50 protein-coding genes and 2 pseudogenes are annotated in these 47,247 nt (G+C 62.1%); 11 read left to right on the top strand and 41 right to left on the bottom strand.

What is annotated here, in order from left to right; genetic code table 11:
* Positions 1-650 precede the first annotated feature (650 nt).
* From A39O_RS0123660 to A39O_RS0123645, 3 genes are all read left to right on the top strand, one after another.
* On the top strand, positions 651-3,740 hold the full coding sequence (locus A39O_RS0123660) for a tetratricopeptide repeat protein (RefSeq protein ID WP_020507147.1): 3,090 nt from the start codon (positions 651-653) through the stop codon (positions 3,738-3,740).
* Positions 3,741-4,010: 270 nt separating this feature from the next.
* Entirely contained in the window at positions 4,011-4,298 is a 288-nt protein-coding gene (locus A39O_RS0123650) for a type II toxin-antitoxin system Phd/YefM family antitoxin (RefSeq protein WP_020507146.1), read from the top strand.
* Complete coding sequence (locus tag A39O_RS0123645) at positions 4,286-4,708, top strand: type II toxin-antitoxin system VapC family toxin (protein WP_020507145.1); 423 nt, start codon at positions 4,286-4,288, stop codon at positions 4,706-4,708. The genes A39O_RS0123650 and A39O_RS0123645 overlap by 13 nt, the downstream gene beginning before the upstream one ends.
* A 44-nt stretch (positions 4,709-4,752) precedes the next feature.
* Here the strand turns inward: A39O_RS0123645 and A39O_RS42920 are convergent, their stop codons facing one another.
* The 3 genes from A39O_RS42920 to A39O_RS0123630 are packed head-to-tail and all read right to left on the bottom strand — an operon-like array spanning position 4,753 to position 7,129.
* On the bottom strand, positions 4,753-5,970 hold the full coding sequence (locus A39O_RS42920) for a TraM recognition domain-containing protein (protein ID WP_245561967.1): 1,218 nt from the start codon (positions 5,968-5,970) through the stop codon (positions 4,753-4,755).
* Entirely contained in the window at positions 5,856-6,542 is a 687-nt protein-coding gene (locus A39O_RS42915) for a P-loop NTPase family protein (protein WP_026199693.1), read from the bottom strand. Before A39O_RS42915 ends, A39O_RS42920 begins: the two co-directional genes overlap by 115 nt.
* Positions 6,539-7,129 (bottom strand): hypothetical protein, encoded by a 591-nt coding sequence (locus tag A39O_RS0123630; RefSeq protein ID WP_020507144.1) that lies wholly within the window; start codon positions 7,127-7,129, stop codon positions 6,539-6,541. Before A39O_RS0123630 ends, A39O_RS42915 begins: the two co-directional genes overlap by 4 nt.
* A 207-nt stretch (positions 7,130-7,336) precedes the next feature.
* Between A39O_RS0123630 and A39O_RS43415 the strand changes: the two genes are divergently transcribed.
* Entirely contained in the window at positions 7,337-7,783 is a 447-nt protein-coding gene (locus tag A39O_RS43415; RefSeq protein WP_020507143.1) for a WGR domain-containing protein, read from the top strand.
* Between the two features lie 70 nt (positions 7,784-7,853).
* On the opposite strand, the gene A39O_RS0123620 is transcribed toward A39O_RS43415, so the two are convergent.
* On the bottom strand, positions 7,854-8,168 hold the full coding sequence (locus A39O_RS0123620; protein WP_020507142.1) for a hypothetical protein: 315 nt from the start codon (positions 8,166-8,168) through the stop codon (positions 7,854-7,856).
* 590 nt (positions 8,169-8,758) lie between these two features.
* Here A39O_RS0123620 and A39O_RS0123615 point away from each other — a divergent pair.
* Complete coding sequence (locus tag A39O_RS0123615; protein WP_211211702.1) at positions 8,759-9,100, top strand: hypothetical protein; 342 nt, start codon at positions 8,759-8,761, stop codon at positions 9,098-9,100.
* A 105-nt stretch (positions 9,101-9,205) separates the two neighbouring features.
* Positions 9,206-10,447, top strand: coding sequence for a DNA polymerase IV (dinB, locus tag A39O_RS0123610; RefSeq protein ID WP_020507140.1), 1,242 nt, complete (start codon positions 9,206-9,208; stop codon positions 10,445-10,447).
* A 164-nt stretch (positions 10,448-10,611) separates the two neighbouring features.
* On the opposite strand, the gene brxL is transcribed toward dinB, so the two are convergent.
* From brxL to A39O_RS0123550, 12 genes are all read right to left on the bottom strand, one after another.
* Positions 10,612-12,651: a protease Lon-related BREX system protein BrxL gene (brxL, locus tag A39O_RS0123605; protein ID WP_020507139.1), complete on the bottom strand. Its 2,040-nt coding sequence runs from the start codon at positions 12,649-12,651 to the stop codon at positions 10,612-10,614.
* Positions 12,652-12,677: 26 nt separating this feature from the next.
* Complete coding sequence (locus A39O_RS0123600) at positions 12,678-13,094, bottom strand: four helix bundle protein (RefSeq protein WP_020507138.1); 417 nt, start codon at positions 13,092-13,094, stop codon at positions 12,678-12,680.
* Positions 13,095-13,194: 100 nt separating this feature from the next.
* The gene (locus A39O_RS0123595; protein WP_020507137.1) at positions 13,195-15,714 is read right to left on the bottom strand and encodes a PglZ domain-containing protein; all 2,520 of its coding nucleotides are present in this window, start codon (positions 15,712-15,714) and stop codon (positions 13,195-13,197) included.
* The gene (locus A39O_RS34850; RefSeq protein WP_040528594.1) at positions 15,711-16,310 is read right to left on the bottom strand and encodes a hypothetical protein; all 600 of its coding nucleotides are present in this window, start codon (positions 16,308-16,310) and stop codon (positions 15,711-15,713) included. Before A39O_RS34850 ends, A39O_RS0123595 begins: the two co-directional genes overlap by 4 nt.
* A complete protein-coding gene (locus A39O_RS0123585) occupies positions 16,307-17,611 on the bottom strand; it encodes an AAA family ATPase (protein WP_020507135.1) in 1,305 nt (434 codons plus the stop codon). The genes A39O_RS34850 and A39O_RS0123585 overlap by 4 nt, the downstream gene beginning before the upstream one ends.
* A 36-nt stretch (positions 17,612-17,647) precedes the next feature.
* Entirely contained in the window at positions 17,648-17,782 is a 135-nt protein-coding gene (locus A39O_RS43260) for a hypothetical protein (RefSeq protein ID WP_020507134.1), read from the bottom strand.
* On the bottom strand, positions 17,775-18,074 hold the full coding sequence (locus A39O_RS0123575; RefSeq protein ID WP_020507133.1) for a hypothetical protein: 300 nt from the start codon (positions 18,072-18,074) through the stop codon (positions 17,775-17,777). Before A39O_RS0123575 ends, A39O_RS43260 begins: the two co-directional genes overlap by 8 nt.
* A 21-nt stretch (positions 18,075-18,095) precedes the next feature.
* The gene (locus A39O_RS0123570) at positions 18,096-18,362 is read right to left on the bottom strand and encodes a hypothetical protein (RefSeq protein WP_020507132.1); all 267 of its coding nucleotides are present in this window, start codon (positions 18,360-18,362) and stop codon (positions 18,096-18,098) included.
* 68 nt (positions 18,363-18,430) lie between these two features.
* On the bottom strand, positions 18,431-20,953 hold the full coding sequence (locus A39O_RS34845; protein WP_051088877.1) for a BREX-1 system adenine-specific DNA-methyltransferase PglX: 2,523 nt from the start codon (positions 20,951-20,953) through the stop codon (positions 18,431-18,433).
* On the bottom strand, positions 20,950-21,369 hold the full coding sequence (locus A39O_RS34840) for a PIN domain-containing protein (protein WP_020507131.1): 420 nt from the start codon (positions 21,367-21,369) through the stop codon (positions 20,950-20,952). Before A39O_RS34840 ends, A39O_RS34845 begins: the two co-directional genes overlap by 4 nt.
* Positions 21,350-21,676, bottom strand: a complete 327-nt coding sequence (locus tag A39O_RS34835) for a hypothetical protein (protein WP_157640373.1) — start codon at positions 21,674-21,676, stop codon at positions 21,350-21,352. Before A39O_RS34835 ends, A39O_RS34840 begins: the two co-directional genes overlap by 20 nt.
* A 17-nt stretch (positions 21,677-21,693) precedes the next feature.
* Complete coding sequence (locus A39O_RS0123550; protein ID WP_026199691.1) at positions 21,694-23,676, bottom strand: Eco57I restriction-modification methylase domain-containing protein; 1,983 nt, start codon at positions 23,674-23,676, stop codon at positions 21,694-21,696.
* Positions 23,677-23,932: 256 nt separating this feature from the next.
* On the opposite strand from A39O_RS0123550, the gene A39O_RS0123545 reads away from it, so the two are divergent.
* Positions 23,933-24,166 (top strand): hypothetical protein, encoded by a 234-nt coding sequence (locus tag A39O_RS0123545; protein ID WP_157640372.1) that lies wholly within the window; start codon positions 23,933-23,935, stop codon positions 24,164-24,166.
* 355 nt (positions 24,167-24,521) lie between these two features.
* On the opposite strand, the gene A39O_RS0123540 is transcribed toward A39O_RS0123545, so the two are convergent.
* From A39O_RS0123540 to A39O_RS43680, 9 genes and pseudogenes are all read right to left on the bottom strand, one after another.
* Complete coding sequence (locus A39O_RS0123540; RefSeq protein WP_020507128.1) at positions 24,522-26,183, bottom strand: DNA glycosylase AlkZ-like family protein; 1,662 nt, start codon at positions 26,181-26,183, stop codon at positions 24,522-24,524.
* Between the two features lie 8 nt (positions 26,184-26,191).
* The gene (gene brxC / locus A39O_RS0123535; RefSeq protein ID WP_020507127.1) at positions 26,192-29,731 is read right to left on the bottom strand and encodes a BREX system P-loop protein BrxC; all 3,540 of its coding nucleotides are present in this window, start codon (positions 29,729-29,731) and stop codon (positions 26,192-26,194) included.
* Positions 29,732-29,924: 193 nt separating this feature from the next.
* Positions 29,925-30,503, bottom strand: coding sequence for a BREX protein BrxB domain-containing protein (locus A39O_RS0123530; protein ID WP_020507126.1), 579 nt, complete (start codon positions 30,501-30,503; stop codon positions 29,925-29,927).
* Positions 30,503-31,279: a BrxA family protein gene (locus tag A39O_RS0123525; RefSeq protein WP_020507125.1), complete on the bottom strand. Its 777-nt coding sequence runs from the start codon at positions 31,277-31,279 to the stop codon at positions 30,503-30,505. The genes A39O_RS0123530 and A39O_RS0123525 overlap by 1 nt, the downstream gene beginning before the upstream one ends.
* 2 nt (positions 31,280-31,281) lie before the next feature.
* Positions 31,282-31,851, bottom strand: coding sequence for a BrxE family protein (locus A39O_RS0123520; protein ID WP_020507124.1), 570 nt, complete (start codon positions 31,849-31,851; stop codon positions 31,282-31,284).
* Complete coding sequence (locus tag A39O_RS0123515) at positions 31,848-32,063, bottom strand: helix-turn-helix domain-containing protein (RefSeq protein ID WP_020507123.1); 216 nt, start codon at positions 32,061-32,063, stop codon at positions 31,848-31,850. The genes A39O_RS0123520 and A39O_RS0123515 overlap by 4 nt, the downstream gene beginning before the upstream one ends.
* Before the next feature lie 216 nt (positions 32,064-32,279).
* Positions 32,280-32,474 carry a hypothetical protein gene (locus A39O_RS41855; protein WP_020507122.1) on the bottom strand — a complete coding sequence of 65 codons (195 nt, stop codon included), beginning with the start codon at positions 32,472-32,474 and terminating at the stop codon, positions 32,280-32,282.
* Between the two features lie 15 nt (positions 32,475-32,489).
* A pseudogene (locus A39O_RS43685) lies at positions 32,490-32,657 on the bottom strand (hypothetical protein); the annotation flags it as partial.
* 407 nt (positions 32,658-33,064) lie between these two features.
* Positions 33,065-33,358 (bottom strand): annotated as a pseudogene (locus A39O_RS43680) (DUF4124 domain-containing protein); the annotation flags it as partial.
* Positions 33,359-34,050: 692 nt separating this feature from the next.
* On the opposite strand from A39O_RS43680, the gene A39O_RS37040 reads away from it, so the two are divergent.
* From A39O_RS37040 to A39O_RS41850, 3 genes are all read left to right on the top strand, one after another.
* Positions 34,051-34,512 (top strand): hypothetical protein, encoded by a 462-nt coding sequence (locus A39O_RS37040; RefSeq protein WP_020507119.1) that lies wholly within the window; start codon positions 34,051-34,053, stop codon positions 34,510-34,512.
* Positions 34,513-34,550: 38 nt separating this feature from the next.
* A complete protein-coding gene (locus tag A39O_RS0123490; RefSeq protein ID WP_083924859.1) occupies positions 34,551-35,066 on the top strand; it encodes an oxidoreductase in 516 nt (171 codons plus the stop codon).
* Between the two features lie 487 nt (positions 35,067-35,553).
* A complete protein-coding gene (locus A39O_RS41850; RefSeq protein WP_169338483.1) occupies positions 35,554-35,730 on the top strand; it encodes a hypothetical protein in 177 nt (58 codons plus the stop codon).
* Positions 35,731-35,881: 151 nt separating this feature from the next.
* Here A39O_RS41850 and A39O_RS0123485 read toward each other — a convergent pair whose 3' ends face one another.
* Together A39O_RS0123485 and A39O_RS39175 are read right to left on the bottom strand one after the other, a co-directional pair.
* Complete coding sequence (locus A39O_RS0123485; protein WP_157640371.1) at positions 35,882-37,108, bottom strand: hypothetical protein; 1,227 nt, start codon at positions 37,106-37,108, stop codon at positions 35,882-35,884.
* A gap of 3 nt (positions 37,109-37,111) precedes the next feature.
* The gene (locus tag A39O_RS39175; protein ID WP_083924858.1) at positions 37,112-37,267 is read right to left on the bottom strand and encodes a helix-turn-helix domain-containing protein; all 156 of its coding nucleotides are present in this window, start codon (positions 37,265-37,267) and stop codon (positions 37,112-37,114) included.
* 208 nt (positions 37,268-37,475) lie between these two features.
* Here A39O_RS39175 and A39O_RS0123480 point away from each other — a divergent pair, with 208 nt between their 5' ends.
* On the top strand, positions 37,476-37,715 hold the full coding sequence (locus A39O_RS0123480) for a hypothetical protein (RefSeq protein ID WP_020507115.1): 240 nt from the start codon (positions 37,476-37,478) through the stop codon (positions 37,713-37,715).
* Positions 37,716-37,961: 246 nt separating this feature from the next.
* Here A39O_RS0123480 and A39O_RS0123475 read toward each other — a convergent pair whose 3' ends face one another.
* The 14 genes from A39O_RS0123475 to A39O_RS39130 form a co-directional block, all read right to left on the bottom strand.
* Complete coding sequence (locus A39O_RS0123475; protein ID WP_026199689.1) at positions 37,962-38,834, bottom strand: GNAT family N-acetyltransferase; 873 nt, start codon at positions 38,832-38,834, stop codon at positions 37,962-37,964.
* Positions 38,835-39,332: 498 nt separating this feature from the next.
* The gene (locus A39O_RS41195; protein ID WP_157640370.1) at positions 39,333-39,755 is read right to left on the bottom strand and encodes a hypothetical protein; all 423 of its coding nucleotides are present in this window, start codon (positions 39,753-39,755) and stop codon (positions 39,333-39,335) included.
* Positions 39,756-40,282: 527 nt separating this feature from the next.
* Complete coding sequence (locus tag A39O_RS0123470) at positions 40,283-41,299, bottom strand: DUF389 domain-containing protein (RefSeq protein ID WP_020507113.1); 1,017 nt, start codon at positions 41,297-41,299, stop codon at positions 40,283-40,285.
* A 220-nt stretch (positions 41,300-41,519) separates the two neighbouring features.
* The gene (locus A39O_RS41190) at positions 41,520-41,843 is read right to left on the bottom strand and encodes a hypothetical protein (protein WP_157640369.1); all 324 of its coding nucleotides are present in this window, start codon (positions 41,841-41,843) and stop codon (positions 41,520-41,522) included.
* A gap of 310 nt (positions 41,844-42,153) precedes the next feature.
* Entirely contained in the window at positions 42,154-42,456 is a 303-nt protein-coding gene (locus A39O_RS39170; protein ID WP_083924857.1) for a DUF2442 domain-containing protein, read from the bottom strand.
* On the bottom strand, positions 42,428-42,640 hold the full coding sequence (locus tag A39O_RS39165; RefSeq protein ID WP_245561966.1) for a DUF4160 domain-containing protein: 213 nt from the start codon (positions 42,638-42,640) through the stop codon (positions 42,428-42,430). Before A39O_RS39165 ends, A39O_RS39170 begins: the two co-directional genes overlap by 29 nt.
* Positions 42,633-42,848, bottom strand: a complete 216-nt coding sequence (locus tag A39O_RS39160) for a type II toxin-antitoxin system HicB family antitoxin (protein ID WP_020507111.1) — start codon at positions 42,846-42,848, stop codon at positions 42,633-42,635. Before A39O_RS39160 ends, A39O_RS39165 begins: the two co-directional genes overlap by 8 nt.
* Before the next feature lie 181 nt (positions 42,849-43,029).
* Positions 43,030-43,266: a hypothetical protein gene (locus A39O_RS39155; RefSeq protein WP_083924855.1), complete on the bottom strand. Its 237-nt coding sequence runs from the start codon at positions 43,264-43,266 to the stop codon at positions 43,030-43,032.
* A 7-nt stretch (positions 43,267-43,273) separates the two neighbouring features.
* Positions 43,274-43,510, bottom strand: coding sequence for a hypothetical protein (locus tag A39O_RS39150; RefSeq protein WP_083924854.1), 237 nt, complete (start codon positions 43,508-43,510; stop codon positions 43,274-43,276).
* 408 nt (positions 43,511-43,918) lie between these two features.
* Positions 43,919-44,194, bottom strand: a complete 276-nt coding sequence (locus A39O_RS41185; protein WP_157640368.1) for a hypothetical protein — start codon at positions 44,192-44,194, stop codon at positions 43,919-43,921.
* Positions 44,195-44,625: 431 nt separating this feature from the next.
* On the bottom strand, positions 44,626-44,913 hold the full coding sequence (locus A39O_RS43675; protein ID WP_083924853.1) for a DUF2442 domain-containing protein: 288 nt from the start codon (positions 44,911-44,913) through the stop codon (positions 44,626-44,628).
* A 5-nt stretch (positions 44,914-44,918) separates the two neighbouring features.
* Positions 44,919-45,230: a type II toxin-antitoxin system toxin DhiT gene (gene dhiT / locus A39O_RS39140; RefSeq protein WP_322786462.1), complete on the bottom strand. Its 312-nt coding sequence runs from the start codon at positions 45,228-45,230 to the stop codon at positions 44,919-44,921.
* A 399-nt stretch (positions 45,231-45,629) separates the two neighbouring features.
* Positions 45,630-45,842 (bottom strand): type II toxin-antitoxin system HicA family toxin, encoded by a 213-nt coding sequence (locus A39O_RS39135; RefSeq protein WP_083924852.1) that lies wholly within the window; start codon positions 45,840-45,842, stop codon positions 45,630-45,632.
* A gap of 2 nt (positions 45,843-45,844) precedes the next feature.
* Positions 45,845-46,042: a type II toxin-antitoxin system HicB family antitoxin gene (locus tag A39O_RS39130; RefSeq protein ID WP_026199688.1), complete on the bottom strand. Its 198-nt coding sequence runs from the start codon at positions 46,040-46,042 to the stop codon at positions 45,845-45,847.
* Positions 46,043-47,247: the final 1,205 nt, after the last annotated feature.

Raw genomic sequence — 47,247 nt, 5'->3', positions numbered from 1 at the left:
CAAAGCCGGTCGCCTCGAACAAATGCGTTCGCTGGTTCAGCCCATCCCCGCGACCGGATAGCCCCTCACCGACTGCCACGTCCGGCCAGGCCGCTCGCGCGTCGCCTGCGGGCGCGGCTGTCCGCGGGACAGGGTTGTTGAGAATAATTCTCAAATGGGCGCCCCGGCGACCCGATTTCGCCGATGCTCGCCAGGAAATGCCTGTGCGTCAGCCCACCTGGCGCCGACCCCGGGTTCCGGCGCGTCCGCGAAAAACGCCGCAGCGCAAATGTCTCTCTGAAACAGAGTAGAGGAGTCCGCCTCATGGATGCGGTATCGTAAGGAGGATTGTCAGCGGAGAATATCGTGGTGTAACCGTTTAGCCCCCCGGTCTTGGCCGCCACTCAGACTATCAAGAGCCTACGCGATAAATCTCAGCGGCTATGTCAAGATCTGGTGCAACCCCTTCAGCGAACGCGCGTAGCGCCGCCATGCATCGGGCGCCCCCTCCGAACAGTTCGCGACCGCCGAGCACGCGGTTGCCCTGGGAGGGGGAAGGACCGGCGATGAACCGCTCGCCAGCGATGCCGACGGACGTGTTACGCCCCTCCTTCGCTTGGGCGAACAGTCTTTATAATTGTGGTGAATTTCCCACGAGAGAGGCAACGCCCATGTCTACCGACTCGTTTTCGTGGCTCCACCTCACCGATCTTCACTATGGACTCAAGGGCCAAGACTGCCTGTGGCCCAATCTGCGTCAGCCCTTCTTGGAGCATCTGGGGGCACTGCATGACCGCTGCGGCCCGTGGGACGCTGTATTCTTTACGGGAGATCTGGTGCAGTCAGGCGAGTCTGCCCAATTCGAGCGGATGGAGGCGGACGTTCTGGGTCCCCTCTGGGAACGCCTGGCGGACCTGGGCTCCAGGGATGCAGTGTTGCTGGCGGTGCCGGGTAATCATGACCTGCATCGACCCGATCCCGACGATGACGATGCCGCGGTCGACACACTGCTGAGACACGATGGCTTTCAGGGCATCGCTGGGAAGTTCTGGGACAAACCGAACTGCTGCTATCGGCGAGTGATTCAAGACGCCTTCGCGGCTTACAGCCAGTGGTGGGAGCATAACTCCCGCAGGCCAGCCGGGGTGACCGCTGGGACCCTGCCCGGCGATTTTGCGGTGACCATTGACCGCGGCGACCTGCGCATCGGCATCGTCGGACTCAACACCGCCTTCCTCCAACTCCAGCCCGGCAACTATAAGGGGTGCCTGGTCTGGGACCCAAAGCAACTGGGTGCCCTCTTTCCGGCGGGTATTGATCTCTGGACCGACCAACACGACCTGTGCCTCCTGCTTACCCACCAGGGCACGGATTGGCTGACAGATGAGGCGCAAGGGCAGAGCGTCGAGATTGCCCCACCGGGGCGTTTCGCCGCCCATCTTTTTGGCCACATGCACGAAGCGGCTTTCCAAAGTATCCGCCGAGGTGGTGGTGGTCATGACGCAGTGCTTCTCTGCCAAGGATGCTCGGTCTTTGGGATGGAGCGCAGGGGCGATCCGCCACAGATTGAGCGGGCCCACGGCTATGCGGCCGGGCGCATCCTGTGCGGTGAACCGCAGCCGCTCCTGCGGCTCTGGCCGAGCATTGCTACTAACAAGCTCGGCGGCTGGCGGTTTATCCCGGACCACGACCATGGCGTGTTGGAGTCCGACGATGGAACGGCACCTGAGCCTCTGTCCACTCGGTCACGCAAAGACAAATCCATCCCAGTACCGCCCCCAACACCCGCGCGGCTTGTCCCTATCCCCGCCGGCCCCCACTCGACCCTGCCGGCCCCGCAGCCCTTTTTTGGGCGCCGGGACTGTCTCGCGAAGATTGCCCAATACCTTACCCCGGAAAACCGGGGTTGGGGCGTGGTACTGGACGGCCCAGGCGGGGTGGGAAAGACCGCTTTGGCCCTGGAGGCGGCGCATCGGGCGCCCGCCGAGCACTTTCCGCTGAAACTCTGGATCACCGCCAAGAACCGCGAACTGCGCCCGGAAGGCGAGTTCAGGATTGAACGCCATCGGGTCGGCGATCTCAACGCCATGCTAGCCGAATTGGGCCGCGCCCTGGCCCGGGACGATATACCCAGGGCCTCGCCAGAGGACCGGCCGGACTTGGTGCGCCACGCGCTTGCCGAATATCGCGCACTGTTGGTGCTGGACAACCTGGAGACCTTTAGCCTCGAGGAGCGTCGCGAGGTCTTTGAACTCCTGAACCGGTTGCCAAGGACTTGCCGCGCGATCGTCACAAGCCGCCGTCGCGTCGGCTCATCGGTCGCTGCCTACGCCATGCGACTCGACAAGTTGGAGCGTGAAGCGGCCGACGAACTCCTGGACGAGCTTGGCCGGCGCTGGTCCCCGTTCCCCCGCTTGACCCCAGACGAGCGCGCCCGGCTTTATCTGGCGACCGGTGGTAACCCCCTGCTCCTCACTTGGACCGCGGGCCAACTCGGTCTGGAGCAAGGGCGCTGCCGCACCGTTGCCGAGGCCATCGAACGTCTGCAAAAGGCCGACCGGCTGCAACGGATCAATGAAGAGAACGACCCGCTCAACTTCATCTTCAGCGACTTGGTAGAGACCTTCACTGATGACCAGACCGCGGTCCTCGCCGCCCTGACCCACTTCACCCAGCCGGCCGCTATCGAGTGGCTGTTACCCCTGACCGACCTGAGCCGAGAGAGCGCCGAGACCGCCCTCGACGATCTGCGCAACCGTGCCCTAGTGGTAGGTGACGACCAGGCCGGCACCTGGCTACTGCCGCCCCTGGCTGTCCGCTACCTGCGCCGGGTGCGCCCGGAGGCGGTGGGGACGAGCGGCGAGCGCCTGGCTGAGCAAGCCTGTGCCCTGGCCCTGGAGAACGGCTACGAGGCATATAACCGCTTCCCAGTCCTTGAGGATGCCTGGCCGCAGATCGACGCAGCCCTTCCGCTATTGGGCAAGGGCGACAACCGCCGCTTACAAGCCCTGTGCGACGCGTTGCGGCAATTCTTAGATTTCACAGGACGTTGGGATGAACGACTCGCACTCAGCATTGCAGCCGAGATCAGAGCTGAGCGTGAGGGGGATCTAAAGCATGCCGGCCGCCGTGCCTTCGACGCCGGTTGGGCACAGTATCGACTCGGCTGTGCCACCGAGGTCCTAAAATGGGCCGAGCGCGCTGCTGGCCACTGGGAGGCAGCCGGCGCCCGCGAGCGGGCGGCGGCTGCCATCCGGCTGCGCGGCGAGGGCCATCGCTTGAACAAGGACTATGCTCACGCAATCAGCGACTTCAAAGAGGCACTGGAACTCTCGCGCAGCCTATCGCCGGGCACTGATCTCGTCGGCCACTGCTTTAATTCGCTTGCCAAAGCTTACCAAGCGTCGGGAAAGCTCGTTGAAGCCGAGGGTTGCTTCCAGGACGCACTGGCAGTCGCCCGATCACTACCCGATCCAAACGGTGTTGCTGCTTACACGGGTCATCTTGCAGAGTTGGCACTAGACCGGAGGCAGTGGCCGGAGGCTGAACACCTGGCCTCGGAGGCATTGGACTTGGACGAGACCATCCAGCGCCGAGAATTAATTGCGCGTGACAGTCGGCGTCTCGCCAAGGCACTGGCCCGACAGGGACGCGGCGCCGAAGGCTACCGCCACGCCGAGCGAGCAGTGACCATCTTCACGGAACTGCGATCACCGGACTTGACCGAGGCCCAAGTCGTCTTGCAGGAGTGTCTGGCCTGAGACAGCCCCGCGCTTAAACGATACAAATTATAATGTTATTCCAATTGGAAAAGATCCGGCACCACCCGCGGGCAGCGCTGGTGGTCAGCGCAACACAGGGGCGCACAGCGCTGCGGAGACCTCGCGCTGGTGGTGGACCCGGCCAAGCTGAGTTGTCTCTATCCAACCGACCGCCGGCCCGCCAGGCTTCTCGATCCGATCCGACCCGGCTAAGATGCCCATACTGGTGGCCATCGCACCACACCCCTAGCCCGCGGAGGGTGATTCCAAATGACTGAGATCTCAGTAGCCGAGGCAAAGACCCGACTGACCGGCCTGATCCATCGGGTCGAGGGCGGGGAGGTCGTGCATCTCACGCGCCACGGCAAATCGGTGGCCGTGCTCATGTCGGAGTCTGACTATGCCGCCATGCATCCCGACCGGACGCGGCCGGGTCTGTGGGACGCCATCGCCGACTGGCGCACCCAGGCCGCTTTCGACTGGCCGGACTTGACGCCGCAGGAGGTCGACGGGTGGCGCGATCCCTCCCCCGGGAGGGTCGTCGATTGGACCGACTGAGGTTCCTGCTCGACACCAACATCCTGTCCGAGCCGACCAAGCGGTCCCCCGAGCCCAAGGTCCTCACCCGTCTGCGCAAGCACCAATCCGAGTCTGCAACCGCGGCGACGGTGATCCACGAGATGCGCCACGGGCTCGGCCGCCTGCCGCCGGGGCGCCGCCGCGAGGCGTTGACTGACTATCTGGAGCGACTGCTGCGTCAGCCGATCGCGGTGCTCGCCTATGACCGCAACGCGGCCATCTGGCACGCCGACCAGCGGGTGGCATTGGATGCCCAAGGCCGCCCAACGCCCTACGCGGACGGGCAGATCGCGGCCATCGCCGCGACCAACGGCCTGATCTTGGTGACCCGCAACGTGGCGGACTTCGAGCACTTTGGCGGATTGGCGATCGAGAACTGGTTCGAGTAGACCGGCGCGAGATTGGGCGCAAGCCCAACCCGGCCGCCCCTTGCCTACAGCCGCTTCTGGCTGTTGGCGAGCACCAGCCCCAACAGTACGGCAACCACGCCCACCCCAACCGGCACCCCCATCGCAGGTAACGGGATCGGCGCCACCAACAGCATCGGCGTCCCGATCAGCATCCACAGCAGCGCCCACACCGCCCAAAAATGGATCAACGGACTGGCATAGGAAAAGCTGTGCTGCCGAATGCGCCGCCGTAACAACGCATCGTACGCGGCGGCAGCACACAGGATCAGGCTGAACGGCCACCAGAAGCGCAGGATCGCCAGGCGCTGACAGGCTTGCCCGAGTGACCACCACACCACCTGCACCCGGCCCGCGAGCCAGGGCCAGACCGGGCTGTCGGCCAGTTTCTCCAGCCCCGCCCCCGCCGTCTGGTGATCGGGGACCAGGAGATGGTAACTCCATGTGATCGCGGCCATGGCGATGGCCTGCAGGCGGGTGGAGCGGGCCGCATCGCTGGGGTCGCCCGCCCCGAGCCCGCGTGCGAGGCGTTCGAGTAACCCGCGGCTGTCCGGCCAGTCGATCTCGACTTGCGTCAGGGCGTCGCGCTGGGAGCGCTTCAGGGCCGCGTTCAGATGCGAGCGCATGATGGTGGTCACGCGGGTCTTGGGCAGGCTTTCGGCCACGTATTCCTGGGTCTCGGCATCGAGTACGCGCAAGGCGACCAGGTTGTTGATGTTGCCGAGCACCTGCCGGGCCTTGGCCTCGCTGCCGGTGCGGGCGGCGAAGTCGGCGAAGGTCTGCGCGGCGATCACCAGGCGCAGGCCGGCGCCGCGGCCCTTGTTCAGCAGTTGGATGAAGGGATCGTTCACCACTTCGGCCGACTCGTCGATGAACACGTTGACCGGCCGCAGGCGCCCCTGGTGGTTGTAGCGATCCCCGGCGACCGCGGCCAGGTCGGCAATGAGGATCGAGCCGATCGCCGACCCCACCATGGCGTCTGACAGGGAGTCCAGACCGACATAGAGCACCTCGTCCGCCGCGATGACCTCGGCCAGGTTGGTCAGCCGCCGCGGATCATCGGCCGTGCCCGCCACCGGTGACAGGAGCCTCTCCAGGTCCCCGGACGTAAGCATGTTCAGGATCGGCATCAGGCTCGCGACCATCTTGGAGAAATGGACTTGCTCGTGTTCGTAGAGCCCGAGCAGCCCGTCCAGCACGGTCGATGGATGATCGCTGCTGACCCGCTCGCGGTAGTAGCGCACCAGTGCTTTGACACGGGCGGTGGCGTCGCGGGCGCGCGCCAGGAGGGTCGCGGCTTCCGTCTCCCAGTCGGGCCGACACGCGGCGAAGTGCCGCCGCAGCGCCCGCTCGACCAGGGCCTCGGCACCGCCTTCCAGGTGCGCAGGTCCTGATCCCGTCCCCCCAGACCGTGCAGCCAGGTCGCACCCATGCGCTGCGGATCGCGCGGGGCGAACTGCTCGGGGCCGGCCCGCATCAGGTCCAGTGCCAGTTGCGTATGCACGGGGAGCCAGTCGAAGCCCCAGCCGAGCCACAGGTCCCCCGACCAGGACGGCAGGCGAGCCGCGAAGTCCTCCGGGGCGATGCACCCCAGCGGGTGGCCGCGCAGCCAGGCGTGGTGGCTGGCGATCCGCGCGGCACCCCGGACCCAGGTCAGCGCCATGGCGAGCGCCAGCCATGCCAGCCAGTGAAAGGCCCCCGCCGGCAGCCCCCCCAGACCCGCGGTGACCAGCGCGACCCCGGCCACGAGGACCCACAGGATGAACGCCCGGCGTTCATAATTGGGGCGCCAGGGATCGGTCACGGCCGCGCTCATACGGCGGTGACCTGCGCGCCGCCATCCGGGGTCATCCGGCAGCCGGGCCGGTGCATCAGGGCGAGTTTCAGCGATGGCAGCTTGAGTCCCGCGTCGTGCGCCGCGGCGGCGATGTCCGCGGGAGTGACCAGGACCACGGCGCCCGGCCCGACCGCACCCGCGGCCGTTGCGGCATGTGCCGCACGTACGCGGTTGATCAAGGCCGTGGCGACTGCGCTCGGGCTTTGTCCGGCCGTGGACGCAGGGGTTGAGTCAGGCGAGGTCAGCGTCGGCGTGGGAGCGTGGGGACCGGTGAGGGCCGGGGGCGGTTCCGTCGTGCCTGGGGCTGCCCCAACCCGCGTCCGGGACGTACAAAGATCCAGGGCTCCCGCCGGCAGCAAGGCTGCGAAGTAGCCGCTGGCTTCGACGTTGAGGGCGACCCCACGGACCCCGTCGATCGTGCGCAGGCGCAGGTAGGGCTTCAGGATGTCGACCGCGACCAGCGCGTCGTCCCACAGGGCGGCGATCTGCGCCTCCAGGGCGGGACCCTGTCCCTCCAGGCCCCCGGGCACCCGCACCCACAGCGGATTGCGGGCTGGTCCGGGCAATACAGCACGGCCGCGGCGCTGCGCTCGCCGGTGCGGATGGCCGCGGCTAGGGCCAGCCCTGGGAGGATGGGTCATGGCCGAGCGGCCGGTGGCAGAACATAGCCCCGAGCAACAGGCCGTCCTTGGGGAGTATTTCGGCTTCTGCGCGGGTCTGGTGAACGCGTTCTAGCCGCTTGGGTATCCTGGCGTTGGCGCGCGCATCGGCCCATGCGTCAGCGCCTTCGACACCTGGACTTTTTCGTTGTCCCCGATCAACATCAAGGTCAGCACGACGCGCGTCCGGCCACCGAGCGCCCGCCGGTTCCCGCGGCTCCGGATAGAAAACAAGGACGCACCGCCAGTGGATGGCGCGACGGTCTCACCTACGAAACGCTTGCTCGGTTCGGGGGACACTCCATGCGCTGGCTGCACATCGCCAAGGCCCGCTACTATCAGGCCCACCTCGAGAAAGACTTGTTCGGCGATTGGACCCTGATCACGGTCTGGGGCGGACTGGGATCGCGGTTAGGCCGGATGCGCACCACCGGCGTGGCGTCCTACGCGGATGGCCAGGCCCAGATCCAGAAGATCGCCAAGCGACGTCAGCAGCACGGTTACGAAGCAGGACCCGAGACGCCAGACTACCCGATCAGAACGACGGCAGGTGAGCGCTGAAGATTCTGTTTTCTTAGGGGAATGCGGGAAACCGGGTCCCTGGAGGCATTCAGCACAGCGTGCCGGGCCATCAGTGCAAGACGCGGGGAATCTTGCCCAGCCCAAGCGCCCACAAGGCGCACAGCAGGTCCTGTCGCGTCGCCAGCGTGCGGACCAGTGCCTCCTCCACTGACTCCCCGCCCATCCCGTCCCCGTTCTGGATCGACTCCACGGCCGCGCCCTCCGGACACTCCACCCACGCGGCGCCGAAGCCGGCGAGCCAGTGCCGCAGGGCCTCGCTATTGTCGATCGGCGGATAAAAATCGGGATCATCGGTGCCACCCTTGAACACCGCCCAGCCGGCGCCGAACCAACCGAACTCGGCGATGCGCGACGGGAGACTCATATGAAATCTGCGGACATTGCGGACGCGGTGGACATCAGGAGGTCCTCTTGGGAGACTGCGGCATCGCTCACACGGCTTGATTCACTGGCGGGCGCTGCCGCCCGACAGGCCAATCTTCCCACAACGTAGCGCGCCCCGTTGACTGCCGCACCCCCCCCTTGAGCGACTGACACCGCCGAACCATGGGATGCAACCGGCCCGTGCCTGGCGGTCCCTGCGCTGCATTACTCGCACACATGCTGCAGGCGCTCCGGTGGCCTCCGTGTTGTTGTTCTTTCTATTAACAACAACAAACAACGCGTCGGCGGGCGGCAGGAACGGTGTTCTGCCCCGCTTGGTAGACATTGAGCGCCCTGATCATGGCGCACAGGCCGCCGGCGACACCCGACGACCGCCAAGGGCCGGGGCTGGCACCAGGATGGCCCGCGCGGACGAGGATGCTGATAAGTCAAGGTGAGAGGCGGATAATCAGGGTCCGGGAGGCTCGCAATAGCGGTGCAATCCCGGTTACTGCGGGTCGCAGGATGTGAACGATGCGGCCAACCCGATGTGTAAAACCAGTGAAACGGAGCACCCAATGTCTGAGTTCCATGTCGACGCTGCGCCGCGCTGGTCAGTGCGCCAATGCCCATCTCCAGGCAACCAGGCGGGTTGGAATAATGGCCAAGTACCCGCGGGCACAATTCTCCCCGGCCAAAGACGAGATGCTGGCCATTGCCATCCTGCGCGAGTCGGTGGTGAAGCACGACATTCGGCCGCTGCTCGACAAGCTCTTGCCGCTCGCGGCAACCCGCGAGGCAGCCATCGCCTGGGAAGGAAAGGTCACCTTCTTCTTCGACGGATGGGACCAGGACCCGCGCGAAACCGCCGAGATTCCGGCCATCCGTGCCTACTTCCTGGACACGACCAGCTCGGTCTGCCCGCGGCGATGAACGAACGCATCGCGCAGGAGATCGCGCAACTCATCGAGTGCTCGTTCGAGTGAACTGGGTGGGCACGGGTCGCGCGGTCCCTTTCCATTGCTGAGCGTCAGGACCATGACCACCGGCCCCACACGCTGGATCATGCACCTGGACATGGACGCCTTCTACGCCGCGGTGGAGCAGCGCGACAACCCGGCCTTGCGCGGCGTGCCGGTCGTGGTCGGCGCCCTGCCCGGCGGTCGCGGGGTGGTGGCCACCTGCTCCTATGAGGCGCGCCGCTTTGGCATCCACTCGGCTATGCCCATCCAGGAGGCTCACCGGCGCTGTCCGCACGCGGTCTACCTGCGCCCGCGTATGGCGCACTACCTGGAGGTCGCCCGCCGGATTCGCGCGGTCATGGCCACCTGTACCCCGGTGGTGGAACCGATTTCCATTGACGAGGCCTTTCTCGACGTCAGCGGCCTCGGGCATCTGGTCGGTCCCCCGGAGGTTATCGGCCGGCAGATCAAGGCGGCGATTCGCGACGCGGTCGACCTGACCGCCTCGGTCGGCATCGGCCCGAACCGGTTGGTGGCGAAGATCGCCTCGGACTTCGGCAAGCCGGATGGGCTGGTCGTGGTGCCGCCGGAACAGGTCCTGGATTTTCTGGGCGGGCAGCCGGTCGCCATCCTGCGCGGGGTTGGCCGCCGGACCCTGCCCCTCCTCGAACGGCTGGGGCTGCGCACCGTCGCGGACCTGCGCCGGTTGTCGCTCACCCAGTTGCAGGCCCAGGTGGGACCCCGCGCCGCCACCAGCCTGTACCAGCAGGCGCGGGGCATCGCCTCCGATCGGGTCGGGGAGCGCGCCGCCCGTCAGTCACTCTCCAAGGAGACCACCTTCGGCGTCGACGTGACCGATCCCCAGGTCCTACGCGACACCCTGCGCGCGCTGGCGGCCGAGGTCGCCGCCGCGGCCCGGCAGGAGAACATCGCTGGGCGCACCGTCACCCTCAAGATTCGCTTCTGCGGCTTCGAGACCCACACCCGCCAGCGGCGGCTCCCGCGGCACAGCGACGACGCCCGCACCCTGTTCGCCGCCGCCTGGTCGCTGTACGAGGCCGGCCATTGGCAGGGCAAACCGGTGCGCCTGATCGGCCTGGGGATCGCCGATCTGGGGACGCCGGAGCCGGTCCAACCGGACCTGTTCGACGGCGCGGCCGAGCGCCCGGTGGACAACGACCGGGAGCGGCGTCTCACGGTCGCGGTCGATCGCATCCACGCGCGCTTTGGCGTCGGCGCCCTGCACCGTGGACTGTCCGCGACGGACCCTGTGGATCCGGCCCGCGGCCTGGATGAAACCCTGAAGTGCCCGAAATAACCCCGCCTTAAGTTTGATTTCGCGCGCGTCTTCTCAGACACTTGCTGGCCACGTAGAAGCTTGGGCAACGGGACCTAGGTGCCCCGCTTTGAGTCCAAAGGTTGCGCACGATGACAGATGGCCCCTTCTTGATCGGCAGCGTCTCCTCGTCTTGCCGAAATCCATCATGTCAGGCCAAGTGCCTTGAACGCCGCCTGGCGCATATCGCCGAAAAACACCGGGTCGACCTGCTCCAGCACGTCCGGGTTCACATCCAGGAACTGCCGCTTGTTCTCGATCGGGATCAGCGCCCGCTTGCCGCCGTTGTCCATGGCGACCTGGAGTGGCTCGGTGAGAGAACGCACGGGTTTGATGTTGCCCTGGATGCTCAGGTCACCGAGCACCAGCAATGCGGGCTGGGATGGCGACTTGCGCAGCGCCGAGTAGGCGGCGACGAAGAAGGCGACGCCAATCTCGGCCTCGACCTTGTTGCCGAGCAGGTCGATGACCTCGACATGGAAATCCGAGGTGTCGAGCTCCCGCGGCACACCGAAGGCGGTCTTGTTCGCGGACAGGTAACTGAAGGCCCGGCTCACGGACTCTTTCATCGCCCCGCTCACACCACCGGCGAGCTTGAGCTTTCCGGTACCCGAGGACAGCGTCACCTCGACGCGGTAGAGACCAACGGTGCCGTCACCGCTCACGGCGGCGGCATAGACGGTACCGGGCGGCAGCGGGTCTGCTGAGATAAGGCCCCGACCGCCTTGCTCAGGCACACCGACAAAGGTCTCTTCGCCGGTGTCGTTGACCAGATAGCTGAAGGAGGTCTGGTAGTACTCAAAGGAGCCCATTTTCTTGAGCTGCTCCTTCACCCGGCGCCGTCCTTCCAATGCCAACTCCAACAATTCAGCAAGGTCTTCCTGAGACACCTGCCCATGGGGGTGCAGGATCTTCACTAGTCCCGAGACGGTGCGACGGACGGCTTTGCGGTCACGCGCGTTCAGATGGGCGCCCAGCGAGAAATAGTGGTCGATGATCTCGGTAAAATTGTGCTTGCGCAGCTCCCGCAGGGCCTCGGCCAGGTAGTCGATGACGAACCCGTAGTGATCGGTGAAGTGCTCGTTGCGCATCTTCGGCACTTCCCAACCCGGCAGGTAGAAGTGCAGCCGGTCGATGAAGGCCATGTCGTCGCGGATCACATCCGGCATGGGCGCGAACAGGTGCCCCGTCTGGACCATGACATCGATCGGTTGCTGGGTGTTGCCGAACATCGCGATGCTGGCATACCCCGCCATGGCCTCCTGACCACGCTGGAACTGGCCGGACTCGCAGAAGGTCTTGAGCGTCGTGATGACCTCCTTGGGCATTTTCTGCAGATCGGCCACCTCATCGAAACCGACCACATCCCAAATCATCAGCATCCCTTTCTGCTTGCCGTTCATGTGGCCAAACAGATTCGCCACCGTCGTCGGACCGGTGAGCAGGGCCGCGTAGGGCGAAAGCTCCTGCACCGCATAACTCTTCCCGGTGCCGCGCGGTCCCAGCTCCACCAGGTTGTAATTGCGCTCGCACAAGGGAATCAGCCGGCACAGGAACAAGAGCTTGACCCGCCGTTCCATCACTGTCGGTTCGTACCCCATGCTGCGCATGATCAGATCCAGCCACTCATCGGTACTGAACTCGGCGCGCAGGCGGCGGTACTCCTCCAGGTCGAAGCTCGCGAGCTGGATGGGCGTGAGCTTGTCGATCCAGAACGGATTTCTGCCCTTGGTTTCTTCGTCATACTCGAAGCGCATGTCCACCTGCGCCCAGATGCCGCCGGTCAGGAGCCGGTCGAAGTCCCGCACATAGCGGTCGGGGATGTGCACATGGGTGTGCCCGAAGTTGGTGACCTCCGCCCAGTATTGAGAGTCCACCAGGCGGACCTTCACCTTGTCGATGAAGGTGTGCCGACCGTCCTCCTTGACCTTACTCTGGGCCTTCGTGCTTTCGTCCGGGCGAATGTAGTTGTCCGCCAGGGTGTCGTTGACCACCTGCAGCCCCATCTGGATCGCCATCTCGTCGGACGAGGCGCAGTACTTGCCGAGCAGGTACTCCAGGACGAAGACCGGCACGTTGGCGCCGACCTTGACCTTGCGGACCAGGTCCTTGCGGACCACCTTGCCGGCGAAGACCCGGTTGACCTTGTCGTCGAGGGTGTCGCGGGAGGGGGGGGGGTCAGTCATGGTTATCGGTCGTCAGTCGTCGGTCGTCAGTCGTCGGTCGTCGGTCGTCGGTCGTCAGCGGGAGACTTTTTCGCTGATGACCGATGACCGACGACTAGAGATGATCGCAGGGCGTTGAGCATTCGACCCACGTCCACGCAAGCACTCATTATCGGTTCTAGGGATTCGTTCGGCAAAAAGCCCAACCGATGTGCTAATTCGGATTGGGTCTCCAACTCCATCAAAGATCCGTAGGCGATGCAACAAAAGCGAATGAGCTCGGCATCGGTGCCGCGCCCTCGACCCTCGGCGATGTTCGATGGAACCGAAACAGCCGCTCTGCGCATCTGGGAAGTCAATCCGAACCGCTCGTCCGCGGGAAAGGTCTTCGTCGCCCGGTAGACCGTCTCGACGAGTGTCATCGCCTGCTGCCAGACGCGCAAGTCTCTGTGGCCTTTGTTCATGGTTTCTCTCGAATGCGTCGTCAGTCGCCAGTCTTCGGTCTTCAGTCATCGGTCGCCGGCCAGAGAGTCTCCGGCTGACGACCGACGACCGACGACATCGTCAAATCCCCAATTTCACCGGCAGCTCAGCGGTTTCGGCCAACACGCTATCCGTATGCGCATCCAGCACCACCACCCGCAGCGACTGGCAGGTGTCGTTGGTCAGCATCATGCCCACACTCGCCTCGGTCCCCGGCGCTAGTGTCAGCGTGCCTTTCCCGCGGTCGAGCTCCCCGCCAACCGCCATCCCAATGCGACCTACCTCTTCTGCGCCGGCCATTAGCACGACCCGCAGCACGATCCGCTCAGTCGCGAGCAGATCGCCCACCTTGAGCCCGAAGGTACGGTTGGTCACCGCCGCTGGATAGCCGTCGATCCGGACCTGCACGCAGGGAACCTTCGCCGATTTGCCGACTGTCATGCGCAGACTGACGACCGGGATCGCCAACTCCTGCAGGCTGAACCCACCGTGGTGGAAACTCAGGCTGCCACCTGCTTTGAATACCCCGAGCCCGGTCGGAAAGACATAGTCCAGGTCAGTGTGGTATCCCAACTCTGCCCCGGCTACCCGCACGGTTCCGGCCGGCGTGCTGCCCCCATGACCGATCCAGCAGCGGCGGTGCAGGTCCAGGGTGACGCCGCCGGGGCTGTCGGTTTTCATGTCGTCGTCCTTGCGGATGGCGAACTGGTGACCGTGGTCGGCGGTGATGACGAAGTGCTCGATGTCGGCGACAGCGAGCTTCCGCACCGCCCGGGCGAGATTGCCGATGACGGTATCCATCACCTGCCGGGCAAGCAGGTCACTGTCCGTTTCCCCGGCGAAATCGATCTCCTGAGAGCGGATCACCACCAGCGAGGCGCTGCCGATCTTCTTGCGGATCATTGCCGGGGTGCTACTGAGCAGCCTGCCCAGGGTCATCTCCACCACATCCGGTACCTTGGCCTTGAGGAACTTCAGCCGTTCGTTAAGACCGGCCATCTCCGTGCCTTCGATGCGTGCCGCCAGCTTGCCCTTCGCATCGATCAGGTCGAAGCTGGCCGCGGCCCCCGGCAGCAACGCCGCCATCCCGACGGGGGTGATCGACGGCAGCGCCGCAACGGCCGCTTGGACCCTCAGGTCTTTGGCACCTTCGATCTGGCGCGCCAGGTCCACCCCCATCTCGTAGCGCATGGCATCGACGAGGACATAGGCGACCCGCCCGCCCATGGCCTGTACCACCTCCGGGTAGATGCGGGTCTGGTGAAGCGCGCCGGGCACCGTCCAGGCGGCTGCGGCGAACGCCTTGGCAAATCCATCCGCCATCGTCCGCAGCAGGTATTCATGCGCCTTGCGGATGACTGCCAGCGCCTGCTCCGCTTCCGGCTCGTCGTCCATCTTGGCGACCCAGGCCTCCAGTCGTCGCTGGAGGCTGTCGGCGCGATGCCAACCGTCTTCGGCCGTATAGGCGGTGAGCCACTTGGCGGGATCAGTTGTCATCTTGCCCAGTGCCACGCGGACCCGCTCAAGCTCAAGCCCGAGCTCCGCCATCAGCCGACACGTCTCCCACTGGGCCTGGCGGCGCAGCTCACGGTCGACCCAGAAGCTGCGGCCACGCGCCGTGACGATGCCCAAGGCCGCGTCGAAGTCCTTTCCCACAATCAGTGCCGTGGCATGGGCGAGCAGCCCCCCCTCCTCGAACCGGAAGGTGTCGATGGACCCCAGATGAGCGGCCGGTACGCCGGCCCCCGCGAGCCCCAACTGCTGCTCCACGGTATCCGCCAGGCCCGGGTACGCCTGCGGATAGCGCCGCCGCAGGCCCTCCGCCACATCGCGAATCCGCTCAAGGTGCTCCTTGGTCGATGGACCCGGCACCATCCCGACCGACGGCGGCGGTGCACAAGCGAGATCGGCACGGAACTCGTTGACCAACACATACCGGCAGGTCTTCTCCCGCGCCTGGGAGAAGGTCGCGCCGTCCGGAAGTTCTAGACCCAATCGCACCCTGATCAGCTTGAGGAGCTCGGGCAGTGCCTCTTTCTCCACCAGGACGCCGTCCTTGGCGTCGGACGCCAGCCACTCGGTGAGCAACGCCTCGCCTTGAGCGCCGCCGAACAGGGTGCGAAGCACTGAGGCTACCTGTCCGCCCTGAGCCAGAAAGGCCACGATATCGTCGTAGGTCACTGCGGCCGGCCGGAGCATCTCGTCGATCTGTCCATCGGTGAACCGCTGGCGCAGCACGTTCAGCGCCAGCCGCTTGAGTTGCGGCTCATAACAGGCCCCACCCCGCTCCAGCTCCATCAGCACCGAGCCCGCGTGGTCCCTTGAGATGCCCGGCAGATACAGGATCAGCGGTTCCGGCTGGTCAGCCGCCACGATCGGCACGGCCGCCGCGTGCAGGCCGAAGAAGCTACCCGCGTAGCGGGCGAGCAAGGCGGTGCGGATACCGATCGTCACGCGCGGCAGCGGATCGCCGTCCTGCGGCTCCAGTTCGCGATCAAAGAACGGATTGAATTCATTGCGCGGGTCGTAGAAGACCACCACCGAGCGCTTGCGCAGCAACTCGTCCAGGTGCGCGCAGAGGTAGTCGTGGAAGGGATTCATGAAGCGAGTGGGCCGGTATACGAGGATGAGTTGGCGTCTCTTGCAACCGCTGCTGCAATCAGAGGGGCCTTCAGCCAAAGTTCTTTGAGGCTCAACCCGCCTTCCTGATACATACGATACCATTCCCGCCGCTGGCGCAGAACCCGTTCATCATCCCGCAAATGCAGCCGCTTTAATACGAATTCGGCCCGATCTATGAACTCATCAGGTATCGCTTCAGACACAACGAGCTGCAGCGAGGGGAGAATGATGCTGAACCAATCATCCCCTACTTCGAATGGGTCAAGAATCTGACTGGCTGGAATAGTTTTCTTGCTGGAATTGATCCAACCCGCCGCGTAGCGGTAATTACTCCAGTCATAAGCGCGGCTACGGTCTTTATCCCAGCTCTCGAAGTGATCGACAGTGCCGACCGGCTCATACATGGCGCTATAGGCACACAGATTCCTGAATCCGTCAGCCAGTTCGCTCTTGAACGCGGTCCAATAATCATACGGACGCTTGGCGTCGGGATGATCCGCAAGCCAGCGTGCGCCCGGAACCTCTACCCCGGCGTGGAACCGTTCAGGCTTCGGGGGTTGTTCGAATCTGATCAAGACTTTTCCTCCTGCCGCTCGCCTGAAACGACCCAGCGCGGCCAGAACAGATCATGCCCGGCCAGCACCCGCACCAGCTCCCGATGAATGTCATCTCTGGTTTGTAGCCCGATTGGTAAGGCACCATGGTCGTTCCGCATATAGGCTTCCGCCGCCTCAATGGCGCGTTCCGCCTCGATGGACCGACCCTGTTGCAGACCAAAGATGTCGGAGACCAGCCAGTTGACCACATCCCCCTGTTTAGCCCAGGGGACTTCCCGCAAGCCGACGAGACCGTTCATCAGATCGAAATGAAAGATCTTGTCCATCGTCTCATCGAATTCGGGCTCGGCAGAAGCGAGTACTAGTGGCGAATGGGTCGCCGCCACGATCTGTATGGTTGCCTGCGGCAACAATACCCGTGCGGCATTGAAAACAGATCGGAGGATTGAACGCTGCCACCGTGGGTGCAGATGGCTTTCCAACTCGTCGAAGAGCATCACAACCTGTGTTGTACAATCTTCACCCAACTGCCGCGCAGCGAGCACATGCTCGGTCCATGACCACATCAACATGTATGCCAGACCAGCGGCTCGCCGAATCCCAGCCGAGGCATGAACGATGGGTACCCCCTTGCTGTAGGCAGTCCGAATGGACGGAATATCCCGGGCGTCGTTCACCGACAGCCGCATCAAGGGGCCTGGCGCGATGTACTCTGGCGCGGGGACGAGCCCCGCGAGCACTGAGGCCATATGCTGCGCGTTCTCCCCGTTTTCCCGAATCCAGATGGCCCAGTCGCGCAACAACCCGCTGCAAACCAGCGTTGGTTTGCCATCGACAGGCATCGCAAGACCGTCCCAAACATCGTTCGCAGAGAATACATAACCCGGCAGACGTTCCTGAACATCGACCCGTCCCTTCTGCTTCCAGTAATTGCGCGCCGGATCCCAAACGGAAAACCCGCCATCGGAGTGCGCGTAGACGATCAGGCCCGGATTCCATGGTCGCCCGGCTTTGCCCGTCCATGCCTCATCGCGCGCGACATAGTGGCTTTCATAGGCAACACCTTGCCGTGACTTGGATGTGAGTCGGAAACCGATGGTCGCCCGCGATCGCGGGTCCGTGGGTCGCGCTGGGTAGCCTGACGTAAGCCGCGGATTGAGGTCATGGGGCCAACGCCGGGTCAACGCCCACCACATCAAGTCCAGCAAGAAGCTCTTACCGAGACCGTTGTCGCCGGTGATGAGGTTGAGTCTCGGTGCCAACTCCATCTCCATCTCCGGGGCCGGACCTACGTTGACGAGGTGCAGATATTCGAGCATCGCTTGTATCTCATCCCACAGCTTCAAGAAGGCGCTTTACCAAGTCCAGGCGACAACGAAGGCGCGTTGAGGATCATCCAAGACAGCACGCGCCCAGGCTCGGGTGTCAGTGTCGCCATTCCAGGCGGCGATCAACACATTGGCATCGAGATAGGTCCGCCGCTCAGTCATCCTGTTCCCCACGACGTTGCTGCACTTCCGCAAGAATTTCGTCCCAAGACATGGGTTCCGGCAGTTCGCCCTCGCGCGCAGCCTGGTCGCGCAAGGCGTTCAACCGAGCCCATAACGCGGTTCGGGGCGGCACGCTGTCACCAACCGGAACCAGGTCCGACGCGTCTCCCACCAGTTCGAGCGGATCGATGACGACCGCAATACGATGACGACCCGGCCTAACCGTAACAGGAAGACGCAGCACCAGATCACGCTCCGTACCTATTTCGCACTCAAAAGTCAGTGTCTGCATAGCGATTTACCCCTTGGCCGGTCATTCATCAGCCAGACCACCGCGACGGCGGCGGACCTCTGCGCTGATCTCCTCGGTACTCAGCAATTTGCCCCCGCCCGCAAGGTGCGCCTTGCGCGCCGCGAGCGCCAATCGTGCGATTTCGGTGCGTGGCTGATAGTCCTCAGTCATCGTCTTGTCCGCCAGGCGCTCAACCGTAATCCTGACCAGAACACCCGCCGGCAGATCATCCGGCAGGTGTAACAGATGGTCGGTCGGGACATTGGTTTCAAAGGTTAGGTTGTGCATCGCTGACTCCTTCTTCAAGAAGGCCTGGGACAGTGCCCAACATTGGATGTCTCATGAGTGTGGGGGGTTCAGGGTTCAGGGTTCAGATGGTAGCGGGTTCCGCGACCGGCGCCGGTCTTGGTGACTGTGCCCGCGGCGAGCAAGGCGTTGATGGCGGCATTCCACTGGGCGTCGGTGAGGCCGGTGGCGGCGAGGACCTCGGACTTGCTGGTCGCACCCTGGGCCGCGGCGATGGCCTGCTTGACGGCGTCCAGCATGACCGGATCAGGGGCAGCGGAACCCGTTGCAGGTCCGGAGCCTGCGCCGGCATTATCTGTCTTCGGGGCAGTAGGAACGCGCCGAACCGGGCCCCGTCCCGACGACTTGCGGCCACCGCCACTGCCAGTGGCCGGCGCGGGGGCCTCCAGCAGGCTGTTCAGCGCGTCCTTGACCGCGGCGGAGGTGCGTTCCGCGATGAGGCGGTCGACCTCTGCCTGCGCAACCGTGAGGGGCAGCCACTTCCCGGGTCGTACGTCGTCAGTCGTCAGTCTTCGGTCGTCAGCAAGAGAGTCTTGCGCCGACGACCGACGACTGACGACCGACGACTCTTCCCAGAAGACCGCTTCAAGCCCGTGGGCGATGGCGAGGCTGCGGTCCGCGGCGCACTTGGGGACGACCCGCTCGGGCCAGAGATGCATCGCCAGGTGTGCCCAGTCGTAGTCGCCGGCGGTGAGTCTGCCCCAGCAATCCTTGCACTCCTTTTGCCAGGCCCGGTGCTGGGGCACCAGGCGCCACAGGGGCGCGAAGTTGATGATGACGCCGTCGTTGAGGTCCGGATTCCACAATGGGGCAACCCGACCGACCTCTTCTCGGAAGGTTCGGAGTTCCTCGACGAAGCCTTCCTGCTCGGCGATCTCCTTGCGCTGGTTGGCGGTCGGGGTGCCACCGGCGCCCTGGACCAGCCCCATCAGCTTGCGCTCCTCGTGTTGGAGCTTGGGGGTCACAGAGTCGTTGAGGACCTTGTACAGGGTGTCCCGAGTGAAGCGATGGTAATAGAGCCAGACCGAGTAGCGCGCCGAGGGGGTGGCGAGCTGCCAGTAGATCGGGGCCTTGCGGCGGCTCTTGGAGCAGCGCTTGATGTGGTCCGCGAAGAATGACCGCGCGAACCAGGTCCGGAGATCATTCCCCCGGCCTTCGAGTATCTCGGCGGCCTCGCGCCAGGCGGAGTCCGCGTCATCGCTGAAGACGCGATCGAACACCAGCCGGCTGCGCGCGGCGAGATCGCGCTCATGCCCCGCATCGTCCACCAGGATGCCGTCCCAAGGGATGTCGACGGGATACGCGGCGGGCAGGTCATCGGCTCCTGCCGGCAGGCCCTGGGCGTTCTGCAATTGGCCGGGCGGGCAGACTGGCAGGGGGTCGAAGGGTCCCGGCGCAGCGGGCGCGGCGCGCTGGCCGGTCGCGAGCCGCAGGTCGAAGCGTCCGCAGGCGACACCGAGGGTCCAGGAGACCAGCAAGGCGGTCAGCGGGGCCGGGTCGGCGACCGCGCCGGGGCCCTCGTCGTCCTCGCCCAGGTCCTCGCCTGGGTCGTTGGGCGCCGCATCGAGCGTGCCGCCGGGGCCGACCTCGATCCGCCGTCGGTCCTCGCCGTCGATCCCGTAGAGCGCGAAGCAGCGGTCGTCGATGTCCGCCTGGATGTCGGCAAGCTCCGCCTCCGTGGCCTGGACCCGAGCGGACCAGGCCGCGGCGCGGCCGGCCAAGTCCTCGCCGGGAACCTGGAGCAGGGCCGGCAGCAGGAAGGCGTGGGAGGTTTCGGTGGCGGTGTCGAGGGCGTGTTTGAGGGACCAGGCGCGATGGGCCAGGGTGGACAGGGTTTGGGCGTGGGTCGTCGGTCGTCCGTCGTCGGTCGTCAGCGGGGGGACCGGGGTCTGCTGGATCAGGCCGACCTCATAGGATTGGGCGAGCTCGGTTCTCGCCAATTGAAGCGCGACCAAGGCGCCGAAGGGCGCCGAGTTGACCAGGGCACAGAGCGCGAGCAGGGACTCGGGGTCGTCGCCGTCGACGAAGGCGGCTGGGCCTTTGTCGGCGAAGATGCAGCCTGCCGGCATGGCACGGAAGCTCAGCCCGTTGGTTCTCCGCGGCCAGGTGAGGCCGGGGCGGAAGTACCAGGGTTGGGCTTGGATCTTCCGGGTAGCGCTGCCGACCTTGGCTTCAACAAAACATTGGATCTCTCTGCCTGCATTGGCCCAAGCGAGGCGCAGATACAAGTCCGCATAATAACGTCCGAAGGCTCCTCCTTTCGCAAATGAGACCCACTCGGCGACTGAAACCGGCACTTCCCAGTCCAATCGCAGGAAGCGAAAATCATCCAGCGTCCCAGCTCCGCACTTGGCGGTCCGTCGTTCCCCCTCGAAATTCGGAAGGCGACTGAATGCGCTTTGGGCACTCGGGCTAATCCAATACGCAAACGGCGCCCCCGGCACCAGCGCGAAGGCATTGGGATCGGCCTCGAACACCCGCGGATCGGACTCGCCGGCGGCGACGGCGTGCAGGGCGGTCCGCAGGGCCAGGGCCTTGTCGTCGTCTTCCAGCAGGCGCAGGAAAAGGCTCACTGAGGGGACTCCTGGGGGTGAAGTGATACGGCGTTGAGTCCCGGAACCAGGAACAAGGGCTTGGTGGGACGCTCCATGGTCACGAAGACCTCGGCCCCGGCCTGCAATGCGGCGGCGGCGTGCAAGGCGTCCATCGCCCCCAGGTGCCACTGGGCCGCAAGGCTCAGCGCCCGCGCGACCAGTTGGTCACTGGTGGGGATGCACAGGCTGACCGTGGCGAAGTACCGTTCCATGAAGGTGATCTCGTCTTCACGCCGGTAGAACAGCGGTTTGCGCAGGGTCTCCAGCCGCAGATAGGGGCTGGCGACGAAGCGCCGGACCGGATCGCCCAGGAGGGCGATGGCCGCCTGGGCCGCCGGTTGGTCGCCGCGATAGGCGACGATCAGGGCGTTGGCGTCAACGTAGGTCGTCGTCATCGCCGGCCTCCGCGCGCCCTTGCCTGACCTCCTCCAGGATGGCGTCCACGGGGGCGAGTGCCAACCCGCGTGCCAGGGCGCGTTGGCGGATGGCCAGTAGATCGCGCCCCAACGCACTGAGCGCCACTGCGGCCCCGTCCGGGGCCAGGCTCCCGGTTTGATCGCTGGTGTCTGGCGCGGGCGGCGGCAGGGGTGCCGGTGGTTCGGGCAGCAGGGTCACCACCACCCGCGCCCGCGCCACGCCGGGCAGCGGCTCCAGCAGCCGCACCTGGCCGTTCTCGTATATACCTTCGATGCTTGTCAGCATGGCCGTTCCCATCCGTTTCACTGTTTGATCAGACAATAGGCCGCGGCCTCGACCATCGCCGCGTCCATGACCCCGTGGCCCAGATCCGCCAGCACCGTGGGTCTGGCCTCGCCGAGCAGCACGCCTTGGCGCCAGTGCCGGTAGCTGGTCAGAAACAGGGGGGTACGGGAGGTGATGGCGCCCAGGATACCGGCGGGGTGCAGCCACTGTACCCCACGCTCGACGCAGGCGGCGAGCAGGTCGCCCTTGGAGCGGGGATAGGCGCCCGCGAGGTAGGGACCGGCGCGGGCGCAGGGGGCGCCGAAGGGCGGATTCATCAGGGTGACGTCGAAGCGCAGCCCGCACAAGTCGATGAATCCGAAACCGCGGGCGGCGTCCTCGCTGAACAGGCGACGCCGATAGGCCTGGCCGTTGACCGACTGCTCGGCATAGTGTCGCAGGGCGTGCAGGACGGCCGCCTCCGCCTGCTGCCAGCGCGCCTCGTCCAGGGCGCGGAACAGGGGTCCCTGCTCGCCGTAGACCTCCCGCACGGCGGCGCGGATGTCCTCCTCAATGCGCAGCAGGGAGCCGACCTCCCCCGCCAGTTCCATCCGCTGGAAGACTTGCTCGATCAGCCGGGCCAGGTCCGGGTCCAGGGTCGTCAGCAGCTCCCGCCGCAACTCGGGCTCGCCGGGCATGGGCTCGGCGACAACGATGTTGGTGCGCTGGATGGGCGGGCGCTCCCCGCGCGGGACACCCAGCTCCAGATAGCCCCGCTGGGCGCGCAGCCACAGGGCCAGGGCGGCGATCTGGGCGGCGCGGGGGTCGATGTCGATGCCGTACAGGTTGTGGCGCAGGACGAGGCCGGGCAGTGCCCGGTGCATGGCGTCCCGGTCCGGATAGTCGTCGCGCAGGGTGCGGCCAGTGACCTCGGCGGCGGGGGCATCCGGGTCCTCCCAGGCCTCCTGGTAGATCGTCAGCAACAGGGTGAACGCATAGAGCAGGAAGTGCCCGGAGCCGCACGCGGGGTCCAGAATCCTGAGATCCCGCGGGTCTTTTTTGGTGCGGGTAGGGGCTGCGTCGTCGGTCGGAGAGTCGTCAGTCGTCAGTCGCCGGTCGTCAGCCGGAGAGTCTTTCGCCGATGACCGATGACCGACGACCGACGACCCCTTCCGCACCAGATAGTCGAGGTCCTTGAGACGGGTGTCGCCCCGGCGCATTTCGTACCAGATGCGGCCGAGGCTGTTATCCGTGAGGAACTGGACGACATAGAGCGGGGTGAAGAACTGATTACGGACAGCCAGCTCGCGGCTGTTGCGCGGCGCCTGACTCTCGGCGCGCATCTGCCGGCGCTCGTCGTCGCCGTTGAAATACTGATAGACCCAGCCGATGGTCTCGTCCTGATCCCAGACGCCGGCCAGTTCGGGGTCGTTGAGGATCTCCAGCAAGCCCGGCTGCTGAGAGCCGAAGAGAGTCGCACGCGCGGGCCACAGCAAGCTCGCCGGGTCGCGCCGGTCGAACAGCACTCGCACCTCGCGACCGATCTCGTCGAACAGGCTCTCAATGTAGAGCCGGTAGCCGCGGTCCGGAAGCTGTACCAGCCCCGGCGCAAGCCCGCAGAACTCCTTGAACCCCGACGACTGCTCGCCCCGCGAGATGCACTCCTGCACCAGCCCACGGGCCTCCAGCATCTTGAGCGCCACGAACCGGTTCAGGGTCGTGAACGCCGCCTCCCGCCGGTAACTCGCAACCGCTTCGGCGTAGTCGTCGGTCGTCGGTCGTCGGTCGTCGGCCGAAGACTGACGACCGACGACTGACGACACCCAGTGCTCGACCGCGGCGACCAGCTTGATCCTCACAATCCGCTGCGCCGGGTCCAGATGGCTCCCTGGCTCGCCCGCGATGGTGCCGTCCAGCCGGATGTCGAACACACCCGTCAACTGGTCCTCGAAATCCTGTTCAAGCAGTCCGCGCGCGGCCTGGGTGGCGCGTTGGATGCGGTTGCGGGTGTCTTTGTCCATGTTTTGGGAGTTCGGGGTTCGGGGTGACTTTAGAATTGAGCGGTAGGCTGTCGCTAATACATTGTTCTTGTTAAAGGATGCGTATAAATAAACTTGCGCGCGAAAAATATATGCGCGCTCATATTCGCGGCGGTCTATGCCGTGCCACGCACGAGCGTCATGGTGCGTTGCCTGGCAGGTGCGACACCTCTTCCAGGTGGGCGATCATGTCGTCGTCGCCCGCAGTGATCGCATCGGGCGCTTGCCGACGCGAAACATGGCCACGACGTTCACGCATTTCTTCATCGAGTTCATCCCAGCTCAGCAGTTTGCCTCCGCCCAGGATATAGGCACGCCGCAATTCGAGGAGTTCGTGGCCAAGCTCAGTGCGCGGCTGGTAATGGTCGACTACGGCATCACCTGTCAATGGCGCGACTGGCGTCGCCGTCGTCGCTTCGTCTGGCGCCGTTGCCGCTGGCGGATGCACCGCGGGCGGGAGCGCTCGCGATGACCTTGGGGGCAGGGTATCCGGGAGGACAGTCACCGCGATCCGCCCGCACGCCACCCCCGGCAGCGGCCACGCAGGCGCACCTGACCGTGTTCACAAATGCCTTCAACACGCGTTGTCATGCCAGAAAACCTCGCTCCAAATTCCGGTTTGCTCCCGGTGCCCCAGTGTGCTCCGAGCGGTCAGCACCCTCAAGACGAAGGCCCCACCTGGAGTCCCGCACCCCAAACTCCGAACCCCAAACTCCGAACTCCGAACTTTCCTGCTCCAGGCTGAATCGTAAATACGCTAGTAAAAACAAATGCGTGAATGGTGATGCGCAAAAATACGCTCGCGAGCGTAAATTTTTCGCTCGCGATCATAAATTCGGACCACGGGCGTAGACGGTGCCTTTGCCCTCGCCATGCGGCTCCAAAATACCATTATTATTCAATTTTTTGAGTAGGCGCGTCGCCTGCTGAGGACTGAGGCCACACAGTCGTATCACATCACTGCGTCGGATGTTGCCGTGTTCGCGGACGTAGCGTTTGACCATCTCCTCCTGCTGGAGGGGATCGAAACCCGCTTGGCGAACGTAGTCAAGGGGGCTACCCAGTTGACGGTAGACGGCTGCGCTCAGGGTGTAGGTCCGCCCTTTGCGTACCCCATGGGCCTGTAGGAGGCCCGCTTCGACGAGTCGCTCCAGGACCGCGCGCCCATAAGCGCTGTCGCGTTGCAGCAGCTTGGCGGTCTCAGGTGTATCGAGACGGCGGGCATGGCGCAGTTCCGCTAGAACCAGCAAGCTCTCGATTGGGAGCCCTGTACCGAGCTGGTTTTCCTGCTCCAAGACGAGCTTCAGGAAGTTGAGGTCCGCCTCGGCGCAGTTGAGGTCGACGCTGACGCTCGATGGGTCGCTGCGCAGGTAACTTGGCGGCGGGCGTCCGTAGCGCAGGAGGCCCTGGTAAATCAGGTCGACGCCGCGGCCGGTACGTTCGGCCAGCCCGATGCGCTTGAAGGCATCGGCCAGCAGCGGATTGCGGGGGCGGGGTTCGACCACCAGTAGATTGTCCAGGGACACGCCCTCGACAAAGCCGCCGGGGCTGCTGATCGACAGGGTCTCGGTCTGCCAGCGGGTCTGCACCGCGCCCAGACGACTGTAGTCACGATGCGTCAGCGCATTGACGAGGGCTTCGCGGAATGCGCGCGGTTCCACGTTCGGCACCGGCACCCGGAACAGGCCGACCTGGAGTTCGCGCTCGCTGACCCGCGCCAGAAACTGTTCTTCGACGCGCTCGAACAGCCGCACCAAAGGCCAGCGGTAGAAGTCATTGACGCGCACCTCGGTTCCGTCCAGGACCTGGAATGCCGCCTCGTGGGTGGGTAGGTGCGCCCGAATGGCCGATTCGCGGCCGATCAGCAGCAGGCCCGCGACCGTTGGGACGCGCTGCCCGGACTCGGTTCGGGTCAACCCAAGCGCACCGTCGAGTTCAGCATCGTCGAGACCGAGCAGGGACCGGTCACCCCGGTAACGCTCGATGGCCTGGCGCAGCCGATGGCGCTCCGCGGGGTCGAGCGTGTCGAGGTCGGCGCCGGCGACCGGTAGCGCGGAGTAGTCCGAAAGCCGCAGATCGGATTCGCGCGACGCGAACTCGTGCGGAAGAAACGGCACGCACTGCGGTTTACCGTCGGCCAACAGTCGCCGGCGCTGGAGCGTGCCGTCACTGGTGGCGACCAATCGGGTCGACCGGGGAATCTCGATCCGCGCAATCTTCAGTCCCGCGGACTCCATCATGACGGTGCGAACGCTCAGCGGTGGAATCGTGCGGTTGGCGATCAAGGCGGCCAACCCGTTCAGATCATGGTGGTCCGGGTGCAGCCCGGTCGGTTGTCCGTCATCCTCGACGCCAAGGTAGATGAGGCCACCGTCCGTATTGGCCAGACAGACCGCCGCGAGCACCAGATCCTTGTCCGGCAACCGTTTCTGGTCGCTCTTGAACTCGATAGTCAGCGCTTCGGTGGTGGGGATGTCCGAGTCGAGCATGGCGAAGTCTATTGGACTAAGACCTTTTTGCCGGCGCCGATGAGCTCCAGGCACTGTTCCTTGAGCCCGTCGAGCGCCTGATCGAGCTGTTCCTCGTTCTCGATGCCCCCGGAGAAGAAGCCGGCGGCACTGATCTTGACGACCCGGTTGCCGTCAATCAGGCGCATCAGGTCTTCGACGGCCTTATCGCGCCGGACCGGGCAGGCGTCGAGGTCCGCTCTGAGCTGGGGTATCGACGCGGTGGCGGCCTTCGCGACAATGTATGTCGCCAGCGGCTCAGCGATGCGGTCGCGCTGCTCGTCGCCGACCTCTTCCCAACCAGGGGTGCCGCGCAGTTGTTGGAGGGCGTCCGCGTAAGCCGCGGTTCGGGCCTCGAGCGCCTGTTTCAGGCGGGCCTGGTGGGCGGTCTCCAGGGCCTTGGCGTGCTGATCGATGGCCGGCAGTTCGCGGAAGAAGGACTCCCGCGCCAGCAGGTCTTTGAGCTGCTCGGCGTGGTCCCGGTCGCCGTCGCTCAAGTCCGGCTCGTGCTCCAGGAAGGGCCAGAGACTATCGAGCGCCTTGCGCGCCCGGCCCAGGTCGTGGAGCGCGGGCTCCGTCAGGGTCTTGGCGAGTTCGGCCCCCCGCTTGATAGCCTCTTTCAGCGCCTGGTGGCAGGCGGTGAAGGCCTTGAGCGTCTGGCAGTCGCGCTGGCGGCGGAAGCCCACGCTGTTGTTCAGTGCCCCGGCAATCACCTCGCCCCCGGGGAGCCCATGCTTGTCGAGCTGGGCGAGGACTTCCCGCAGCATTTCCTCGAAGCCCTCCGTGGTTTCGCGGATGGCCGCCGCGATGAGGTTTTCCTCGTACTCCTGGATCTCTTTCCCGAAGCAGGTCTTGTAGGCCTCCCCGGCCTCGATGTAGTCCGTGAACTCGCAGTCGGTGGTGCGCGGGCGAAAGGATGCCTGGCGGAACAGGTTGTTGTTGGTGAAGGTGGTGCGCGCGTCGAGTGACAGGGCGGAGTCGATGACCTGCCCCTTGCTGGTCGCCTCGATCTTGCCGGCGCGCAGCAGGGCGATGACGAGGAGCCGAACGGTGTCAAATTCCCAGCCGAAGGGTTCCTTGGCAAACTCGTCAGTCAGCCAGCGCCCGCTGGCGGTCTCACCGTAACTGGTGCGGTTCTCGATGCGGGCCAGCACCTCGGCGAGCACCCCGGTTTCCACGTCGAAGACGGGCTTGCCGCCCTGGTCCCGCACCAGTCCCAGGTCTGAATAGACGGGTGTCAGTCCCCGCAGGTTCTCGGTGGTCAGCAGTGAATCCAGGTCATTCTTGGTGACCCGCGCGGCGGCCTCCGCGAAGCGGTCGAAGACCTCCGGCAGGGCCTGGGAGAGGACCTTGGCCGCGGTGCGGGAGACCTCGCCGGCCCCCTCGTCCGGGCTGCGGTCGTTGCCGCGGAAGAAGATGGTGCCGGTGAGCAGGGACTGTTTGATGAGGCGCCGGAGCTCGTCCTGATGGCGACGCTGGCGGATCTTCTCCTCCGCCACCAGGGCGGACTCGTCCTTGGTCTGGGCGCCCCGCTCCTTGCGGGACAGGATCTCTTTGGAGCGGTGGAGTTCGACGGTCTCGCGGTCGATGACCTCATGGATGGCAGCGACCCAGAAGACGGCCTGGGTTTCGGTCTGGCTGCGACGGCGGAATGCCTCCACTTGTTGATCGAATTCAGTCCCGGACTCGGCCAGGGCCAGGTGAAACGGGATGTCCCCCTCCACCGCCAGGCGCTCACCCAGGTAGAGCCCCGCCTTGAAGGGCTTGACGTCCAGCAGGTTGTGGGAGGGTTGCGGCTGCCAGAGGGCGGTGACGGCCTCGGCGTGCAGGCGGGCGGTGTCGCCGGGCTTGGGGACCAGCGCGGCGCGCTGGCGTTCCCAATCATCCTCGGCCGGCGAGGGAATCCGGTAGCCATCGTCGCCGCGGCGGACCATCAGGCCCTTCTCCAGGGCGTCGAGTGCCTGTCGGACCTCGACCAGGCGTGAATCGGCATCAATGGCCGGGTGCAGTGCGGCGGCGATGTTCTCGGCCGTCCGGTGAACGCTGCGCACGTACTGCAACAGGCAGATCACCTTGGCGACCGGTTGGGCGGACGGATGGGCGATCTTTGTACCGATGTCCGCGATCTTGGCGCGAATCTCGCTGCCGATATTGCCGGAGACGAGGTCGTAGATCTGGTCCACACGCGCCAGGGTGCCGATGGGTTGGCTGGCCAGGTCCACGTCCGGGTGGATGAGTAATTGCTGGGCGAGCTTGATGATGGTGCGATTGGCGCCGCCGACGTGCTTGCTCGCCCCGCCCTGGGTCCGCAGGCCGGAGACGATCTGGATGATGAGGTCGATCTGATAAGGGAGCAGCGGATAGAGGTCGATGAAGGCGTCGGCCGTCAGTTCCGGCAGCGTGATGTCCGCCGTGAGGCGAGTGTTGTCGGTCAGCCGGCCGCGGTGCTCGGTGAAGCGTTCGCGGAGCCGCTTTTCGGCCTCGGCGTTCTTCGCGAGCACGCGCTTGCTGGTGACCTCCGAGATGTCGGAGGGCTCCAGGTGGACCTGAAGTTCGGACGGAAAGCGGTCCATCAGGCGGGCGAGTTCGACCCGGCGGTCGTCCAGGCCGCCGACAACTTCGGTGAGTTTTTCCTGGGAGGTGACGAGTATCCACAGCTTGCCGCGCCCGACCCGCCCGAGGCTTTGCACGACCGCCGAGAGATCGAGCATCTTCTGCACGTCGCGGGCGACGAACTGGCCGACCTCGTCGATGACGAACAGGAGGTTCTTGCCGGGCCGCCGGCGGGACATCAATTCCAGACAGCGGGCGGCCAGATCGCCGGGGGTGATGTCGGCGCGTTGCATGGCCGATTCGCGCCAACTGTCGACCGTCGTGTAGGTGGCCGGGTCCATGACGTGCATGACGCGGCTCGCCTGTTGGACGGCGGTGGCGATCTTGCCCTTCTCGTAGTCCCAGTCCTTGTCGAACACCTCCCGGTAGTTGGACTTGAAGGCGTCGAGGCGGCCCTCTTCCTCCAGGGTGATCTCCAACTCGGACAGATCGAGATCCCGTGCATAGCCCAGGCTCTGCAGGAAGAGCCGGTACATGATCTCGGTGATGCTCTGGTTGCCGGTGCGAATGCCACGGTCGGTGGAGACGTCGAAGATCACCGCCTCGGTGGGGATGCGCTCGGCGATGTTGGTCAGCAGGACCTGGGCCTTGGTGTCATTGCAGCGCTGAGCGAGCAGTTCCCCGGCGCCCTGTCCGAGGATGTCGCGGTTGGCCAGCGCAAGACCGAGGTACTTGGCGAAGCCGGACTTGCCCGAGCCGAAGAACCCCGAGGTCCAGATGGCGATCCCTTCGTTGGGCTTCTGCCAGGTGGTCTGGTAGTGCTCGAAGATCTTCAGAAAATGCGCGCGGATCGAGTCGGTGACGATGTATTCGGCCAGTTCGTCGCGGATGATCGCCGCGTCGGCCTGATCGACCTTGATGACCTCCTCGATACGACGGTCGATGGCGTTGGCGAAGAGGGTTTTGATTGTAGTCATAGGTCTTCAGTCGTCGGTCTTCAGTCTCAGTCGTCAGTCGTCAGTCGTCAGTCGTCAGTCTCTCGTCTTTGGTCTTTGGTCTTCGGGTTCGGGTTCGGGTTCGGGCTTCGGCGCTGAAATCTTCATCGGGCTGACCACTGACGACTGACGACTGACGACCGACGACCGACGACCGACGACCGACGACCGACGACTAAAAAATCTTCGGCCGATAGTTATGCTCCGCATCCAGCACACCCATGAACCGCAGCCCCGCGGCGCCGTCCAGTTCGCCCGGGTAGAACAGGACGGCGGGCACCTGGACCTTGCCCTTGAGCTGCTCCAGCAGCGCGGAGGTGCGATACATGGGGAAGAGCGCGCCGGCACGCACGATGAACACCAGGTCGCGCAGGGGGTCCGCGTCACTGGGGATGCGGCGGGCGACCAGTTCGTCCAGAGGTTGGTACTCGCTCAGGATCTGGAAGATGGTGTCGACCGTGACCTCCAGGCCCACTGATTTTTCGGCGTCGATGAGTGCCGCGGGCCCCATGCCTTCCGCTTCCAGGGCGGCTGCGAGGCATTCGGCCAGCGAGATGACCGTGACCCGTTTGCCCAACTGTTCCAGTCGCGTGCGCAACAGCGAGACCTGCCGGCGGACGCCAAACTCCTCCTCCGGCGGATAGCGGAAGATGGCATAAGGCATGTCGTGGTAGGCGCTGAGCTGCTGCCGGGGGTCCGGTTGCTTCAGCACCGGTTCGAGTTGCTGGGTCAGGCGCGCCTTCCAGTCGGGCATCAGCCGAGCTCCCTCACGTACTCGGCGGCGGATGCCGCCGGCAGTTTGATTTGGGCGAGGCTGCCGGCGACCTCGTAGTGCAGCTTGCGGAACTGGTGCAAGCGCAGCAACTCGCGCTCCACGTCGGCGGTGTCCATCAAGTACAGGCGCCAGTCCTCGGCATCAATGATACGCCGGGCGTTCGCCTCGCGGTCCGTCATGGCGTGCAGCAGGTACATGAAGCTCTGCTCCGGTAGGTGGTAGGAGGAAAACTCCCGTGACTGTGTGCCCGTGAGGAGCCCGAAGTCGACGGCGAGCCGCAACAGGCCTGACGCCACACGCTTGGTCGTGGCCTCGCTCCAGTTGCCTGACCACTCGATGTTTTTTCTGTTGCTCAGGCTGTGCAAGTAGGGAAGCACGTCCTCGGGGCGCAGACGGTAGGCACCGGCGCGTAACTGAGGGTAAAGCCAGTTGACGAGGAAATCGCGGACGAGCAACTCGTCGCGGGTCAGGTGGTAGAGGAGCAGCGGTTGCCAGACTTCCCGGTCACACCCCGATTTGGCAAGCTCCACGAGCGGGCGGTCGCGACCCGCGGGATCGAAGCGGCGGCTGACCGCCCAGGACACATTCTGCGCCCAGTTGGCACTCTTGGCGCCGATGGTGTTTTCGTCGCGAGCACGCTTGAGATTGTCGGTTTTCGAGGCGGCGTAGTCCCAGCCGCAGAACACCGCGAAGGTTTCATCGATCAGGGATCCTTTGATGGCCAGGCAGGAAGAGACCTTGGATCGAGCCTCCATGCTCAGTCCTCAAGCCGTGCATAGGGGATCGCCGGGTTACCGCGCTCGCCTCTGGCGAAGCCGGCCGCCAGTAGCGTGATGACTTCGTCGCTCGGCCGGTCGGTTCCGGACAACAGGACCGACCTGCCCTCGTCTGACCGGCGCAGCTTGGCGACCACGTCGAGGTGGCGTTGATCGACGAGACCAAACGCGACGAGTTCCGCGAGAAGGTCTTTCCCGCCCGCCGTCGCCAGCGTCTCGAAGAAGGCCCCCCAGCGCTCTCCCTGGTCCAACCAGTCCTGCCAGTGCGCTTCAAACTGATCTTCAATCTCCGCGGGGAGATGCCAGAGTGTCATGCACCCCGGCGGATCGAAGATCTCCCGGCAACGGCTGCGCGCAACCGCAAAGGCGATCCGGGCCTGCGCAAAATAGTGAGTCGACGGAAAACCGCGCTTCAGCGCCAGCGCGCCATGGCGGCCGAGGATGCCCTTGGTGTTCCACCAGCCGGCCGCGTCCATCTCCCCGTGGCGAGCGACCGCCAGCCGGAGTTTGAGTAGCCGCTCGAAATCGACGCCGGATGATCGCTGCGTCATGACCGATCCTCCCGGCTGGACTCCTCGGACCCCTGGTCGACGGCACCGCCCGAACGGACCCAGTCGTCAACCTCTGAGAGTTTGAACTTCCAGAGCCGACCGATCTTGTGCGCGGGCAGCCCCTTGAGGTCGATCCACCGGTACACGGAGTCCTTCGCGACGCCGAGGTGAATCGACACATCTTCGACGGAGACCCAGGGTTCAGTCGGCATTGGATACGCGTCTCTTCGTGCTCTGCGTTCAATTCGCAGCACAGGCAAGCCATCTCGGCCAGCAGGGTGCTACCGGGAGCAAAACCTTACCACTGCATCCTTAGTCAAGCAATCGCCGTGTTATCCAATGCTTAGCGGGCAATAGTCGGCCAGAATCTGCAAGAGGCGTCTGTTTAGCGCTCAAAGGCCACCCCGATGGACCTCTGGGTACTTGACCTAATACGTCAACGCAACCGCTTGGCCCTCGATCAGCCAAGCCCCCCAGTTGGCCGCCAGGGCGTCCAGGCCGCCGGGGTAGTTGAGGTCGAGGTAGCCCGCGTGGTCGAACGCACGGCAACGGTGTTGCGCCAGGGTGTTCAGATAGGCACTGACCAGGGGGCGATGCTGCGGGTCCTTCAGGAGAAAGTGCACCAGTGACCAGGCGTAGGGGTAGGCGATGTCGTTGCCGAGGCGGTTCCAGTCGTCCCGATCCATCGCCACGAAGGTGCGCAGGGCCGGGAGGGTGCCGGAGCGGTGCAGCCGGGCGATGTTGTCCAGGTCCTGGACCGGCGCGGGGGCGGTGGCATAGGACTGTTGGAACTGGAGCCGCTCGATGAATTCGGCCAGGCCCTCGTTGAGCCACAGGGGGTGTCGCCGAGCCAGTTGCCCAGCGCCAGGTGAGTGATCTCGTGGCGCGTCACCGCCAGGGTGACCGCGGGCCCCATCCAGCGCGCCACGGCCTCGTTGCCGTCGAAGGAATAGAAGCCGCTGGTGCTGGTGGCGATGAGCTTGTGGGGCTTGCTGTTCAGGTAGTCGACGAAGCGCCGTTCGCCGTCGATGACGGTCAGGCGGACATGCAGCGGCTGCACCCCATGCATGGCCAGGCCCTTTGCCAGGAAACGGAAGACGCCGTCGATGTTGGCCGGCAGCGCCGTCTCGAAGGCGTTGTCCCCTGCCCCGCCGACGAAGCGGTAGTCACTGGAGAACATCCCGACCCCACCCTCCGCCGTCAGACCGACGACCTGGGCGTCCGCGCCCCGCGGTGGCTGATCGCTGAAGGCTGGTCGGCCATCGGCGCCGGTCCAGCGATAGACCTCCTGTTGGGTCTTGTGGGTCGGGTTCGCCGGACCGCTGGTGCGACAGGGGTGACCGATGCCGTCCTGAGCGTACCGGGTGCCATCGGTGGTGAGCGCCGACGGCGGCGGGGCCGCGATCGGCCGCGGCAGGAAATGGGCGATCTCAAACTCTGACCCGAAGGCAGCGATACGCAGATTCTTGCCGCCAAGGGCCTGCGCTGCCTCCCACAGACCGAGCATCTTCAGGTAGCCGCGCCGCTGGTCCTCGGTGGATACCAGCCAGACCAGCGCCAACGACAGGACGACTGCGAGGGCCAGACGCAACACCGCGCGGAACCTGGCGATCAGACCCGACTGCCGACTGTACCCGCCACCGGTCACGCTAGCCCTCCCGCGGGTTTCCCACGGGCGTCTGATAATCCTGGTCGCTGTGCCATAACCATACCCCTCGTTGCCTCCACTCGGCGCTGATCATTGCTGCTCAGATCGATACCGAACACCCAATACCACGAACGCCGACCCAGAACCGGGTAACCCGCCGCAGCGTCCGCAGCGTCCGCAGCGAACCGGTAATCGCCGGTGCCGACGCGTCGCGGCCTGCGCGCCCGGATCGAGTCGATTCGGTCACTATCGATCTGGTTCCTGGTGCGCCCCCCACTGCTGGAGCAGTGCCAACTCCAGCACCCTTCGGTGTGGCGGGCGTTTACCGGGCAGCCGAGCTGGCCGGTGCATTACTGGGGCGCGCTAGCGGCGAGCACCCATCGCCACTACCGCCACCCTCAGGTCCTGGTCCTCGACCTCGGTGGGGACGTGCAGATCGAGCTGATCGGCCTGCACCTGAAGTCCAAGATCAACCTGAACAAGCTGGAACTGGACGCGGACGGCAACCCGACCGGAGCTTTCCTCGCCGAGCGCTCAGGGCCCGGGTCAACTTGGCTACCGAGGCGCTGGACGTGCGCCGCTACATCGACGCCAAATTCGATCAGAAGCCCGCGCCGGGCCTCCTGCTCATGGGCGACGGCAACGACGGCCCGGGGCGGGACTTTTTCGAGTCGCGCTATCTCTTCTTTGACCTGGTCAGCAACCTGCAAGGCGATGTCGTGCGGGCGGAGCGTTACTTCAACCACGCCCTATTCGACTTCCCGGAGCGGGTGCGCTGGACCGCGCGCTATGACGATGCCATCGGCGGGGTCAAGGCCGCGAATAACCCGCTCCTCATCGATCACATCATGATGAGCCAGGCGCTCTGTCGAGGCCAATTGCCGCTGGTGGCCCAGGCCCATGCGGGAGCCGTGGAGCACGAGGCATTCGAGCGCGGTAACGCCGGGGCGACGGTGAGCCAACGCAGCAGCGACCACCGGCCGGTGTCTTTGACGCTGGTCGCCACCACTTGACCGCATCAACCGCGTCGTGAAGGACCAGGGCGCCGTGCCTGACGTCCAACTCGCCCACGCCGGAGGCGGCGCCCATCTGGCCCACCACGACGGCGGCTGACGCGCGCTTCCTCATCGAGACGACCCGGGCCATACGCGCCGAGTGGCCGGAGCCGCTTCCGCTCGGTGTCCGGATCTCGTGCTCCGACTGGATGGACGGCGGTTGGGACCTGGAGCAGAGCGTCGCGCTCGCCCGCCTGCTGAAGGCCGAAGGTGTTGACCTGATCGATTGCAGTTCCGGAGGTCTGGTGCCGCAGACAAGGATCCCGGTCGGTCCCGGCTATCAGGTCCCCTTTGCCGAGCGCATCCGGCATGAGTCGGGGATCGCGACGGCCGCCGTCGGCATGATCACGACTGCGACCCACGCCGACCCGATCGTCCGCAACAGCCGTGCCGACCTGGTGCTGCCGGCCCGGGATCTCTTGCGGGATGCCCAGTGGCCGCTGCGGGCCGCGCGAGCCCTGGGCCAAGCGGCGGCGCTCACGCCTCCCGCACAGTACCAACGGGCTTGGTAGCGGCAACTGGTCACGTCCCCTCTTCAAATATTCAAGAAAATCAGTTTGGCGCGGCCACAGCCGCGGTACTAATTCTTTAACTACTGAAGAGGTACTAAGAAGTACTAAGAGCACCCAAGATGCAATTTTTTATCATAATAAACATATATATAAGAGAATTTAAGAGCCGCCTTCGCACCTTCAAAACCCGTTACTCGCAACCTCATAACACGGTGCCCGCACCCTCATAACACGGTGGATTGCACCCTCAAAACCCGGCACTCTCACCCTCAAGACACGGTGGTCCTGTGGATTAATCCGAAGTTCCAGGCTCAAAACAGAAGTTTCTTAGGCGAATCAGAATCTTGAAAAATTTTCGCGTGCAAGCGTCTGGGTACAGGTAAGCGATTGATTCGCTAAGGCTGACTATAGCCCGAGTCCGAGCAGAAATCGACCGGCACATGGGTACACGTTCCCATGTAAGTGCGCGAAAAGTTACTTTATCGTTATGTTTCCGAAAGAGAAATTGCAGGCTCCGGTCTGGAACTTCGGATTAATGTGGATAACTTTCGAGCGCTTCGCACCCTCAAAACCCGGTGTTTTCCGCAAGACAGCAGGGATCGCCAGCACCTACCGAGACGTTGCTGTTGCCGGGAATAGCGCACTTGCGGTTGGTCTTCTCTGACGCCCAAGCGCATGCGCGCGTCGTGGTCGGTGCGGGCAGGCTTATCGTGGTGGGCGTTTTGGTGCCGGCGTGCCCGCTACATGAGCACGTTTTGGTGTTTGCGCGTTGACTCGGCGCCCGGGGTGGTTCGGGCGCGCGTTAACGGCAGCGATCAGGACTTGCGTGGAAACACGATATGCAGAACGAACGGCGTGGAGCGACCCGTTCCGTCGATACGAAACGAGGTGATAAACCTCTCTTGTTGCATAATGGTCAACTGCTTGCGTGCATTTTGATTGAGCTTCCACACGCGATCTTGTGCCCCAATCGCTTCATACAACGTGATCGCATCAATGCGATAGACTGAATTACTGCGCTGGCTTGCCAGAAAGCGATGGAGCGCTTTTCCGAGATCCGAGAGCTTTCTCCGCAGCGATAAACTGATGAACGTGTGATAATTCTCCAGCCACCGCGACACCAGGGGATCGAACTGGACGTAATAGCAGGCATCTCGCTCTTTCGAGAACTCCGGAATATCAAAGAGCGAGATTTTTACTCTTTGGTACCTCGACCCGTCCCGCACTTTGTCGAAACGCAACTGGAGCCCATAGAGATCCTCGATACTCTCACGCCGCCGCGCCAGTTCCCGCCCACCCCACCCTTTTCGCGGAGTGTAGCCATGAATGGCCGTCTCCAACTGGGATATGGTGAATACCACGATATCGACTTGTACGCGTTCATCCGTTGGTGTCGTGTCTTCCGTATCCAACCGCCGCACGGCAGTCGGCATATGATCGGCCGGCCCCATCAACCGCCGCGAGCGCAAGACCATAAGTCCCAGCAGCGTGTCTTCGTCGTAAATATTGAGCGCTGGTCCGGAACGATAGACGCCACCGCCATCCCATGACGACTGTAACTTTACCCAGCCGCGTTTGAACATCTCGATCGCCGTTTCGCGCGTCACCGGGGGGAACAGTGGGAGCCGCGTGAGCGTGGTTGGATATTCGGACGTCGCACACATGGCAGTCTGTTCCAGCCCCCGCTGACGTGCGATCGTCTCCAGGGCGTCACTGGCGGTGCTGACCAGGGTTTGATTGGAATGACCGTTTCGATGACGTTTCGCGGGAGTATCCGACGCTGAAATTGCGGAATCTGCTGTCTCGCAGGCTACCCCTTCGTTGCGTGTGCGCTCGGCACGCCGTTTTCCGGCGTTCTCTAATCGTTTCAGGGTCTCTTGGAGCCTTTCTTGGTGTGGCTGCGCTGGACCATGGGTGGCGGGAGCAGCGTCCGGCCCAACCCGCTCCCGCGCGATCTGGTTCAGTTGCACCAACTGCTGCGTCAGCGTGGCTGGAGATTCGCCTGACGCCGCTGCGGCATCAGTCGGCCGTTGCGCGTCCATGCCCTACCCCGCCCCTGCATCACTGATCGGCGCACTGACCAGGCGCGATGGCGCGACGCGAAACGCACGCGCCAGGTCGAACAGCCGCTCCAGGGACGGACACCGCTCCCCCCGCTCGATCGCAGAGATGTAGCCCTCGAAGACCGGCTTTCTGGCCAAGCGTCACCTGGCTCCACCCGAGGGCCTGGCGGAGTTTGCGAACATTGGCGCCGACAATCACACCCGCGCCCTGGTCACTGGGGTTCTCGGTGATCATCCGCTACACCATGTTCTTGTCGCTGGCCGCGTTGGTTGCCTGACACTTTGAAAACATAAATAATGTCGACTACTTTCAGAGATAACACGAGGCTTGACGCTGGATTGGCTGATGGGAGGCGAAAGCGACGAAACGCTGGCGAGTACTGAGATCAGCCGGGAGCACATCGTGGCGGATCGCAAGACCTCGGTCGGTCTCGCGAGCCTGGCCGGCGACGCATTCCTGTGCGAACGCTTGAACATCCGCCCCATCGAGTGGCGCGCGTTGCGCTCGTTGCAGCCGCCGAACGGGCTGACCAGGGAGGGGTATTTGGTGGTACTGCTGGCGTTGCGCGGCCACCGGGCCACGTGAAACCGTACCGACGCAATCAGGCGGTTGCAGGTGTATCGAGACGCGCTCACGCTGGGGGCGGTGGCGCAGCACATTGATATTTATGCGCTTTGTTTCGACACACTGTCTTCTGGACGCAGCAGTCGCAGGTTCAAATCCTGTCACCCCGCCCAAATTTCCCGTTTTAGCTTAGCCGGTTACTTCCGGCTTTCACTTTCTGCCCGCGCCCGCGGCGGGCGAACGTGAAAATCCGAGGCGCGTCGCCCATCAGCCCAGTTCGAAGGTCGTGACGCCGAAGATGCGCTCGTGCGCAAGCTCCGGTGGCGGACCCAGATACATCCGGGCACAACCGAAGACCTCGACCATCTGGTGTTGGTGCGCGAGCGCAAGCGCGGCGGGGTTGTTCTCCGGCGTGTCGAGGAACAGCGGACCGCCGGCGGCGAACACGGCCAGGTGAGCATACAAGGCCGTCGCTGCTTGCGCGTCGTCAGCGAACAAGGGGCCGATCTTACATCCCTCCCGACAACGGCGTACCACGCCGTAACCGCTCAGTATCCCGGCACGCCGACAGCCCAAGGCCAGGCCGTCCGATTGGGCGATCCACCCGGTCAAGAACTCCGGCCGCGGGGCGGGGAAGCAGCCGCGGTCGTACGCAAGGATCTGTTCGAAAGGAACCTCGCCGAGCGGGACAATCGCTTCGTTGCCAACCACCGGGGTAACGGGAGGGTTCGGAATCTCGGCGCGAAAACGGATGTCGCGATGCGCGAAGACGAAACCGCCCTTGGCGTAATAGTCCTGCATGGCAAAGACGCCATCCAAGCCGATGCCGGCGCCCGGCCGCAGCCGGGCGATCAGGCGCTCCCGGAGCGCATGCCAAATGGCATGGCCGAGACCTTTGGCGCGAAAGGCCGGCTGGACGATAAAGAAACCCACGAAGCCAAATTCGCCGTTATAGGAGGTGATGGCTCCGCCGCCAATCAACCCCCCGTCAAGCTCCGCGGCAATGAAGGCGGCGGGGTCGGTCGCCCAGAACAGCTCGGCATCATGCAGGCCGGGGTTCCAACCCTCCTGCGCGGCCCAGTTGACGAGCGCGTCCACCTCGGGACGGGTCATATTACGAATCACAAGCCCATTGATCATGGTGGTGCGCTCGCGGAAATAGCGGTCGTGGGGTGCCTAGCTCGTCGGCCTTGGTCATCGTTCCGGCGACTGGAGGTCGAGGCTTTAGCCGGTCCGGCGCGCAGACACCACTGATTTTCTTCGAGATCTCGGGAATCGCTACCGGCTAAAGCCTCGGCCTCCAGTTGCGGACAGGCCGTCGCTGGCCGGAAGGATGATCAAGGCCAGCTCGTCGATGGGACTAGGAGCCAGGCTCAATTAAATTCGGCAGCCAGCGGAGAATTCAATCGAGCCTGGCCCTTCTTCCTCCTGCTACGAACGGGCCTCGATCAAGATTCCGGCCACTTGGGCTCGCCGGATGCGTAGTCAGGCCATCCTGGCCTGACCGTCAGGGCTGGAAGCCCTGACTACGCACGCCGCTGGCCGGGATTACGATCAAGGCCTGCGAACGTTTGGGTTCACTCTCATTTGCCCACCTACCGAGCTGACGCTCTCTATTGAACGCGATAAATCAGAATTTCATCTGTTGTTAACAAACCATACTGAATAGTCATCAAGCAATTGATAGTTCGCTGAGTGCTCATCTCTATCTCGTAAATCAGCCAATGGTAATGTGAAACTCTTCTTATCTTTTACTCGCTTCACACTAGCCAGGATTCCATATCCTTGGTCAATCTCTTCATCGAAACCCAGAAGTTCAAAAATATCGGTGTGAGAAGGCTGACTTTCTTTTAGTCTCTCATATTCTGATTTGCTGCCATGCCCAAAAACGTAACGCTCTTCCCATTCGAAGTCTTCAATGCCGGTCAAGAGACATGGAAAACTTAAACTATTTCTGAGATAAGCAAGATATGCTATCAAGGTTTGATCATTGACTTCGGGCACTTCGTCCGAACCCAGGACGCCGGCAATCCTTCTATCTTGTTCGTCATAATCAACCATAGTTCACCTGTATCATCTGTATCATCGTGTATTCTTGAATCATTTTTGCCGATGCTATGAACGTGATCCCGTTCGCTCGGCATGTTTTTCTTGAGCTTGAAGGTTTGCAACTTGTGCGTCTTACCTATCGGCATGCGTTACGCAACCCGGACAGCACGCTAGGTTAGGTTATTTCTCATTCATCGGCATGCGACAATGCGAGCCCTGACCCCCTTCCGCTACAAGGCTCGATACTGGGCTCGTGGCGCACGATTGCCCAGGCGGGATTCACACCCGCTAGAACACGCGGCAGTGCCAGGCCGCACTGACCAGAATGGCACTAAGTTAAGCGGATGCCTCGTAATATCATTGCCTTACGAAGGAGCAACGGCCAAAAGACTGTTGAGTCTGAGGCTCGCGCCTGGCTTTCCAGGCTTGCGACGGTGGTTCCGCGACGTTTCTCGGCCTCCGCGACCCGCACAGCCTATTGTTTTTAAAGCGTAAGCGCCTTAACTTAGTGCCATTCCGCACTGACCCCTTTCTCCACCTCAACGCGACTTCGTGCCGATATAGAGGGTTTGTGATTTAACGACCTTCACGCGAATGGTTCGGCCGAAAATGAGGTCACGGGTGCGCTCTTCAAGCTTGTTCAGCGGCGGCAGGTCTCCGTCGCCCAAGAGGAGGAGGTTCACCGTTCCGTCCGCCGTTTCGGCATCAACCGACATGAGCCGGTATCCGGAACCTTCGAGCCACTCTTGTCCAAGGGCGTAGGTTCGCGCGGAGATCTTGTTAGTGACGATCAGGTTATAACTGGCCATTGAGAGTGGAATCACGATGATCAGTAAGGCCGCGAAGGCGATTGCCACCGCTCGGCGTCGTGCCCTCGCGTCGAACGGCGCCGTCGCGGCCTGCCGGAACCCCATCACGACGAAAACAAGCGAGCCTGTGAGCAGGATCGCCACGTAGTTCGTTACGAAAAGCAGCAGGCTGCCGGAGGCGAGATTGGGTTCGCCAAGAGCTAACAGAATGCCCACATTCGCGAGTGGCGGCACCAACGACACCGCAATGGCTACGCCTGGCAGCGTGTCGGAAACATCCCTGCGCGATATCGCAAAAGCTCCTGCCAAGCCAGTGGCAAGTGCCGCCATCAGGTCGAGCAGGTGCGGTGATGTGCGGATCATGATCTGTTGGATTGCCTCGGGATGCGTGATCCGTGCGATCGGCAGCGTCAGGACGAATCCCACGGCCACCGCCATTGCAATCCCGGCAAAGCTTACGAGCAGCGTGCTGACGATTTTACTGCGGTCGCCAATGCTCACGCTGAACGCCAGCCCCATGATCGGCAGCATCAATGGGGCCACGATCATGGCACCGATTACAACTGCCAGCGAATCGCCCAGAAGCCCAAAAGTTGCGATGCTTGCGGCGAGAACCAGCAGACTGGCAAACCTAAAAAACTTGGGCCATAGCCGTGCCCGCTCAAATATCAATGTCTCGCTGACTCGTCTTACCTCCTCCGCGTCAACGGGTCCCCCGTGCAAAATCTCAGCGAGTGATTTGGACATAGTTCGCCAATCTCAATGTTAATGTCAATAACAAGCAGGTAGTTGATATAGAGGCCGTCATGTTAGCTTTAGTTGTTCGTCAGGTCATTCAATGATCAGCAGCCCTTTGAGGGACTGCTTAGGGCTGAGGCCAAAAAATGAGGTTCCCTCGGTTTTTCGTCTTCCAGGGGCAGGGGTTCATGCGACCTGTTTTTCTTCCTCCCGAGTGTTCGCTGATTATTCATTGTTGAGCTAAGTTCCTAACGCGGCGAACTTGATACTTTCTGACATCTGTCGGAAGGGGATGATTAGGTACAAGCCGAAGATGGGTCAGCGAAACAACGAAATTCTCTTCAGTTGCGAAGGGAAACTTCAAACTACAGACAACCCCTCCTTCATCCCCAAAGTAATCAGTATCGATAATTTCCAGAAGTTGATCGACTTTGAGTTTTATATTTCTCTTCTTCAATAATGAGACGAACTCTTTCGAAGGATAGGCGAAAATGGGTAGACAATCCTTCATCTTTTTTACCAGCCCCATCGTTTCTTGTTCATCATCAATCATGATATTAAACGCTTATTTCAGTATTGATCGGACTTTCCGGGATAAAAGGTCAGACTCAATTAAATTGGGCGAGCGATCAACCAATTTGTATGCATCAATTTTTCTGGCGACAGTAGCCATAATTCTCTCGACCATGGTGGAAGGCTTGCAACTTGCTCATCCTACCTACCGACATGGGTTAAGCGACCCGGACAGCGCGCGAGGTTAGGCCATTTCTCATTCATCGGAATGCTACAATGCGAAACCTGACCCCATTCCGGGCGTGACCCCATTCCGCTACCGAGGTATCCCCTCGAATCTAATCGACAGATCAGCAAGTTGGCGGCAGTCCAGTCGGGGAAAACGTGGTCTTTCCCCTATTCTTCTCCGTCGAGATCAGAGGAAAGTCTTCAGGCTTGCGAATTGATTCAACCGAAAGATCGACGTCAAGTTTTGGCCAATATAGATGGTTTTCCGTTGGACGTTCAATCTCGGAGAGTTGCTCAATGGTTGCCGACTTAAACCACGGGAACTCCGAGAACCGTACAGCCAATTCCTCATCATCCAGCAAGAGCCAGAAACAATGCTTAGATACATTGGTGACTTCAGCAGCCAAAGTGGCGATGCCAGGCATCTTGAATCTCCTTAATATGCGCTTCAACGACTGCTTGCGCTTGACAAATTTGCATACTTGAAAGGCCGATATTCACTGCCAAGTGTACCGAGGGAGTCAGCCAGAATTTCGCTTCACCATCCGGGTGTGCAACGTGGACATGGATGCGGGTCTCCTCGCGAGTTTTGAGGCGTATGTCAGGCAACTTTCCTATGAGTGACGTCGAAAGTTTGAGGACGAGGCAATGGCAGGGTTTCTTCCATCAGAAGGTCTAGAGCTTCCTGACCATTCTTAAGCGCCTCTTCGTAGGTAGCGCCGTGCGTTAGCGCATAAGGCCCGAACTCCGGGAGCGAAGCGATGTAAGCCTGATCTGCTTCGGACCATTGAATTAAGATACTATAGTGTGCGTTCATTTTTGTATGACTCCCTTTTGCCTTTTCACACGTACATCCAGCCTTTAGCAAAATGGCTCTTAGCTGTCTAATTTTCTTTGGCATTGCGGCCGCCTTTCATGCGGGGAGTTAAGTAAACTGTCCCCGGAATTGGAGGATACTACAATGCGAGACCTTACCCATTCCGCGCCATTCCGTGGCGTTAGGCTGCTTTCAGTAAAGCTTCCTGCAACGCAGCGGGGATTTGGATAGGGAAAAAGCGATCCCTACTATAGCCATAATCTTCTCCGCTTTCATCAATTACGCGAATGTAACCGTGTGATTCCGCAACCTCGTCTGGTATAATTTGATACAACTTACCGACTTCCAGCGATGCTGGATAGTCTTTATTACTGATACAAACAGCAAAAGGCAATTGCGATTTTTCGTCTGTGGCCATGGTTTAGTTAGTCAAGTAGCGGAAATTTTATCTTGAGTTCTTTTTTGCCGATACCATGAGCTTCATACCAGTGCAATTCGGCAGTATGAACTGTGCCGTCAATAAGTCGGACGCTTGCGAATCCTTTCAACTTTTTCCAGCTTCCTTTGCCGTATTGCTTTCGGAACCGCGGCAAGTCGCGTATGCCTGCGCCGACAGCTACAGGCTCAATGCTGGAAATGCTTCCGACAACCTCAAAATCCATGAAAGCCTGCGATCTGTTTCTGACCTCCACCGTAGGAACGCCGGTTCCCCGGCGCAATCCCGAACGGGTCACAATCCCGGACGGGGACCGGGTTCAGGTCTTGCAATCACGCATTCTTCACGTGACCAAGGAAACGACGATTATGTGCTGGATTGCAAGACCTGACCCCGCCCCCAATAGCGCATTTAGTAAACTGTCACCGTCATTCCATTCGGTTCCCTAGACTCCGCGGCCTTGATCGTCATCCCGGCCAGCGGCATGCGTACCAGCCCTGACGGTATCAGGCCAGGATGGCCTGACTACGCACCTGACGAGCCCAAGTGGCCGGAATCTTGATCGAGGCCGACTCCGCGACATTGCCAAGCCGCGCTGGCCCCTTTTCGCGCTTTTCCCGTGCGCATTTTGCGTTCAGTGCTGCCTCCTTTTCCGCAAACTAAGTAAACTGTCCCCGGCATTCGGCGCAGAGTTGTCTTTTTCATATGCTTCTATCTTATCTATGAGTTCTACTAACTGAGTAAGTAGATCAACTGCCTCTGAAGAAGAAGCCCCTATTCTTACTTGAAAATCAGCATCTGACATACCTATCCCATAACATAGCTCATTAACAATGTTACTTAATGTGATTAGCTTATCAAGCGAGAGTTTTAAATGCCCATGAGAATCCTGTATGTCTATAAGATGCATTGTTATTACCTTAAGTTATCAAAATAAGTCTTGCCATCATATGGTATGAATGCTGTTCCACAATCCGGGCTATTAGGGTCGACTATTACCATCGCCGCCAAAGTCATATCCCAATAAGCCACTCTGCCTCTGCGAAGGCTTTGTTGTTCTTGTTGGGAGATCCAGTATATCTTTTATAAGGGCCTCAAATTGAGCTTGAGTCGAAATGCCAAATTCATGCGCATGACCGGCGAATAAATGCCCACAAGCTATCTCATGCGCTATATCTTGATTGCTGCAACATGCTGGAATAATAAATCTCCTACGCAATTACCTCGAAACTATTTGCCTTAGCCGTAGGGACGCGGATCATCCGGCGCCGCTCCTTCTCAGGAAAAGGCGATTACGTGCTGGATTACAAGACCTGACCCCATCCCTATTTGAGGCGAAGGTTAGGCATTCTTGGATTTCATAATTGAGCTTGGCCCCTTTACCATCTGGTCCATTTCTCTTGTCGAGTCTAGATACAATGTATCAGGACAAATATCTTGTTCATGAGGCCAAACGACGGTGCCAGCAGAGACCTTGGCTAGTCTAAAATAGCTATAGTTTTTAAACTCCTTGAAAACTCCAAATTCTACCAAGCCAGAGCAATCATATATTCCTTGCTCACCGTTACTGAAAACGATAGACAGTTTGTAATCATTTAAGACCGATACTTGCTCAACCCTTGGATTCATATTCTTTACTTCAAAGGATCGATTTTATAAGGTAGTTCGCCTGACACGGCTAGCTCCCAATTAGCCATTAGTTCTTCCTTATGTATTTCTATCCAGGCATTAAGCAGCTTCATTTTTGCAGAGGGAATATTTCCTTCAAGAATTTCTCCGTCGGGTATAGCTACTATGACCTCTTGTCCTGAATATGTAACATGAATATGGGGCAGTTTATGTTGTTTATTGTCCATGAAATACATATAAACGATGATCCCATAAAATGCTGAAATTGAAGGCATGATTTCTCTCAAAGCTATCGGCGCACAATAGGGACTCGCCATTAAAAATTACGGTGACAGTTTACTAAATACAGTAATTACGGGTTGCGTTCAACGCCCATCCGCATTCAGTGAATTTAGTAAACTGTCACCGTAACATGTCGAATTTTCTTTGGCATTGCGGCCGCCTGTCATGCGGGGAAACTTAAGTAAACTGTCCCCGGAATTGTCCAAAGTTAGGCCATTCTTTGTCTTCTTTGCTGCCGGGGCAGGACTTTCAGTGGCAAACCGTGGTCTGTCCCCTATTGCCTCGTGGTCTGTCCCCTATTGCCTCCCTATTGCCTCCTGTCCCCTATTGCCTCCGCGATACTGGGCTCGCGGCTCACGATTACCCAGGTGGGATTTCCACCCACTAGACTACGCGACATTGCCAAGCCGCACTGTCCCCTATTAGTCTCGCTTTCAAAGTAGTGCGCGAAACGCTTCGATCGTAAGGCCAGCATCTTGAACTATACCGCCCATAGTAAATGCTTTTACGGGATTGTGGCGAGGAATCGTTAGGATATGTACGCCGTCGCTCATGACAATGTGTTTGCTTTGTCTGATTATGCGAAACCCGGCCTTTTCAAAGGCGCGAACTGCGTCGAGATGATTGACGCCTGGCAGCTTTGACATATCTAAGCTGCTATATCCACTTCACGAAATTCCTGACCACGACTCATTTCTTTAACCGCAGCCAAATATTCCTGAATAGCATCCTGAATGTTCTCGATGGCTTCTGCATCGGTATCGCCCTCAGACCAACACCCAGGAAGTCCAGGCACCGAAACGCTGATGCCCTCTTCTGTACGATGTAGAATAACGGTGTATTTCATTATTGTGACTCCAGTTGCTGATGTTGAGCCAATTAGTTGCCGAAGCCGAAACCGCAGGGACCGGGGTCAGGTCTTGCACCACAGGGACCGGGGTCATGCAGGGGTATATCGGGGACAGACCACGTTTAATTGCCATAAGACGCGATGAGGCCAAGTCAGGGTAATAATCGTGGTCTGTCCCCTATTACCCTATTACCGGTCCCCTATTACCGCCCCCAAAGTCTCGTGTCCCCCAAAGTCGTTATGCCTCAATGGTGTCGGGCTAACGGGGAAACCGTGGTCTGTCCCCCAAAGTCGTTCAAGACCTGACCCCGCCCCCCCTAGACCTGACCCCGTCCCCACAGTGGTCTGTCCCCTATTGCCTTGTCCCCTATTGCCTTGGGCTTTAAGGGGGAAACCGTGGTCTGTCCCCTATTGCCTTGGTCTGTCCCCTATTGCCTTGTCCCCTATTGCCTTGTCCCCTATTGCCTGGTGGTCTGTCCCCTATTGCCTGCGAGACCAAGGAAACGGCGATTACGTGCTGGATTACAAGACCTGACCCCGTCCCTGACCCTGACCCCGTCCCATGCTCGCTAGAACACGCGGCCTTGCCAGGCCGCACTGTCCCCTATTACTCTCACTATTAGTCCTTTGCCCCCTATTAGTCCTCTGCTCTGAGTTCTTGCACCCCAGTCCAGAAGCTAAGTCCGCCAAATATCAGTGGAATAAGGCCAAGACCCGAGAGCTCGCCCCAACTTGTGAACGCCCAAAGCGCGACAAATACCCCCACCGCACCAGCGATAAAGGAGACGAGACAACTTATGATGTTATGGTATATCATGCCTATAATGATAACCATCATCAAGGTCGCGAGTGCAATAACGATCCAGAACCCGGTCACTAGCCCCTCCTTATCTTGCTGATGCGCATTGATTGCCTAACGACTAAGCGTTTATCCGTCGTGCGCGCCGCACTGATCCCTGGTTGTGGCACGGCGCCTGGCGCGCACGACGGATAAACGTTTGTTGGACTAATCCGATCCTGGCACGGTGCCCGCTGCGGGTGCGGCCTTCTTTAGAGATAGGGAATTGTATCCCCGCGCCCAGGGTCGCCGGCCGGTGCCGGGCGGTATTTCAGCACGTGGTCGACGCTCGGAGCGGCGCAAGACGGGCATCCGAGGGGGCCGCGGGGCTGATACGCGGGCGATTTTGCGTCGATTGTAGACC

It is taken from the genome of Lamprocystis purpurea DSM 4197 (assembly GCF_000379525.1).
Classification (GTDB): Bacteria; Pseudomonadota; Gammaproteobacteria; order Chromatiales; family Chromatiaceae; genus Thiodictyon; species Thiodictyon purpureum.
This window is presented reverse-complemented; position numbering and strand designations above follow the sequence as displayed.

Excerpts from the sequence above, each read along its gene's own strand:
- A39O_RS0123660 (WP_020507147.1), top strand. The coding sequence starts at position 651 with ATGTCTACCGACTCGTTTTCGTGGCTCCACCTCACCGATCTTCACTAT.
- A39O_RS0123650 (WP_020507146.1), top strand. The coding sequence starts at position 4,011 with ATGACTGAGATCTCAGTAGCCGAGGCAAAGACCCGACTGACCGGCCTG.
- A39O_RS42915 (WP_026199693.1), bottom strand. The coding sequence starts at position 6,542 with ATGAGCGCGGCCGTGACCGATCCCTGGCGCCCCAATTATGAACGCCGG.
- A39O_RS43415 (WP_020507143.1), top strand. The coding sequence starts at position 7,337 with ATGCGTCAGCGCCTTCGACACCTGGACTTTTTCGTTGTCCCCGATCAA.
- A39O_RS0123620 (WP_020507142.1), bottom strand. The coding sequence starts at position 8,168 with ATGAGTCTCCCGTCGCGCATCGCCGAGTTCGGTTGGTTCGGCGCCGGC.
- A39O_RS0123615 (WP_211211702.1), top strand. The coding sequence starts at position 8,759 with ATGTCGACGCTGCGCCGCGCTGGTCAGTGCGCCAATGCCCATCTCCAG.
- dinB (WP_020507140.1), top strand. The coding sequence starts at position 9,206 with ATGACCACCGGCCCCACACGCTGGATCATGCACCTGGACATGGACGCC.
- brxL (WP_020507139.1), bottom strand. The coding sequence starts at position 12,651 with ATGACTGACCCCCCCCCCTCCCGCGACACCCTCGACGACAAGGTCAAC.
- A39O_RS0123600 (WP_020507138.1), bottom strand. The coding sequence starts at position 13,094 with ATGAACAAAGGCCACAGAGACTTGCGCGTCTGGCAGCAGGCGATGACA.
- A39O_RS0123595 (WP_020507137.1), bottom strand. The coding sequence starts at position 15,714 with ATGAATCCCTTCCACGACTACCTCTGCGCGCACCTGGACGAGTTGCTG.
- A39O_RS0123585 (WP_020507135.1), bottom strand. The coding sequence starts at position 17,611 with ATGCTCGAATATCTGCACCTCGTCAACGTAGGTCCGGCCCCGGAGATG.
- A39O_RS43260 (WP_020507134.1), bottom strand. The coding sequence starts at position 17,782 with ATGACTGAGCGGCGGACCTATCTCGATGCCAATGTGTTGATCGCCGCC.
- A39O_RS0123575 (WP_020507133.1), bottom strand. The coding sequence starts at position 18,074 with ATGCAGACACTGACTTTTGAGTGCGAAATAGGTACGGAGCGTGATCTG.
- A39O_RS0123570 (WP_020507132.1), bottom strand. The coding sequence starts at position 18,362 with ATGCACAACCTAACCTTTGAAACCAATGTCCCGACCGACCATCTGTTA.
- A39O_RS34840 (WP_020507131.1), bottom strand. The coding sequence starts at position 21,369 with ATGACGACGACCTACGTTGACGCCAACGCCCTGATCGTCGCCTATCGC.
- A39O_RS34835 (WP_157640373.1), bottom strand. The coding sequence starts at position 21,676 with ATGCTGACAAGCATCGAAGGTATATACGAGAACGGCCAGGTGCGGCTG.
- A39O_RS0123550 (WP_026199691.1), bottom strand. The coding sequence starts at position 23,676 with ATGGACAAAGACACCCGCAACCGCATCCAACGCGCCACCCAGGCCGCG.
- A39O_RS0123545 (WP_157640372.1), top strand. The coding sequence starts at position 23,933 with ATGGCCACGACGTTCACGCATTTCTTCATCGAGTTCATCCCAGCTCAG.
- A39O_RS0123540 (WP_020507128.1), bottom strand. The coding sequence starts at position 26,183 with ATGCTCGACTCGGACATCCCCACCACCGAAGCGCTGACTATCGAGTTC.
- brxC (WP_020507127.1), bottom strand. The coding sequence starts at position 29,731 with ATGACTACAATCAAAACCCTCTTCGCCAACGCCATCGACCGTCGTATC.
- A39O_RS0123530 (WP_020507126.1), bottom strand. The coding sequence starts at position 30,503 with ATGCCCGACTGGAAGGCGCGCCTGACCCAGCAACTCGAACCGGTGCTG.
- A39O_RS0123525 (WP_020507125.1), bottom strand. The coding sequence starts at position 31,279 with ATGGAGGCTCGATCCAAGGTCTCTTCCTGCCTGGCCATCAAAGGATCC.
- A39O_RS0123520 (WP_020507124.1), bottom strand. The coding sequence starts at position 31,851 with ATGACGCAGCGATCATCCGGCGTCGATTTCGAGCGGCTACTCAAACTC.
- A39O_RS0123515 (WP_020507123.1), bottom strand. The coding sequence starts at position 32,063 with ATGCCGACTGAACCCTGGGTCTCCGTCGAAGATGTGTCGATTCACCTC.
- A39O_RS41850 (WP_169338483.1), top strand. The coding sequence starts at position 35,554 with ATGTTTCCGAAAGAGAAATTGCAGGCTCCGGTCTGGAACTTCGGATTA.
- A39O_RS0123485 (WP_157640371.1), bottom strand. The coding sequence starts at position 37,108 with ATGGACGCGCAACGGCCGACTGATGCCGCAGCGGCGTCAGGCGAATCT.
- A39O_RS0123480 (WP_020507115.1), top strand. The coding sequence starts at position 37,476 with ATGGGAGGCGAAAGCGACGAAACGCTGGCGAGTACTGAGATCAGCCGG.
- A39O_RS0123475 (WP_026199689.1), bottom strand. The coding sequence starts at position 38,834 with ATGATCAATGGGCTTGTGATTCGTAATATGACCCGTCCCGAGGTGGAC.
- A39O_RS41195 (WP_157640370.1), bottom strand. The coding sequence starts at position 39,755 with ATGGTTGATTATGACGAACAAGATAGAAGGATTGCCGGCGTCCTGGGT.
- A39O_RS0123470 (WP_020507113.1), bottom strand. The coding sequence starts at position 41,299 with ATGTCCAAATCACTCGCTGAGATTTTGCACGGGGGACCCGTTGACGCG.
- A39O_RS41190 (WP_157640369.1), bottom strand. The coding sequence starts at position 41,843 with ATGATTGATGATGAACAAGAAACGATGGGGCTGGTAAAAAAGATGAAG.
- A39O_RS39170 (WP_083924857.1), bottom strand. The coding sequence starts at position 42,456 with ATGCCTGGCATCGCCACTTTGGCTGCTGAAGTCACCAATGTATCTAAG.
- A39O_RS39160 (WP_020507111.1), bottom strand. The coding sequence starts at position 42,848 with ATGAACGCACACTATAGTATCTTAATTCAATGGTCCGAAGCAGATCAG.
- A39O_RS39155 (WP_083924855.1), bottom strand. The coding sequence starts at position 43,266 with ATGGCCACAGACGAAAAATCGCAATTGCCTTTTGCTGTTTGTATCAGT.
- A39O_RS39150 (WP_083924854.1), bottom strand. The coding sequence starts at position 43,510 with ATGGATTTTGAGGTTGTCGGAAGCATTTCCAGCATTGAGCCTGTAGCT.
- A39O_RS41185 (WP_157640368.1), bottom strand. The coding sequence starts at position 44,194 with ATGCATCTTATAGACATACAGGATTCTCATGGGCATTTAAAACTCTCG.
- A39O_RS43675 (WP_083924853.1), bottom strand. The coding sequence starts at position 44,913 with ATGAATCCAAGGGTTGAGCAAGTATCGGTCTTAAATGATTACAAACTG.
- dhiT (WP_322786462.1), bottom strand. The coding sequence starts at position 45,230 with ATGGCGAGTCCCTATTGTGCGCCGATAGCTTTGAGAGAAATCATGCCT.
- A39O_RS39135 (WP_083924852.1), bottom strand. The coding sequence starts at position 45,842 with ATGTCAAAGCTGCCAGGCGTCAATCATCTCGACGCAGTTCGCGCCTTT.
- A39O_RS39130 (WP_026199688.1), bottom strand. The coding sequence starts at position 46,042 with ATGAAATACACCGTTATTCTACATCGTACAGAAGAGGGCATCAGCGTT.